Origin of the sequence: Amycolatopsis sp. WQ 127309 (assembly GCF_023023025.1) — a bacterium.
Taxonomy (GTDB): Bacteria; Actinomycetota; Actinomycetes; order Mycobacteriales; family Pseudonocardiaceae; genus Amycolatopsis.
The window spans coordinates 1,695,910-1,751,396 of the sequence record NZ_CP095481.1 but is presented as its reverse complement, the minus strand read 5'-3'; the positions used below and the strand labels follow the sequence as shown (position 1 = coordinate 1,751,396).

Annotated in this window: 58 protein-coding genes (2 of these 58 only partly in view); 27 read left to right on the top strand and 31 right to left on the bottom strand. The window is 71.0% G+C overall.

The features are described 5' to 3' along the window. Together MUY22_RS07770 and MUY22_RS07765 are read right to left on the bottom strand one after the other, a co-directional pair. On the bottom strand, nt 1-267 hold the 5' portion of the coding sequence (locus tag MUY22_RS07770; RefSeq protein ID WP_247058557.1) for an FAD-dependent oxidoreductase. It extends 1,116 nt beyond the left edge of the window; the window shows 267 of its 1,383 coding nt (coding positions 1-267); its start codon is at nt 265-267; the stop codon falls past the left edge of the window. Between the two features lie 58 nt (nt 268-325). After that, nucleotides 326-1,291: an ABC transporter substrate-binding protein gene (locus tag MUY22_RS07765; protein WP_247058555.1), complete on the bottom strand. Its 966-nt coding sequence runs from the start codon at nt 1,289-1,291 to the stop codon at nt 326-328. Between the two features lie 186 nt (nt 1,292-1,477). Here MUY22_RS07765 and MUY22_RS07760 point away from each other — a divergent pair, with 186 nt between their 5' ends. The 5 genes from MUY22_RS07760 to MUY22_RS07740 all read left to right on the top strand — a co-directional run bounded on the left by MUY22_RS07760 (nt 1,478) and on the right by MUY22_RS07740 (nt 8,380). Then, nucleotides 1,478-4,243 (top strand): sensor histidine kinase, encoded by a 2,766-nt coding sequence (locus MUY22_RS07760; protein ID WP_247058552.1) that lies wholly within the window; start codon nt 1,478-1,480, stop codon nt 4,241-4,243. A 12-nt stretch (nt 4,244-4,255) separates the two neighbouring features. After that, a complete protein-coding gene (locus tag MUY22_RS07755; RefSeq protein WP_247058550.1) occupies nt 4,256-4,933 on the top strand; it encodes a copper homeostasis protein CutC in 678 nt (225 codons plus the stop codon). 421 nt (nt 4,934-5,354) lie between these two features. Next, nucleotides 5,355-5,567: a hypothetical protein gene (locus MUY22_RS07750; RefSeq protein WP_247058548.1), complete on the top strand. Its 213-nt coding sequence runs from the start codon at nt 5,355-5,357 to the stop codon at nt 5,565-5,567. A 48-nt stretch (nt 5,568-5,615) separates the two neighbouring features. After that, entirely contained in the window at nt 5,616-6,569 is a 954-nt protein-coding gene (locus MUY22_RS07745; protein ID WP_247058546.1) for a hypothetical protein, read from the top strand. A gap of 158 nt (nt 6,570-6,727) precedes the next feature. Next, nucleotides 6,728-8,380: a protease pro-enzyme activation domain-containing protein gene (locus tag MUY22_RS07740; protein ID WP_247058544.1), complete on the top strand. Its 1,653-nt coding sequence runs from the start codon at nt 6,728-6,730 to the stop codon at nt 8,378-8,380. A 44-nt stretch (nt 8,381-8,424) separates the two neighbouring features. Here MUY22_RS07740 and MUY22_RS07735 read toward each other — a convergent pair whose 3' ends face one another. Then, complete coding sequence (locus MUY22_RS07735) at nt 8,425-9,624, bottom strand: IS30 family transposase (RefSeq protein WP_371827592.1); 1,200 nt, start codon at nt 9,622-9,624, stop codon at nt 8,425-8,427. 140 nt (nt 9,625-9,764) lie between these two features. Here MUY22_RS07735 and mdlC point away from each other — a divergent pair, with 140 nt between their 5' ends. Further along, nucleotides 9,765-11,351, top strand: a complete 1,587-nt coding sequence (gene mdlC / locus MUY22_RS07730) for a benzoylformate decarboxylase (protein ID WP_247058542.1) — start codon at nt 9,765-9,767, stop codon at nt 11,349-11,351. Between the two features lie 67 nt (nt 11,352-11,418). On the opposite strand, the gene MUY22_RS07725 is transcribed toward mdlC, so the two are convergent. Genes MUY22_RS07725 through MUY22_RS07710 form a run of 4 tightly spaced genes read right to left on the bottom strand, consistent with a single transcriptional unit; the run spans nt 11,419 to nt 14,927 of the window. After that, a complete protein-coding gene (locus MUY22_RS07725) occupies nt 11,419-12,279 on the bottom strand; it encodes an ABC transporter ATP-binding protein (RefSeq protein WP_247058540.1) in 861 nt (286 codons plus the stop codon). 17 nt (nt 12,280-12,296) lie between these two features. Then, nucleotides 12,297-13,130 carry an ABC transporter permease gene (locus MUY22_RS07720; RefSeq protein WP_247058538.1) on the bottom strand — a complete coding sequence of 278 codons (834 nt, stop codon included), beginning with the start codon at nt 13,128-13,130 and terminating at the stop codon, nt 12,297-12,299. After that, nucleotides 13,127-13,897 (bottom strand): ABC transporter permease, encoded by a 771-nt coding sequence (locus MUY22_RS07715; RefSeq protein ID WP_247058536.1) that lies wholly within the window; start codon nt 13,895-13,897, stop codon nt 13,127-13,129. The genes MUY22_RS07720 and MUY22_RS07715 overlap by 4 nt, the downstream gene beginning before the upstream one ends. 4 nt (nt 13,898-13,901) lie before the next feature. After that, nucleotides 13,902-14,927, bottom strand: coding sequence for an ABC transporter substrate-binding protein (locus tag MUY22_RS07710; RefSeq protein WP_371827591.1), 1,026 nt, complete (start codon nt 14,925-14,927; stop codon nt 13,902-13,904). 702 nt (nt 14,928-15,629) lie between these two features. On the opposite strand from MUY22_RS07710, the gene MUY22_RS07705 reads away from it, so the two are divergent. The 6 genes from MUY22_RS07705 (at nt 15,630) to MUY22_RS07680 (ending at nt 22,570) form a co-directional block, all read left to right on the top strand. Next, a complete protein-coding gene (locus tag MUY22_RS07705) occupies nt 15,630-18,872 on the top strand; it encodes a nitrate- and nitrite sensing domain-containing protein (protein WP_247063748.1) in 3,243 nt (1,080 codons plus the stop codon). 20 nt (nt 18,873-18,892) lie between these two features. Then, entirely contained in the window at nt 18,893-19,354 is a 462-nt protein-coding gene (locus MUY22_RS07700; RefSeq protein WP_247063745.1) for a roadblock/LC7 domain-containing protein, read from the top strand. 25 nt (nt 19,355-19,379) lie between these two features. Next, nucleotides 19,380-20,177, top strand: a complete 798-nt coding sequence (locus tag MUY22_RS07695) for a DUF742 domain-containing protein (RefSeq protein WP_247058533.1) — start codon at nt 19,380-19,382, stop codon at nt 20,175-20,177. Then, the gene (locus MUY22_RS07690) at nt 20,158-20,766 is read left to right on the top strand and encodes an ATP/GTP-binding protein (RefSeq protein WP_247017872.1); all 609 of its coding nucleotides are present in this window, start codon (nt 20,158-20,160) and stop codon (nt 20,764-20,766) included. The genes MUY22_RS07695 and MUY22_RS07690 overlap by 20 nt, the downstream gene beginning before the upstream one ends. Nucleotides 20,767-21,160: 394 nt before the next feature. Beyond that, on the top strand, nt 21,161-21,577 hold the full coding sequence (locus tag MUY22_RS07685; RefSeq protein WP_247063729.1) for a roadblock/LC7 domain-containing protein: 417 nt from the start codon (nt 21,161-21,163) through the stop codon (nt 21,575-21,577). Between the two features lie 6 nt (nt 21,578-21,583). Next, a complete protein-coding gene (locus tag MUY22_RS07680; protein ID WP_247058531.1) occupies nt 21,584-22,570 on the top strand; it encodes a DUF742 domain-containing protein in 987 nt (328 codons plus the stop codon). Between the two features lies 1 nt (nt 22,571). Here MUY22_RS07680 and MUY22_RS07675 read toward each other — a convergent pair whose 3' ends face one another. Both MUY22_RS07675 and MUY22_RS07670 read right to left on the bottom strand, forming a co-directional pair. Continuing rightward, nucleotides 22,572-23,141, bottom strand: a complete 570-nt coding sequence (locus MUY22_RS07675) for a hypothetical protein (protein WP_247058529.1) — start codon at nt 23,139-23,141, stop codon at nt 22,572-22,574. A gap of 81 nt (nt 23,142-23,222) precedes the next feature. Then, nucleotides 23,223-25,460, bottom strand: coding sequence for a helicase-associated domain-containing protein (locus tag MUY22_RS07670; protein ID WP_247058527.1), 2,238 nt, complete (start codon nt 25,458-25,460; stop codon nt 23,223-23,225). Between the two features lie 91 nt (nt 25,461-25,551). Here MUY22_RS07670 and MUY22_RS07665 point away from each other — a divergent pair, with 91 nt between their 5' ends. The 4 genes from MUY22_RS07665 (at nt 25,552) to MUY22_RS07650 (ending at nt 28,801) form a co-directional block, all read left to right on the top strand. Next, nucleotides 25,552-25,731 (top strand): hypothetical protein, encoded by a 180-nt coding sequence (locus tag MUY22_RS07665; RefSeq protein WP_247058525.1) that lies wholly within the window; start codon nt 25,552-25,554, stop codon nt 25,729-25,731. Nucleotides 25,732-25,834: 103 nt separating this feature from the next. Further along, nucleotides 25,835-27,223: an NAD-dependent malic enzyme gene (locus MUY22_RS07660; RefSeq protein ID WP_247058523.1), complete on the top strand. Its 1,389-nt coding sequence runs from the start codon at nt 25,835-25,837 to the stop codon at nt 27,221-27,223. Nucleotides 27,224-27,413: 190 nt separating this feature from the next. Next, a complete protein-coding gene (gene moaC / locus MUY22_RS07655; RefSeq protein WP_247058521.1) occupies nt 27,414-27,884 on the top strand; it encodes a cyclic pyranopterin monophosphate synthase MoaC in 471 nt (156 codons plus the stop codon). After that, nucleotides 27,881-28,801 carry a molybdenum cofactor biosynthesis protein MoaE gene (locus MUY22_RS07650; protein ID WP_247058519.1) on the top strand — a complete coding sequence of 307 codons (921 nt, stop codon included), beginning with the start codon at nt 27,881-27,883 and terminating at the stop codon, nt 28,799-28,801. Before moaC ends, MUY22_RS07650 begins: the two co-directional genes overlap by 4 nt. A gap of 7 nt (nt 28,802-28,808) precedes the next feature. Here MUY22_RS07650 and MUY22_RS07645 read toward each other — a convergent pair whose 3' ends face one another. Continuing rightward, nucleotides 28,809-29,252: a nitroreductase/quinone reductase family protein gene (locus tag MUY22_RS07645; protein WP_247058516.1), complete on the bottom strand. Its 444-nt coding sequence runs from the start codon at nt 29,250-29,252 to the stop codon at nt 28,809-28,811. Between the two features lie 55 nt (nt 29,253-29,307). On the opposite strand from MUY22_RS07645, the gene MUY22_RS07640 reads away from it, so the two are divergent. Then, nucleotides 29,308-29,778 carry a MarR family winged helix-turn-helix transcriptional regulator gene (locus MUY22_RS07640; protein WP_247058514.1) on the top strand — a complete coding sequence of 157 codons (471 nt, stop codon included), beginning with the start codon at nt 29,308-29,310 and terminating at the stop codon, nt 29,776-29,778. A gap of 88 nt (nt 29,779-29,866) precedes the next feature. Here the strand turns inward: MUY22_RS07640 and MUY22_RS49610 are convergent, their stop codons facing one another. The 3 genes from MUY22_RS49610 to moaA form a co-directional block, all read right to left on the bottom strand. Next, complete coding sequence (locus MUY22_RS49610; RefSeq protein ID WP_305879360.1) at nt 29,867-30,517, bottom strand: transglycosylase family protein; 651 nt, start codon at nt 30,515-30,517, stop codon at nt 29,867-29,869. Nucleotides 30,518-31,396: 879 nt separating this feature from the next. Continuing rightward, complete coding sequence (locus tag MUY22_RS07625) at nt 31,397-31,657, bottom strand: MoaD/ThiS family protein (protein WP_247058511.1); 261 nt, start codon at nt 31,655-31,657, stop codon at nt 31,397-31,399. A 1-nt stretch (nt 31,658) separates the two neighbouring features. Continuing rightward, nucleotides 31,659-32,666, bottom strand: coding sequence for a GTP 3',8-cyclase MoaA (gene moaA, locus MUY22_RS07620; RefSeq protein WP_247058509.1), 1,008 nt, complete (start codon nt 32,664-32,666; stop codon nt 31,659-31,661). Nucleotides 32,667-32,838: 172 nt separating this feature from the next. On the opposite strand from moaA, the gene MUY22_RS07615 reads away from it, so the two are divergent. Genes MUY22_RS07615 through MUY22_RS07595 form a run of 5 tightly spaced genes read left to right on the top strand, consistent with a single transcriptional unit; the run spans nt 32,839 to nt 36,458 of the window. Beyond that, the gene (locus MUY22_RS07615; RefSeq protein ID WP_247058507.1) at nt 32,839-33,327 is read left to right on the top strand and encodes a MarR family winged helix-turn-helix transcriptional regulator; all 489 of its coding nucleotides are present in this window, start codon (nt 32,839-32,841) and stop codon (nt 33,325-33,327) included. A 33-nt stretch (nt 33,328-33,360) separates the two neighbouring features. Then, nucleotides 33,361-33,765: a molybdopterin-binding protein gene (locus MUY22_RS07610; RefSeq protein ID WP_247058505.1), complete on the top strand. Its 405-nt coding sequence runs from the start codon at nt 33,361-33,363 to the stop codon at nt 33,763-33,765. Continuing rightward, nucleotides 33,762-34,568, top strand: a complete 807-nt coding sequence (gene modA, locus MUY22_RS07605) for a molybdate ABC transporter substrate-binding protein (RefSeq protein ID WP_247058503.1) — start codon at nt 33,762-33,764, stop codon at nt 34,566-34,568. Before MUY22_RS07610 ends, modA begins: the two co-directional genes overlap by 4 nt. Nucleotides 34,569-34,626: 58 nt before the next feature. Then, a complete protein-coding gene (locus MUY22_RS07600) occupies nt 34,627-35,394 on the top strand; it encodes an ABC transporter permease (RefSeq protein ID WP_247058501.1) in 768 nt (255 codons plus the stop codon). After that, complete coding sequence (locus tag MUY22_RS07595; protein ID WP_247058499.1) at nt 35,391-36,458, top strand: sulfate/molybdate ABC transporter ATP-binding protein; 1,068 nt, start codon at nt 35,391-35,393, stop codon at nt 36,456-36,458. Before MUY22_RS07600 ends, MUY22_RS07595 begins: the two co-directional genes overlap by 4 nt. Nucleotides 36,459-36,555: 97 nt before the next feature. Here MUY22_RS07595 and MUY22_RS07590 read toward each other — a convergent pair whose 3' ends face one another. After that, on the bottom strand, nt 36,556-38,337 hold the full coding sequence (locus MUY22_RS07590) for a multicopper oxidase family protein (protein ID WP_247058497.1): 1,782 nt from the start codon (nt 38,335-38,337) through the stop codon (nt 36,556-36,558). Nucleotides 38,338-38,530: 193 nt separating this feature from the next. Here MUY22_RS07590 and MUY22_RS07585 point away from each other — a divergent pair, with 193 nt between their 5' ends. Further along, nucleotides 38,531-39,325 carry an HAD-IIA family hydrolase gene (locus MUY22_RS07585; protein WP_247058495.1) on the top strand — a complete coding sequence of 265 codons (795 nt, stop codon included), beginning with the start codon at nt 38,531-38,533 and terminating at the stop codon, nt 39,323-39,325. 37 nt (nt 39,326-39,362) lie between these two features. Next, on the top strand, nt 39,363-40,163 hold the full coding sequence (locus MUY22_RS07580; RefSeq protein WP_247058493.1) for a metallophosphoesterase: 801 nt from the start codon (nt 39,363-39,365) through the stop codon (nt 40,161-40,163). Here MUY22_RS07580 and MUY22_RS07575 read toward each other — a convergent pair whose 3' ends face one another. The 12 genes from MUY22_RS07575 to MUY22_RS07520 all read right to left on the bottom strand — a co-directional run bounded on the left by MUY22_RS07575 (nt 40,164) and on the right by MUY22_RS07520 (nt 49,501). Then, nucleotides 40,164-40,538, bottom strand: coding sequence for a YccF domain-containing protein (locus MUY22_RS07575; RefSeq protein ID WP_247058491.1), 375 nt, complete (start codon nt 40,536-40,538; stop codon nt 40,164-40,166). After that, nucleotides 40,538-41,320: a PhzF family phenazine biosynthesis protein gene (locus tag MUY22_RS07570; protein ID WP_247058490.1), complete on the bottom strand. Its 783-nt coding sequence runs from the start codon at nt 41,318-41,320 to the stop codon at nt 40,538-40,540. Before MUY22_RS07570 ends, MUY22_RS07575 begins: the two co-directional genes overlap by 1 nt. Nucleotides 41,321-41,405: 85 nt before the next feature. Further along, a complete protein-coding gene (locus MUY22_RS07565; protein ID WP_247058488.1) occupies nt 41,406-42,884 on the bottom strand; it encodes a hypothetical protein in 1,479 nt (492 codons plus the stop codon). 2 nt (nt 42,885-42,886) lie between these two features. Then, nucleotides 42,887-43,372 carry a hypothetical protein gene (locus MUY22_RS07560; RefSeq protein ID WP_247058486.1) on the bottom strand — a complete coding sequence of 162 codons (486 nt, stop codon included), beginning with the start codon at nt 43,370-43,372 and terminating at the stop codon, nt 42,887-42,889. Nucleotides 43,373-43,483: 111 nt separating this feature from the next. Further along, entirely contained in the window at nt 43,484-44,044 is a 561-nt protein-coding gene (locus MUY22_RS07555) for a DUF3558 family protein (RefSeq protein WP_247058484.1), read from the bottom strand. 46 nt (nt 44,045-44,090) lie between these two features. After that, nucleotides 44,091-44,813, bottom strand: coding sequence for an ESX secretion-associated protein EspG (locus tag MUY22_RS07550; RefSeq protein ID WP_247058482.1), 723 nt, complete (start codon nt 44,811-44,813; stop codon nt 44,091-44,093). Between the two features lie 33 nt (nt 44,814-44,846). After that, the gene (locus MUY22_RS07545) at nt 44,847-46,115 is read right to left on the bottom strand and encodes a helix-hairpin-helix domain-containing protein (protein ID WP_247058480.1); all 1,269 of its coding nucleotides are present in this window, start codon (nt 46,113-46,115) and stop codon (nt 44,847-44,849) included. Continuing rightward, nucleotides 46,112-46,555 carry a hypothetical protein gene (locus MUY22_RS07540; protein WP_247058479.1) on the bottom strand — a complete coding sequence of 148 codons (444 nt, stop codon included), beginning with the start codon at nt 46,553-46,555 and terminating at the stop codon, nt 46,112-46,114. Before MUY22_RS07540 ends, MUY22_RS07545 begins: the two co-directional genes overlap by 4 nt. Next, nucleotides 46,552-47,127 (bottom strand): 4Fe-4S single cluster domain-containing protein, encoded by a 576-nt coding sequence (locus MUY22_RS07535; protein ID WP_247058478.1) that lies wholly within the window; start codon nt 47,125-47,127, stop codon nt 46,552-46,554. The genes MUY22_RS07540 and MUY22_RS07535 overlap by 4 nt, the downstream gene beginning before the upstream one ends. Beyond that, the gene (locus MUY22_RS07530; RefSeq protein ID WP_247058476.1) at nt 47,115-47,318 is read right to left on the bottom strand and encodes a DUF2997 domain-containing protein; all 204 of its coding nucleotides are present in this window, start codon (nt 47,316-47,318) and stop codon (nt 47,115-47,117) included. Before MUY22_RS07530 ends, MUY22_RS07535 begins: the two co-directional genes overlap by 13 nt. Nucleotides 47,319-47,326: 8 nt before the next feature. Then, nucleotides 47,327-48,955, bottom strand: coding sequence for an AAA family ATPase (locus tag MUY22_RS07525; RefSeq protein WP_247058474.1), 1,629 nt, complete (start codon nt 48,953-48,955; stop codon nt 47,327-47,329). 84 nt (nt 48,956-49,039) lie between these two features. Continuing rightward, on the bottom strand, nt 49,040-49,501 hold the full coding sequence (locus MUY22_RS07520; protein ID WP_247058472.1) for a VOC family protein: 462 nt from the start codon (nt 49,499-49,501) through the stop codon (nt 49,040-49,042). Nucleotides 49,502-49,591: 90 nt separating this feature from the next. On the opposite strand from MUY22_RS07520, the gene MUY22_RS07515 reads away from it, so the two are divergent. Next, nucleotides 49,592-51,250 carry an AMP-binding protein gene (locus MUY22_RS07515; protein ID WP_247058469.1) on the top strand — a complete coding sequence of 553 codons (1,659 nt, stop codon included), beginning with the start codon at nt 49,592-49,594 and terminating at the stop codon, nt 51,248-51,250. A 153-nt stretch (nt 51,251-51,403) separates the two neighbouring features. On the opposite strand, the gene MUY22_RS07510 is transcribed toward MUY22_RS07515, so the two are convergent. Together MUY22_RS07510 and MUY22_RS07505 are read right to left on the bottom strand one after the other, a co-directional pair. Then, nucleotides 51,404-52,372 (bottom strand): R2-like ligand-binding oxidase, encoded by a 969-nt coding sequence (locus MUY22_RS07510; protein WP_247058467.1) that lies wholly within the window; start codon nt 52,370-52,372, stop codon nt 51,404-51,406. Between the two features lie 34 nt (nt 52,373-52,406). Then, nucleotides 52,407-52,991: a TetR/AcrR family transcriptional regulator gene (locus MUY22_RS07505; protein WP_247058465.1), complete on the bottom strand. Its 585-nt coding sequence runs from the start codon at nt 52,989-52,991 to the stop codon at nt 52,407-52,409. A 106-nt stretch (nt 52,992-53,097) separates the two neighbouring features. On the opposite strand from MUY22_RS07505, the gene MUY22_RS07500 reads away from it, so the two are divergent. Further along, a complete protein-coding gene (locus MUY22_RS07500; protein ID WP_247058463.1) occupies nt 53,098-53,721 on the top strand; it encodes an HAD family hydrolase in 624 nt (207 codons plus the stop codon). Nucleotides 53,722-53,777: 56 nt separating this feature from the next. Here MUY22_RS07500 and MUY22_RS07495 read toward each other — a convergent pair whose 3' ends face one another. Then, nucleotides 53,778-54,014 (bottom strand): hypothetical protein, encoded by a 237-nt coding sequence (locus MUY22_RS07495; protein ID WP_247058461.1) that lies wholly within the window; start codon nt 54,012-54,014, stop codon nt 53,778-53,780. Between the two features lie 133 nt (nt 54,015-54,147). Between MUY22_RS07495 and MUY22_RS07490 the strand changes: the two genes are divergently transcribed. Continuing rightward, nucleotides 54,148-54,537 (top strand): cold-shock protein, encoded by a 390-nt coding sequence (locus tag MUY22_RS07490; protein WP_247063725.1) that lies wholly within the window; start codon nt 54,148-54,150, stop codon nt 54,535-54,537. 7 nt (nt 54,538-54,544) lie between these two features. On the opposite strand, the gene MUY22_RS07485 is transcribed toward MUY22_RS07490, so the two are convergent. Then, a complete protein-coding gene (locus MUY22_RS07485; protein WP_247058459.1) occupies nt 54,545-55,030 on the bottom strand; it encodes a DUF2771 family protein in 486 nt (161 codons plus the stop codon). Nucleotides 55,031-55,040: 10 nt separating this feature from the next. Continuing rightward, a protein-coding gene (locus MUY22_RS07480) for an MFS transporter (protein WP_247058456.1) crosses the window boundary here: on the bottom strand, nt 55,041-55,487 show its end. 1,605 nt of this gene lie beyond the right edge of the window; 447 of the gene's 2,052 nt are visible here — the last part of the coding sequence; the start codon falls outside the window, past its right edge; its stop codon occupies nt 55,041-55,043.

Below are 55,487 nucleotides of genomic sequence, written 5' to 3'. Positions count from 1 at the left end.
CACCCGCGGGTGGCGGGTGCGCCAGACGCTGTGGTCGAGCGCGACCGGCAGCCCGGCGAAGTGGCCGCTCGGGCCGTCGAGCGTCCGGTCGGCCGGGTCCAGGCCACGCAGGTCCAGCAGCTCGGCGGTCCGCGGCTGCAGGCCGACCGGCCGCGGCAGGCCCGGCCCGTCGCGGCGGTCCAGGACCGTGACGGAAACCCCGGCCAGCGCGAGTTCGGCGGCGGTCGTCAGGCCGGTGGGTCCGGCGCCGATCACCAGGACGTCCATGTGCACTCCTCAAGTAGACTGAGTGCAAAAGTAGACCAAGTGCAGAGTTCGGCGAAACCTAATAAGCGTTCTGGTCCGGCAGGAGCGCCTGGACGTCGAGGCGGTCGGCCAGCTGGCCCGAGTTGTGCATCAGGTCCGCGACGCGCTGCAGCCGGATGCCGTTGAGCGACGCCGGGTACGAGCCGAGCGAGATGAGCGCGGCCGTCGTCGCGTCGATGTCGGAGAACTTCGGGAGCGAGTCGCGGACGATCGCCGGGTCGGTCGCGCTCTGCTGAGCCGCGCTCAGGGACTTGCGGAACTCCGCGAGCGTGCGCGGGTTGGCCTGCGCGAACGGCTTCGCGGCGGCGTAGCCGGACAGCGGGAAGCCGAGGGTCGCGCCGCGGGCGCCGTCGGCGAGGATGTGCGCGCCGAGGTCCTTCTCGGCGCGGGTGATGTACGGCTCGCTCATCAGCGCCGCGTCCGCGTCGCCCGCTTGGAGCGTCTGCGGCATCCGGTCGAACGGCACCTGCTTGAACTTGATCTTCGCGACGTCGACGCCGGCGGTGCCCAGCACCGAGCGCGCGGCGAGCGCGCCGACGTCGTCGAGTGCGTTCACCGCGATCTCCGGTGCCTTCTTGGCGGTCGGCACCGTGTAGTCGGAACCCGGCAACGTGACCAACGCCATGGTGTTCGGGCCGGACGTGTACGCCTCGCCCTGGAGCTGCAGCGCCGCACCGCCCGCCGCGGCGCGGAACATCGCGATGTCACTGGCGAACGTGACGTCGAGATCACCGGCCGCGACCTTGGCCAGCCCGTCGTCGGCGCCCAGCTCCACGAGCTGCACGTTCAGGCCCGCCGAGCCGAACTTCCCGGCGTTCACGGCGATGCGCAGCGGGGCCGTGTCGATGGCGTTGCCCACACCGACACGCAGAGTGGTCCGTTCCAACGGCGGTGGCGCGGCCGTCGAACCGGAATTGAACAGGCTGCAGCCCGCAGTCGCCAGCAGCGCCGCTACCAGCGGAATCGTCCATCCGCGTCTGATCATGAACCGCCACCTACCGCGAGAATCTGATTCTCGTGCTGGATCGTATGGTCCGCGCCCCATACGATCGCGGGCAGGGCCGGATCGCACCAGCGCGGCTTTCGGATCTTCATCGAGCGGGCTACCGTTCAGTAGGTTCGAGGTGTCGGTAGGTCCGCGGGTTCCTCCCGCGGTGGAAAAGGAAACCAGGTGACCCGTCGCGACAAGCGTCCCCGCAAGGGTGGCGACGCGGCGGATCCGCGTCCGGCCGGCGGCCGCTGGCGATTGCGGAACTGGCGCCTCGGCACGAAGCTCTTCGCTGTCCTGCTCATTCCCGCGCTGGCCGTGATCGCGCTCGTCGGTCTGCGGATCAGCACGGACCTGCGTGACGCGCAGCAGCTCGCGGAGTTCGCGACCCGCGGCCGCGTCGACAGCACCGTCGCCGAAGCCATCCACGAACTCCAGCGCGAGCGTGACCTCACCGTCCGGTTCGTCGCGCAGAACCGCTTGGGGGACACCGCGGACCTCGCCGGCCAGCGCAAACGCGTCGACCAGGCGATCGGGACGTTCGAGCGGACGCTGGCCGACAGCCGGCCCCGCCTCGACGCGAAAGCCGCGGAAAGCCTGCAGCAGACCGACGACCGGCTGCGCGTGCTCGGCGGTCTCCGGTTCTCCGCGGAGCACTCCGCGTTCCCGGCCGACGCCGTGCTGCGCTCCTACAGCGAGCTGATCTCCGGCCTGCTCGACATCAGCGACTCGGCCGCCGCCGACGTCTCGGACCCCGAGCTCGCGCGGTTGCGCTTGGCGGGCAACGCACTGGCCCGGATCAAGGACCAGCTGTCGGTCAAGCGCGCGGTGATGGCGGAGGCGCTCGCCGAGGGCACGCTGAGCCGCGACCGCACGCGCGCGCTGCTCGGCGCCGAAGCCGAACTCGCCGCCGCGCGCAACGACTACCGCACCTTCGCGACCCCTGACCAGCAACGGATGTTCGACGACACGGTGATCGGCCTGGTCGTCGACATCGGCAACGACATGGTCGAATCCGCGCTCACCCGCACCGAAAACGGCCAGAACCTCTCGGGCCTCGACCCCAACCAGTGGGACGTTTCGGCGACCCACACGGTGAACCTCGCCCACCAGGTGCAGCAGGCGCTGCTGGTCCAGTTGCAGGAACGCACCGACACCCTCGCGACGCAGGCCCGCGCGGCGGCGATCTGGGACGGCGGGGCGGTGCTCGCCGTGCTGCTCGTCGCCGGCGTCCTGTCGGTCGTCATCGCGCGGTCCCTGTTGCGCCCCTTGCGGATCCTGCGCCGCACGGCCTTGGAAGTGGCCGAGCACCGGCTGCCCGCGGCGGTCCAGGGCCTGCTCACCGACCCCGAACCCGCGCCGGAGAACCTCCGCAAGCGCCTCGCCGTCGCGCCCGTCCCGGTGTTCACGCGCGAAGAGGTCGGTCAGGTGGCCCGCGCGTTCGACGCGGTGCACGGCGAAGCCGTCCGGCTGGCCGGCGAACAGGCGATGCTGCGCGAGAACGTCAACGCGATGTTCGTCAACCTCTCGCAGCGGAGCCAGGACCTCGTCGAACGGCAGCTTTCGGTGCTGGACCGGATGGAGGCCGACGAGCAGGACCCGGACACCCTCGCCGGGCTGTTCGAGCTCGACCACCTCGCGACGCGGATGCGGCGCAACAGCGAGAATCTGCTGGTCCTGTCGGGTCACGACTCCGCGCGGGAGGACGCCGGCGCGGTGGCGGCCGACGAGATCATCGGCGCCGCGCTCTCGGAGGTCGAGCACTACCAGCGCATCGAGCTCGGCCCGGCGCCGCAGGTCGCGGTCCGCGGCGAGGCCGTCAACGACCTCGTGCACGTCGTTTCGGAGCTGCTGGAGAACGCGACGCGCTACTCCGGCGGCGGCACGGTCACCGTCGCCAGCGCCGAAACCCACGACGGCGACTGGCAGATCGAGATCACCGACCACGGCGCCGGCATGCCGCAGGCCGAGATCGACCGCACCAACACGCGCCTGGCGAACCCGCCGGACGTCGACGTCGAGGTGTCGCGCCGGATGGGCCTGTTCGTGGTCGCGACGCTGGCCAAGCGGCACCGGATCGACGTCCGGCTGAGCGCCGCCAACGGCAGCGGGCTGGTCGCGACGGTGCTGGTGCCGACCGGCCTGATCGTCGAGCTGCCGCCCCTGCCCGCGCCCCCGCCGCCCGCCGAGCCCGAGCACGCCCCGGAACCCGAGCTGCTGGCGCCGCTGGCCCCGCTCACGCAGCCGGAACCCGAGCCCGAGGGGCCGGAAGAGCTGACGCCGCCGTCGATCGAGGCCGGCCCGCCGCGCCGCGCGCCGGTGGTGGCGCGCGAGCACGCCCCGGAGTGGCCCACCGCGGAAGACGACCCGCACCTGGACTTCGACGCCCCGACCGAGCGGATGCCCGCCTACCGCGACGTCCTGTCCCGCTGGTTCGACGCCGCCGCGCCGCCCGAGGTGCCGCGGCGCGCGGCCGAGCCACGGCCGATCGCGGAAGAGCCCCGCCCCGCCGAGCCCGAGCCGCGCCACGCGCTGGCCTCGGGGCTGCCGCTGCGCGAAGCCGCGCCCGTCCCCCCGCCGCCACCGCCCCCGCCACCCCCGCCGCCGCTCGCGCCGCAGCCGGTGGCCGCCGAGCCGAACCCCGACGACGAGGACACCGATCCCCAGTTCCCGCCGGTGCCCCCGCCCGTCGCGCTCCCGCAGCCGTCCGCCGCGATCGAGCCCGAGTACCAGTGGCCGACGCCCGCGGAGCTGGAGCAGGAGGACGGCGCCGAGGACACCTGGCCGTTCCTGCAGCCGGCCGACGCCGCGGCCAGCCCGGGAGCGGTGCCGGAGCAGCGGCCGATACTCTCGCTTTCCCCGGAAGCGGTGCGCGAACGGATGACGAGCCTGCAAGGCGGCTTCCGGCGAGGGCGGCACGCGAGGGGAGAAGACACCCGGAACCAGTGAAACGGATGAGGCATGAGCTCGAAGACGCCCCTGCTGGAAGTGATCGCGCTGGACGCGGCGGACGCCGAAGGCGCGCAAGCGGGCGGGGCCGACCGCCTCGAACTGGTCGCGGACATGGCCCAGGACGGCCTGACGCCTTCGCTGGAGACGCTGCGTGATGTGCGGTCGGCGACCGATCTCCCGATCCGGGTCATGCTGCGGGACAACGGTTCTTTCGCCGCCGGGGACATCGAGGGCCTGCGCGCGGACACCGCCCGGCTGATCGACGCGGGCGCGCGCGAGTTCGTGTTCGGCTTCCTGAACGTCGACAGCGAAATCGACCTCGACGCGTGCGAAGCACTCATCAAGGAGATCGACGGCCTGCCCTGGACGTTCCACCGTGCCATCGACCGTACGCGCGACCCGCTGCGCGCGTACGACCAGCTCGCGGCGCTGGGCTGCGACACGGTGCTCGCCGCGGGCCACCCGAACGGCGTCGGCAGCGGGCTGTCCGTGCTGCAGCGCCTCGCGCAGCGCGACACCGGACCGGAACTGCTCGTCGGCGGCGGCCTGCGCGCCCAGCAGGTCCACCTCCTGCGCGCGGGCGGCGTGCGCGGGTTCCACGTCGGCAGCGCGGTCCGGCCCGGCGGCTGGCAGTTCGCGGTCGACGCTGAATCGGTTCGCACGTGGGTCGAACTCGTCAAGTCCTGATCGAACTGCGAATTCTGCGCGTCACGTGAGTCATGATTACGGGATTCGCAGGGTGCGCCGGCGTGCGCGGTAAACACGTTCTTTCGCGGTGAAATCCCATTTCGCCGTTGCAAAAGCCGAGTGGCACCTGCGCGTGCGGATGCACGTGCAGGTCACGGCTTTGACCTGGTTGGCGGCTGATTTCGCGCAGATCGACTCGCTACGGTTGTCCCGCATTTCGCGATCCGGCCGATGTTCCAGAATCGTTCTGCAGTGCGGGAGGCGGCGCTGTGTGCGCGCGTATTCAGTTCAAGACGAGCTCGTGGCCAGGCCAGCAGGAACCGAAGAACTCGACCATCCGGTGGGTGTTCGTCGCCTGGGGGCGGCTGATTCCCCGCGAATATCGAACCAGTGTGTCCGGAACAACCCGGAAGGTCGAATCGTGACCAGCGCGATCCCGCGGCAACGCGGAACCGGAACGTCCGAAGACGAGTTCGCCCACCTGGGACTCGGCAGCTCGCTCGCCCTCGGCGGCCTCCTGGCCGTCGTCAAGATCGCGGAAACCGCCACGGGTGTGGTGCTGACCGCCACCGGGGTGCTCCCCGGTGGCCACCCCCCGAAGGAGCGACCCGGGGCGTGGTCCGGAGGGGAATGACCGGGAGCTGCCACGGGCGGTGGCTCTCCAGAAAGACGGAGGGCTGCCATGACCGGCAGTGACGGCCGGGAGGACCCGCGCGGCGTCCGCGTGGGCCTCACCGACGTGCGACGGCTGGAGGAAGCCGTCGCGGAGCTCCGGGCCCGGGACTACCGCCACGGCGGCGGGTCCTGCGCCGAGACGATCGCGGCGCGGTTGCCGGCCGCGGCGGACCTGCTGGCCGGCACGATGCGGGACGCCGTCCTCGTGCGGCTCTGCACCGTCGTCGCCGACCTGTACAACCTCGCCGGCTGGACGAGCTTCGACGAGAACCGGCCCGCGGCCGCGTTGGCCGCCTTCGCGCGGGCGTCGGAGCTGGCCGTCGAGGCCGGGAACGACGACCTCCAGGCCAACATCCGGTACCGCACCGGACGGCTGCACCTGCACTACGGCGCGGTCGACGCGGCACTGGCGGAGTTCGCGCGCGGACGCGAAGCGGCGCTGCGGGCGCGGTCCCAGCGGGCACAGGCGATCCTGTCGGCCAACCAGGCGTGGGCGTACGCGAAGAAGGCCGACGTCGCCGCCGCGCTGACGTACCTGCGCCGCGCGCGGGCCGAGTTCGCGGCCGCCCACGAGACCGAGGTGTCGCCGTGGGCGGCCTTCTTCGACGGCAACGACATGGCGGCGATGACCGGCACGGTGCACGGCGAGCTGGCCCAGGTGGTCGACGTCCGGCACGGCCGCGCCGGGATCCGCGCCCTCACCGACGCGATCGCCGGCTACGGCCCGGACATGACGCGCAGCCGGGGCCTGACGGTGATCTGGCTGGCCACCGTGCACGCGCTGGACGGCGATCTCGACGTCGCGGCGAGCGTCGGGCAGGAGGCCATCGAGCTGGCCGGCGCGCTGCGGTCGCCGCGGACCCGGCAGCGGCTGCGGACGCTGTCGGCGGCGGCCCGCCGGTTCGCCGGTGACGGGCACGCGCAGGAGATCGTCGAACGGATCGACGAGCTGCCGCGTTGACCATCGAATTCCCATGAAATGGTAAACGGTGCGGAAAACGAAAATGGGAACCGCGAAATGACCAACAAAAGTAGGTTGGTTGCCGACTTATGCTCCTTGGCAACCTGCTGCGAGCATTCCGCGCAGGCCCGGTCCCCACCGCCGAGAGGAATTCTCCCATGCGCTTGCGCAAGCTCGTCGCGGCCGCCGTGCCGCTGCCGGCGTTGCTCGGCCTCGCCGTGGCCGTCCCGGCCGCCGCGGCGACGGAACCCCTGGTCATACTGGCCGACTCCGCCGCTCCGCTGGTCAACAGCGCCCGCACCGGCGACGTCGGCGCGGCCCAGCAGATCACCGCGGCGCTCTCTCTGAAACTGCACAACCAGCAGGCGCTGGAAAGGTTCCTCGCCGAAGTGCAGAACCCGGATTCGCCGCAATACCACCACTTCCTCACGCCGGTGCAGTTCAATGCCGAGTTCGGTCCGACGCAGGCCGACGTCGACAAGGCCGTCTCATTCCTCGGGAAGGCGGGGGCCACCGGGATCGAGGTTTCCGGCAACCGGCAGGCCGTCACGTTCCACGGTTCGGCGGCGCAGCTCGAAGCGGCGTTCCACACCCGGATCGGGAACTACCACGACACCGTCTCGGGCCGGAACTTCTTCGCGAACGACTCCGCGCCGACCGTCTCCGCGGACGTCTCGGGCGTCGTGGCGAACGTCGTCGGGCTCGACGACCACGCCGTGCGGACGCACTCGTCCCAGGCGTCCAAAGCCCAGCCCAACGTCGTCAAGTCCGTGACCCCGCCGATCCTCAAGACCGCGTACGGCACCAGCGGTCTCTCGGCGACCGGCAGCGGCGTCAAGGTCGGGTTCGTCGAGTTCGACGGCTACAAGAAGGCGAACGTCACCAAGTACGACAGCACGTACGGCCTCTCGGCGGGTTCGGTGACGACGGTCCCGGTCAGCGGCGCGAACTACGACTCCTCGCCCGGTGACGGCGAGATCGAGGTCGAGCTGGACATCGAGGTCGTGCACGCGCTCGCCGCGGCGGCCGGCGACTACGTCTACGAGGCGCCCAACTCGAGCGCCGGCGAACTCGCGATGTACCAGAAGATCGCGTCGGACCACACGGTCAACGTCGTCTCGATCTCTTGGGGCGCCTGTGAATCCGCCGAGGGATCGAGCGCGGCGAAGAGCGTCAGCAACGCGATCGCGACCGGTACCGCGGAGGGCATCTCCTACTTCGCGGCGGCGGGCGACGACGGCACGACCGACTGCTACCGCCAGACCGGCTCCACCGCGAAGGCCGTGGACTTCCCGGCGTCCAGCCCGAACGTCACGGGCGTCGGCGGCACGCAGCTGACGGTGACCTCGTCGAACGCCTACAGCAGCGAGAAGGCGTGGAACGACGGCGCGTCCAACGGCTCGACCGGCGGCGGCATCTCGACGGTCTTCACGGCGCCGTCCTGGCAGTCCACCCAGAGCACGACCAACCGCAAGGTCCCGGACGTCTCGGCGGACGCGGCCAGCGGCTCGGGCTACTACATCTACACCGCGGGTTCCTGGGAGACGGTCTGGGGCACGTCCGGCGCGGCCCCGCTGTGGGCGGCCTTCGCGACGCTGCAGAACCAGGTCCACGGCGGCGGCCTGGGCAACCTGAACCCGAAGTTCTACTCGATCGGCAACGGGTCCTCGTACGGCACGGGCTTCCACGACGTGACGACGGGCAACAACACCCTGCACGGCACGACCGGCTTCACCGCCGGCACGGGCTACGACCAGGTGACCGGCTGGGGCTCCTTCAAGGGCTCAGGCCTGTCGGGCCTGATCGGCTGAGGCCCCCGGGTAGGTCCAGGTAGGTCCGTGAAGGCCTGGCGGATTCACGCGGTGGTTGCAACACCTGTCGTTGGTTGATCCAACAGTAGCTTCGTGAGGACCTCGGCTGGTGTTCGCCAGCCGAGGGTCTCCCGCGGTCGCCCGTTCAGCTCAGCCGCGACCTCCGCCAGGTCCTCAGCTGTGTGCTGAGACAGGTCGGTGCCTTTCGGAAAGTACTGCCGGAGCAGACCGTTGGTGTTCTCGTTGGACCCCCGCTGCCACGGCGAATGCGGATCGCAAAAATAGATATCCAGCCCCGTGGCCAGGGTGATCGTCCGGTGATGCGCCATCTCCTTGCCCTGATCCCAGGTCAGCGACCCCAGCAGCAACGGCGGCAACGTCGCGATCATCTCGGTCATCGCCGCGGCGACGGTGGCTGCGTCTCGCCCGTCGGGCAGGTGCAGCAACATCACAAACCGGGTCGAACGCTCCACCAGCGTCCCGATCGCCGACCGGTTGTCTTTGCCCAGGATCAGGTCACCTTCCCAGTGCCCCGGGACTGCCCGGTCGGCGGCCTCGGCGGGACGTTCGCTGATGTTGACCATGTCCTGGATCCGGCCCGACGGTCGTTCCCGGCGGGCCTGGGTTTGCCGTCTCGGCATCCGCAGTGCTCGTCCGGTCCGCAGCGCCGCGGTCAGTTCCCGGCGCAACGCTCCGCGGCTTTGGACGTACAGTGATTGGTAGATCGTTTCGTGTGACACCCGCATCTCCGGCCGGTCGGGGAAGTCCAGGGCCAGTCTTTCGGAGATCTGCCGTGGTGACCACTTGCGGTTCAGCCCGGCCTGCACCACCGCCCGCAGTACCGGATCAGCGGCCAGCTTCGCGGTCTTGGGTCGTTTCGCGCGGTGTTCGGCGCGGTGCTGGGCGCTGCTGGGCCGGTAGTTCCCGGTCAGGCCGGTGTTGCGGGCCAGCTCCCGCGACACCGTCGAAGCCGACCGGCCGATCATCCTGCCGATCGCGCGGGGCCCGTGACCTGCGGCGGTCAGGCAGGCGATCTCGTCCCGCTCAGTGATGCTCAACCGGAGCGGACCGGGGCGGGTGGGTGCGTTGCTGCTCACCCCGCCAGCGTGGCGGAACAGCCGGACTCCGGTGGCGGGGGCGAAGCCGGCCGCTCGCGCGGTCGGCTTCGCCGCCTTTCCTGCCCGGATGTGGTCCCAGAACTCCAGCTGCACTGACCTGGGCAGCCAGCGATGCGCTCGAACCATCGGCAACTCCACCTTTCATCGAGGTGGTGTTGCAACGACCCCATGACTCCGAGCCTCCTTACCGGCCATAAGAGCCGGTAAGGAGGCCTTCACGGCTTTTCGGTGGTTTCTTTCGCAGCGCTAACGGTTAGCCTGGGGGCATGCTCAAGCGCACGGTGCTGGACGCCACCCGCGAACTCCTCCGAGAACTCGGCCTCACCACGGTGTTCGGCAACCCCGGCACCACCGAGGTCCCGTTCCTGACGGAGTGGCCGGACGACTTCGACTACGTCCTGGGGCTGCAGGAGTCCGCCGTCGTGGCGATGGCCGACGCCTACTCCCAGGCCACGCGGCAGGCCGCGCTGGTCAACCTGCATTCCGCCGGCGGCGTCGGGCACGGCCTCGGCAGCATCTTCACCGCCTACAAGAACCGGACGCCGCTGATCATCGTCGCCGGGCAGCAGGTGCGGTCGCTGCTGCCGCACGATCCGTTCCTCGGCGCGATGGACGCGCCGGAGTTCCCGAAGCCGTACGTGAAGTGGTCGATCGAGCCCGCGACCGCCGAGGACGTCCCGGCCGCGCTGGCTCGGGCCTACCACGTCGCGACGCAGGCGCCGTCCGGTCCGGTCTTCGTGTCCGTCCCGGCCGACGACTGGACCGTCACGACCGAACGCCCGATCGTCTCCCGGCCGCGGATCCGCGGCTTCGCGCCGGATCCCGAGGCCGTCGCCGAGCTCGCCGCCGCGTTCGCCGCCGCGGAACGCCCCGCGATCGTCGTCGGCGGGGCCGTCGACCAGGACGGTGCCGTCGAGGAGGCCGTCGCGCTCGCCGAGCGGGTCAACGCCGGCGTGTGGGTCGCGCCGATGTCGTTCCGGTGCTCGTTCCCCGAAGACCACCCGCTGTTCCAAGGGTTCCTGGACCCCGAGCGCGGGGCGATCTCGGACAAGCTGGCCGCGCACGACCTCGTCGTCGTGCTCGGTGCGCCGGCCTTCACCTACCACGTCGAGCGCGGCCGGGGCGAAGCTCCGCTGCCGCCGCTGTTCATCGTCAGCGACGACGAGCAGATCCTCGCGCGGGCCTTCGAAGGCACCGGCATCCGCGCCACCTTGAAGCTCGGCATCCGCGCGCTCGTCGAGGCCGTGGGCGAGACGAGCCGGCCCGCGCCCGCGCCGCTGGAGCGGCCCGCGAAGCCGGACGGCAGCGCGCTCACCGGGGCGTACTTCTACGCGACGCTCGCGGAGGTCCTGCCGGACAACGCGCTCGTCGTCGAGGAAACCCCCAGCCACCGCGCGGTGATGCACGACCACCTGCCGATCACCGCGACCGACACCGGCTTCCTGACGATGGCCAGCGGCGCACTCGGCTACGGCGTCCCGGGCGTGGTCGGCGCGGCCATCGCCCGGCCGGACCGCAAGGTCGTCGGCGTGATCGGCGACGGCTCCAGCATGTACGGCATCCAGGCGCTCTGGACGGCCGCGCGGCAGGAACTGCCGGTGACGATCGTGATCCTGGACAACACGGAGTACGCGGCGGTCCGCATCCTCGGCGACGCGATCGGCGGCTCCAAGCTGCCGGGCACGCAGCTGGGCGGGATCGAGTTCTCGGCACTGGCGGCGAGCATGGGCTGCCAGGGCATCGCGATCACCGAGCCGGCCGCCTTGGCCCCGGCGTTGACGGCGGCCCTGGCCGACGACCGCCCGACCCTGGTCCACGTCCGGGTCGTGCCGGAGAACTCCACCATCTACTGAAGTCCGTGAATGCCACATCGAGGGACGTAGTGTCCCTCGATGTGGCATTCACGGACTTGGAACCGGGTCAGCGACGGGCCTGGGTCCCGGTCCGCACCTTGGTCTGCTCGGCCAGCGCCCATTCCGCGGCGTCGGAGGCGGCCTTGGCCGCTTCCTCCGGGGTGCCGCCGTGCAGCAGCCGCGCCACTTCACCGCGCAGCGTCACGAACTCCAGCGACTCGCGGGTCGCGATCTGGTCGCGGTCGGCGGGCAGGTCCACCTTCAGGTCCGCCACGATCGACGCCGGCGACTTCGACAGCACCAGCACGCGGTCGGACAGGTAGACGCTCTCGTCGATGTCGTGCGTGACGACGAGGATCGTGGCGCCCTGCTCGCGCTGCACCCGCCGGGTCAGATCCTCGAGCTCGAACCGCGTCTGCGCGTCGACCGAGGCGAACGGCTCGTCCATGAGCAGCAGCGACGGCCGGCTGGCCAGCGCGCGGGCGATCGACACCCGCTGCTGCATGCCGCCGGACAGCTGCCACGGGTACTTCCCGCCGACGCCGGACAGCCCGACCTGATCGAGCGCCTCGGCGGCCCGCTTGCGGCGCTCGGCCCGGGAGATCGAACGCCACCGCAGCGGGAACTCGACGTTCTTCTGCACCGAAAGCCACGGGAACAGCGACCGGCTGTAGTCCTGGAAGACGACGGCGAGGTCGTCCGGCACGCCCGAGACGCGGTCGCCGTGCAGGCTGACCGTGCCGTCGGTCGCCGGGGTCAGCCCGGCGATGCAGCGCAGCAGCGTCGACTTGCCGCAGCCCGACGGGCCGACGATGCTGGCCAGCTGCCCGGCCTCGACGGTGAACGACAGGTTGTCGACGGCGGTGTGCGCCTTGGGGCCGGAGCCGTAGCGGTGACTGACACCGGACACTTCGAGCATGGTTGACATTGAGGGCCTTTCCACCGTCAGTCGCGGCCGAGGCGGGCAGGCTGCCACGCCAGTACCCGTCGCTCCGCGGCCAGGAAGATCGTGTTGAAGACGTAGCCGAGGATGCCGAGCAGCACCAACCAGGACCACATCGACGGGAAGTCGAAGTCCTGCTGGGCGTTCAGCAGTGAGCGCCCGATACCGAAGGAGGCTCCCACGAGCTCGGAGACCACCATGAGCAGCAGCGAGATCGACAGGCTCACCCGCAGCCCGGCGAAGATCTTCGGCGCCGCCGCGGGGAGCACGACCATGCTGATCCAGTACGCCTTGGGCGTGCGGAACGACCGCGCCGTCTCCACCTTGACCTGGTCGACCGAGCGGACGCCGTCGACCGCGTTGAGCAGCACCGGCCAGATCGCGCCGAAGATGATCGACCCGACCTGCATGCCCGAGCTCAGCCCGAACAGCACCGCGAACACCGGGATCAGCGTGGGCGGCGGGATCGAGCGGAAGAAGGCGAACAGCGGCCCGAGGTAGTCCATCGCCTTCGGAGACCGGCCGACCAGCACCCCGAGGACGATACCGACCACGGACGCCAGTGCCCAGCCGCCAAGCATGTGACCGAGGCTGGGGAACACGTTGTCGAACACCGCGTCGGTGAGGAAGAGGTGGTCCGCCGGTCCGGTGAACCACAGGTTCGCGGCGCGGACCGCGATCTCCGACGGCGGCGGGAAGAACTTGCTGCCGCCCGCGCGGGCGGCGAACTCCCAGAGCACCACGAGGACCGCGAAGAGCAGCCAGTTGCGCAGGACCGCGGTGGCGCCGCGGACGGCGCGCCTGCCGACGCGGCCGGACAGGGTCGCGGCGGTCATGCGATCGCCTCCCGGTCCACGGTGCTCCAGCGGAACAGCCGCTTGCCCACTTGCTCGAGCCCTTCGTTGATGAGGTAACCCAGCAGGCCGGCCACGACGGTGCCGGCCAGCACGAGGTCGAACCGGGTCGAGCCGGTGCTGGAGACCAGGATGAAGTTGCCGAGCCCGACTTCGGAGCCGGCCAGGAACTCGGTGCTGACGACGGCGATCAGCGCGATCGTCGCCGACAGCCGGATGCCGGTGAAGACGAACGGCGCGGTGAACGGCAGCGCGACCGACGTCAGGATCCGGAACCGGCTGGTCCCGGACGCCCGCGCGGTCTCCATCAGCACCGGGTCGATCTCGCTGAGCCCGTAGATCGTGTTGAACATGATCGGCCACAGGGCGGCGTACACCGCGAGGGTGATCTTCGCCTCCGGCCCGGAGCCGATCACCAGCAGCACCAGGGGGATGAGCGCGGCGACCGGGATCGGGCGGAGGAACTCGACGATCGCGGCGGTGGCGTTGCGCAGCACCGGGACGCTGCCGAGCAGCAGGCCGGCGGGCACGCCGACGGCCACGGCGATCAGGATCGCGATCAGCCAGGCGAGCATCGTCGCGATGACGTCGCGGATGAAGGAAGCGTCGCCGAGCAGTTCCCCGACGGTGACGAGGACGACGCTGGGCGGCGGGATGAACGTCTTGCTGACCAGGCCGACCTGGACGACGACCTCCCAGAGGAGGAGGAAGCCGACCAGGCCGGTCAGGTTGCGGAGCAGTCTGGTCACGATGTCAGCTGGCAGTCGCCTGGGGGGCGATCATCGCCGCGGCGTCGACCGCCGTGTTGATGGCACCCAGCTGCAGCAGCAGGTCGGGGACGCGCTGCATGCGGCGGGCGTCCAGGACCGAGCCGTAACCGGGGATCGTCAGCAGCTTCGCGGTGTCTTCGTCGATCTTCGCGTACTTGACCAGCAGCGGCTCGACCTTCGAGCGGTCGTTGATCGCGTCGCGGGTCGCCTTCTGCATCGCGCGCTGGAAGGCCGCGAGGGTCTTCGGGTTGTCCTGGACCCACTTCTTGGGGGCGCCGTAGCCGGTCAGGGGGAAGTCCTGGCTGGCACCGGTGTTGATGTCGATCACCGGGGTGGCGCCGACGTTCTTGGCGGCCTGGGTGATGAACGGCTCCGGCAGGTACGCGGCGTCGACCTGGCCCTGCTGCAGCGCGGCCGCGATGTTCGGCAGCGCGAGCGTGACCCACTGGACCTTGTCCGAGGGGACGCCGTGGTCCTTCATCACGGACTTGGTCAGCAGGTCGGAAGCCGTGTTCTTGGCCGTGATGGCGATCCGCCTGCCGGCGAGGTCGGCGACGGTCTTCACCGGCGAGTTCGGCACGGTGACGATGGCGTTGCTCTTCGCGTTCACGGAGGAACCGTCGGCGACGAGCTGCATGTCGGCGGCACCGGTGCTCTTCGCGATGAAGAACGGCGTATAGGTGGAGAGGGCGATGTCGGCTTCGCCGGAGATCGACTTGGTCATCGAGGCCTGGCCGCTGGCCGCGACCACGGACTTGACGTTGAGGCCCTCGGCCTTGAAGTAGCCGCCGTCCTGGGCGAGCCAGAACGGGCCCAGGTCGGTGGTCGGCAGGATGGAGACCGTGATGTTCGGCTTCTCCAGGCCGCCCCCGTTCGACGAGGCGTTCGAGTCGTCCGAACCGAGCGCGCTGCAGCCGCTGGCGGCTGTCACGGCGGCGGCGGTGAGGGCGAGCCCGAGCGCGGCACGGCGAGTGCGAACCCGGCCACTGCTCCTGGCGTTTCCAAGCAAGGCCTGCTCCTTGACGAAGGTGACGGTTGGTGTACCGAATCCAGTGAAAGTGCGTGACTCATTGTCCGGAGACACGCGGGCCACTGTAGACAGCGTGACAGCCTGCTCACAACGGGTAGAAGCAATACCCGGACGAGTGGTACGCATCACTCTTTGGGCCTCTGGTCTAGACCCGCTGCTCCACTCGCCGTAGCAGAACACCCAGCGTAGGACGGGGATCCGCAAAAAGGGATCACCAGTTGCGCGCCGACTGAGCGAACGCTGTGCAACATCCTGCGCGTGTTGTCGGGAGGGTTACATCTTCCCCGGCCGTTCGCTACCCTCTGCACCTGCGGGGAGGTTTCAACCTCCGATGTAGTGAGAGAGAGTCCCTGGATGGCCGATCAAGAAGACCCACATTGGTCTACCAGGACACGCTGTGCTTTTCCTGAGAGATTCGCCCCCGCAGTAGAGACCACAGCCAGGCCGGGCAGAGCCGCCGCGCCGGTGGGATAGGCCGACATAGACCGATGCAAGATCAGCGCAGGGACCCGACCGTGATGCTCCAGCTGAACCGATTCCGCCCGCGAGGGCGGCGTTCGGGCACCCCCGTCGAAGACGATCTTTTCACCCGTACGGGTACCGTCTCGCGCTGGGCTCCGACCGACCGGCCGGTGCGCCGGTATGCCAGGAGCGTGCGTACGAGTGGCTGAGGAGAACGTGATGCGCCCCGGCGGGCGCTGGACCGACCAGGGCTTTACGAGCACGAACGATGATGGTGGTGCGGCGGTGCCGAACGAAGACGCCGCGGGGGTGGGAGGGACCCCTGCGCAGTCGCCTGGAGCGAATCCGGGGAAGAAGTCCGGGTTTTTCTCCGGCATGCGTGACTGGCGGCTGCGGTCCAAGCTGGCCGCGGTCCTGATCATCCCTACTCTGACCGCGTCGGTGCTGGGTGCACTGCGCGTGGTCGACGACGCCCAGCAGGCGGCGGAGTTCCAGCGCACCGCCGACCAGGTCGCGTTCGCGGTCAAGGTCACCACGGTGGTGCACGAGCTGCAGAACGAGCGCTCGCTGGCCGTCGCGCGGATCTCGTCCGCCAACCAGCTGCTGCAGACGGGGCTGGACGCGCAGATCGCCAAGGTCGACCGCGAGGTCACCGACCTCAAGGGCGCCGCGTCGACGTTGAAGAACGACGACCAGGCCACGACCGACCGCTACGCCCGCGGCATCCAGCGCCTCGACGCGCTGCGCCCGCTGCGTGCGGCCTACGGCGCGCAGAACGGCCTGCCGGACATCACCGTCATGACGGCGTACTCCGGCATCGTCGACGCGCTGATCGAGCTGGGCCGCGAGGTGACCACCGCGGTCACCGACCGGGACGTGCTGCGCCTCGGCACCAGCACGCAGGCGATCAGCGAGGCCAAGGAGTTCACCGTCCGCGCGGACGCCGACCTGCAGATCGCGGCGTACCGCACGAACTTCCCCGGTGACCTCCTGGACCAGACGCGTGCGGCGGCGTCCAGTGCGGACGCCTCGGTCATCTCGTTCCTCGCGAACGCCGACGACGACCAGCGGCAGCTCTACAACGACACCTACTCCGGTCCGGAGGTCGACGACCGCCGGCGGATCCAGACCAGCGCGTTCGCCTCCGCCCAGCTGGGTGAGGCGCCGAGCATCGAGCCCTCGACCCTCAGCAAGGACAGCACCGTCTCGGCGGACAAGCTGCACGCCGTCGAGTCGAACCTGCTGGCCCAGCTGAAGACCCGCGCGGACGACCTGGCCACCGCGGCCGTCAACTCCGCCTGGATCGGCGGTGCCGTCGTGCTCGCCGCGCTGGCCGCCGCGATCGCGCTGATGCTCATCGTCGCCCGCCTGATGCTGCGCCCGCTCCGGGTGCTGCGGAAGAGCGCGCTGGACATCGCGTACACCCGGCTGCCCGAAACCGTGCAGAACATCCTCGACGACCCGGACCCGGTCGGCGCCTCGAAACGCGCCGTCCAGCCCGTGCCCGTCGACTCGCGCGACGAGATCGGCGAGGTGGCGCGCTCGTTCGACATCGTCCACGAGCAAGCCGTCAAGATGGCCGCCGAGCAGGCCCTCCTGCGCGAGAACGTCAACGGCATCTTCGTGAACCTCTCGCGCCGGTCGCAGCGGCTGGTGGAACGCCAGCTCGGCGTCATCGACCGGCTCGAGGCCGACGAGCAGGACCCGGACCACTTGGCCAGCCTGTTCGAGCTCGACCACTTGGCCACCCGGCTGCGGCGCAACGGTGAGTCCCTGCTGGTGCTTTCCGGCGCCGGACTGGCCAAGTCCGTGCCGAAGCCGGTGCCCGCCGCCGACGTCATCGGCGCCGCGGTGTCCGAGATCGAGCAGTACGCCCGGATCGAGGTCGGCATCGTGCCCGACGTCGCGGTCCAGGGCCTCGCGATCCACGACCTCGTGCACGTCCTGGCCGAGCTGCTCGACAACGCGACCTACTTCTCCGAGCCGGAGACGAAGGTCATCGTGCGGGCGGTCGTCACCCGGCGGAAGGCGCTCGCCATCCAGGTCACCGACCACGGTGTGGGGATGGGCGACGACCGGCTGGCCGAGGTCAACGCGCGGCTCGCCGAGCCGCCGGACCTGGACGTGTCGGTGACCCGGCGAATGGGCCTCTACGTGGTGTCGCGGCTCGCCAAGCGCCACGGCATCGAGGTCCGGCTGCGCGAGAACGAGGACATCGAAGGCGGCGTCATCGCCCGCGTCGTCGTCCCGGCCGAGCTGCTCACCCAGCTCCGCCCGGGCATGCCGCGCCAGCAGCTGACCCAGACGCCGCCGCCGCAGAACCGGTCCGAGACGTCGATGTCGATGCCGAGCATCCCGGTGCCGTCGATCCCCGACTACGAGCAGACGCAGACGCACCACCACACCCCGCCGCCACCACCGGCCCCGCCGGTGCACGAACCGGTCGCCAACCAGGGTGGGCTGGTCCCGCTGGACCAGCCGATCAGCCTGGACGACCTGGTCAGCGGCGGGCGTGCGGCAGGACCGTTCCTGTCGCCGGAGCTGCCGAAGCCGGAGACGCCCGCGTGGCCGACGGCCGAGGACCTCGCGCCGCTGACGCCGTCGCCGAACGGCGACGGGGCCAGCCACAGCGCGGACACCCGGTTCCAGCCGCTGGTGCTGCCCAAGCGCGAGCCGAAGTACGTCCCGCCGGAGGAGCCGCCCCCGCCGCCACCCGTGGCGGACGTCGGCTCGTCGGCGCTCGAAGACGATGTACCCACCCGGCGGCTGCCCATCTACCAGTCGGTGCTGTCACGCTGGTTCAGTGAGGGCGACGAAGCGGGCGCGGCCGATCCGGTGCCGGCTCAGGCCGACGCCGCGGCCGACCCGATGCTGCCGCCGCTCAACGGGCTGGCCGACGAGCCACGGCACGAGGCTCGGCGCGAGCCCGCACCGCGGTACGAAACCGAGCGCGAGCCCGTTCGCGACCGGGAGCCTGTCCGTGACCGTGAGCCGGTCCGCGATCGCGAACCCGTTCGTGACCGCGAACCCGTTCGCGAGCCGGAGCCCGAGCGCGTCGACGAGCTGCAGCCGACCGCGGCGACGCGGCACCCGCTCCTCCCGCCCGACGACGGCTGGCACAGTGCCTCCGACGAGGGCTGGAACGCGGCTCAGTCGCTGCTGGAGGCGAAGGACGAGGAGATCACCCCGGCCGGGCTGCCCAAGCGCGTCCCGAACGCCTACCTGGTGCCCGGGTCGATCAACAGCCCCTCGTCCGACGCGCCGGCGCAGAACAACTTCGCGGACAACACCGGTGGGAGGCCCGGAACGGGTGTGATCACCCGCTCGGCGTCCACGGCGCGGAGCCGGATGGCAAGCTTCCAACGTGGCTACACGTCCGGACGGCACGCGTTGAAGGAACGCACGGACGAAGACGGTGTGTTTCCGATGAATGGCAACACCACAGACAGCAGTGAGGAGTGAAAGTGACACGGGCGGGTGCAATGCAGCCGGGTGGCTCCGCGCAGCCGGGTGGCTCCGCGCAGGCCAAGGCGGGTAATACCGGCAGCTTCGCTTGGCTGATCACGGATTTCGTGCACCGGGTGCCCGGCGCGGCCCACGCGGTCGTGGTGTCGGCGGACGGTCTGCTCCTGGCGGCCTCGCGCGGCCTCCCGAAGGACCGGGCGGACCAGCTGGCGGCCGTCGCGTCGGGGCTCACCAGCCTCGCGCGGGGTGCGGCCAAGGTGTTCGAGGGCGGCACGGTCGCGCAGACCGTGGTCGAGATGGCCAACGGCTTCCTCTTCCTCATGGCGGTTTCCGACGGTTCCTGTCTCGCGGTGCTCGGGTCACCCGAAAGTGACATCGGCTTGGTCGTCTACGAGATGACCCTGCTGGTGGAGCGGGTCGGCCAGCAGCTGACACCGGAGATGCGGGCGCAACTGCAGGGCGCAGCGGTCCGCCGCTGACGACCGGGGAACCGAGGAGAGAGCCGTGGACGACGGGCGCTTGAGGGGCGATGGCCGGCTCGGTGACGACTTCTCCGGCGGGTGGTCCGAGCAGCCGGGGCCGGACGACGGCCGGGAGGACTGGCAGTCGTTCCGGGAACGCGTCGACCGTGAGTGGCGGCAACGGCGGGTCACGGGTTCCGACAGCGACCCCGTCCGGGAACCGCCGAACTGGCTGACGGACTCGAACGCGGGGCAGGAGCCGATCCGGCCCATCGAGCCCGGCAGCAACGGGTACCGCGACCGCCTGCTCGGCGGGCCGGGCTCGGAGCTGTTCGGCGGCGCGAGCGGGCCGTTGTACGACGCGGCGGACTTCGCCGCGTACAGCAACGACCGCGAGCGCGACTACACGTCGGGACCGGACTCCGGGGAGCTGGCCGCGGCGCTGCCGCGACAGGCCCACCAGGAGTACGTCGACGAGCCACCGCCGCCGACGGAGATGGAGACGTCGGGCCTGGTCCGGCCGTACTTCCGGACCCGCGGGCGGACGAAGGCGACACTCGATCTGGCGATCGAGACGTTGATCTCGACCAGCGAACAGGGCCGGTTGCTCGACCGGGTCCGGGTGCCCGAACACCGGTCGATCTGCGACCTGTGCTTCGACACCCGGTCGGTGGCCGAGGTGGCGGCGCTGCTGCGGCTGCCGCTCGGTGTGGTGCGGGTGTTGATTGGTGACGTGGCGGGGCTCGGGCTGGTGCTGGTGCACTCCAGCAGCCAGACCGTGGGTGACCGGCCGAGTATCGAGTTCATGGAAAGGGTGCTCAGTGGGCTTCGGAGAATTTGACTCCGACGCGAACGCGCCGCAGGTGACGGGTCCGACCTCGTCGGCCAAGATCGTGGTCGCCGGCGGGTTCGGTTCGGGGAAGACAACGATGGTCGGGGCGATCTCGGAGATCGACCCGCTGACCACCGAGGCCATGATGACCGAGGCGAGCGTCGGACACGACGACACCTCGGCGACGCCCAACAAGACCACCACTACCGTGGCGATGGACTTCGGGCGCATCTCGCTGGACTCGGACCTGGTGCTGTACGTGTTCGGTACGCCGGGTCAGCACCGGTTCTGGTTCATGTGGGACGACCTGGCGGTCGGGGCCATCGGCGCGGTCGTGCTCGTGGACACGCGGCGGCTGGCCGACGCGTTCCCGTCGATCGACTTCTTCGAGAACCGGAAGCTGCCCTACGTCGTGGCCATCAACTGCTTCGACCGGTTGCTGCACCACCAGATCGAGGACGTCCGGCACGCGCTGACCATCGCGCCGTCGGTCCCGATCATGGCGTGTGACGCGCGCGAGCGCGACTCCGCCAAGCAGGTGCTGATCTCGGTCGTCCAGCACGCGATCGCGCACGATTCGGCGTTGCGCGCGGGATAGCCCGATGACGCCCCGAACCGGATGCGGCCGTTGGAGTGAACTCCACGTGCTTCACCCACCTCGGGGGCAGCGGCCGCCGTCCGGAGCGGGGCTCGGGGCGGCGCGTTCGGCACCGTCGACGGCCAGGTTGTCCCGCTGGGCCTGCCGGACCTCGGCTGACCTGCGCGGACACCGCGTCGCCACGCATCGTCGCCGGCGGCGCGGAGTGTCGCTCGAACGCGTGGACCCGTCCGGGTCAATGCGGTGCGCGAGCATGCGCACACGTAGAGTGCGCGGCGGCCATCCGGTCGCGGACTCGACACCGCCGTCGGTGCGAATACGCTTGAGGGAGGCGCCGTCGACCGGCCACTCCGGTGTGCGGCGCGCGGCGCGGCACGAGCGAGGAGGGGTAGTGGTGACGGCATCCGGCCAGGGCACGTTCGGCTGGCTCATGACGGAGTTCGTGCGCCGGGTACCCGGCGCCGCCCACGCCGTTCTGGTGTCCGCAGACGGCCTGCTGCTGGCGCCGTCGGAGGGCCTGCCCCAGGAGCGAGCCGAGCAGCTGTCCGCAGTGGCCTCCGGACTGCTCAGCCTGACGCACGGAGCCGCACGCTGTTTCGAGGCGGGCGGTGTCAACCAGACGGTAGTGGAGATGGAGCGCGGCTACTTGTTCCTGATGTCCGTTTCGGACGGCTCGTCGCTGGCGGTGCTGGCCGCGCCGACGTGTGACATCGGCACGGTCGCGTACGAGATGACCCTGCTCGTCGAGCAGGTCGGCCAGCAGATCACCCCCGAGCTGCGCGCGCAGCTGCAGGGCGGCGTGCGTGGGTAGGACACGATGAGGATTTCGGGATTCGACGATCCGGACTCCACCGGCTGGGACGCACTGCACCGCGGCACCGAGCGCGAGGGTTTCGATTCGCCGAGCAAGTTCGATATGTCGACGTTGTCGACGATCATGCCGCGCCGGAAGCGGCAGACGCCGCCTCCTCCGCAGCCGCGGCCGGACCCGCAGGGCTACACCGACGAGGACACCCGCGAATGGGGCTCCTCGGCGGCCGCGACCCCCGACGACGGCTACGAAGACGACAGCTACCAAGACGACGGTTACGACACCGGCTACCACTCCGGTTACGACGACGGCGGGCACGCCGCCGGCCGGCCGGAGTGGCGGGACGAGCCGCGCTACGAGCCGGAGCCGCCGCCGGTGGAGACCTGGACGCCGCCGCGTGGCGCGGGCCGGGCCCCGGCACCGCGGCCGCCCGCGCCCCGGCCGCCGGCCCCGCGCCCGCCCGCGTCCCGGCCCCGGGCCCAGGCGCCCGCGCCGTCGTGGGCCCCGCCGGTCGACCCCCGCGCCGGCTGGACGCCGCCGCCGGACCCGGAGACTCGCTGGATCCCGCAGCCGCCCGAGCCCTACGGCTACGACGAACCGGCCCCCTGGAACGAGCCCGCCGCACGCGTGGCGAGCCCGGTCCCGGTGGCTTCGGCCGGCTCGCGGGTGCGGCCGTACACCCGCACCGGTGGCCGCACCCGGTCCGACCACAACCTGGCGCTCGAGGCCCTGGTCTCGACGTCCGACGACGGCCGCCGCTACCGCGGTGTCCGCTCGGTCGAGCACCGCCGGATCTGCGACCTGTGCCTCGACACGCGGTCGATCGCGGAGATCGCCGCGCACCTGCGGCTGCCGCTGGGTGTGGTGAAGGTGCTGGTCGGCGACATGGCCGACATCGGGCTGGTGCTGGTCCACCACACCGAGCTGATCCTGGGCGACCGCTCGTCCCGCGACTTCATGGAACGCGTCCTGGCGGGCCTGCGGGCCTTGTAGCTCAGGGCGTGAGGGTCAGGGCCAGTGTGTTGCCCGGCCCCGGGACCGCCGCGTTGACCAGGGCCGTCCCCGGACCGCAGTTCGCGAAGGCGCCGATCGTGTAAGTCGACGTCAGGTGGCCGCCGGTCGAGAGCGTGAAGTCGGCCGACGTGATCTCCGTCGTCACCGGCTGGGCGGTGCCGCACGCGGGGCCGACGTCGTACGGGGCGCCGCCGACCGTGACGTCCGAGACGCGCACCGGCCAGGTCGCGGTGCCCGTGAACCCGCCGAACGACGAGCCCTCGATCCGGGCCGGGCCGAGCGTCACCGTGGCGCTGACCGCGCCGCTCGTGACCCGCGCCGGCGGCAGCGTGAACGTCCCGTAGTAGGTGTAGGGCCCGATGTCGGTGTACATCTCGACCGTCCCCGGCCCGAGTTTGACGTCCGCGTCCGGTTTCGCGACGTGCGTGGTGCCCACGACCGCGTACTTCGTGTAGACCGGCGGTCCGACGGCGCTCGCCGGCCCGGCGAACCCCAGCCCGCTCACCACCACCGCCGCGGCCACCGCGGTCACGCGTGTTCCTCGCTTCATGGTCCCTCCCCTGACTTCCGAAGGACCCAGGCTTACCACGTCGGCGCGCGGTCCGGTGCCGATTCACCGGATCGCGGGTGATCAGTCCTCGACCAGCGCCGCCGAGGTGATGCGGTGCAGGGAGTAGCGCTCGTTGTTGTCGCCTTCGAGGATCCCGCCGCCGACGCGGATGGGGCGGACGACGCGCTGGCTGGCGGTGCCGCGCGAGTCGACGAAGCCGATCCAGACCTCACGGCGTTCGAGCGTGGCCCGGGACAGCAGCTCGAGCGTCGCCGACGTGTCCGCGCCGCCACCTCCCGGCGCCTTGACCGTCGAACCCCGGCGCCGCGCCGTGGCCGCGTCACCCGCGCGCAGGTTGGAGACGATCCGCTCCGCCTGGTCCTCGGTCAGCACCGCCTGCTCGCCCGGGTTGCGCCGGGGCGCGCGGGCCTTCGCCGGCAGCCGCCTGCCGCCGGGGCGGATGTCGACGACGCGGCCGTCCGGGCCCTCCGCGGCCGGGGCGAACCCGGCGCCGCGCAGCCCGGTCAGGACCTCGTGCAGGGGATCCGGGCTGATCACGACGGTCGGCGCGATCAGCCGCAGGTCGTGCTCCGCGGCGATCGGGTGGGCGAGCACCTCGGCCAGCAGCGCCTCGTCGTCGCACCGCAGGAACGACGCCGCGACCCCGCCGCGCAGCCGCCCGTGCCGTCGCGCGACGTCGTCGACCAGGTAGCTCAGGCCCTGCGGCACCGGCGTCGCGGACTTCGCCCTGAACAGCGCGTGCAGCTCGTCGGCCGTCCGGCCGGTGTCGAGCGCGCGCCGGACCGAGCCCTCGGTGATCCGGTAGACCGTCGCGTGGCCGGCCGACTCGATGTCGGCGACGGCGTCCATCTCGGTGGCCAGCTCGGGTTCCAGCGGCCCCGGCGCGACCACCGTCAGGTCGGCCTGCAGCAGCACCTTGTCCACCGGCGCGGGCAGCGCGTCCAGGATCGCTTCGACGGCGGCCGGGCGGTCGTCGGCCAGCAGCGCGCGGGTCGCCGTCGTGACGCCGCCGAGCCCGACCAGGCCGAGCGCGCTCGCCTCGGCCACGGTCCAGCGCACCGTCTCGTCCCGCAGCCGTCCGCCACGGCGGGGGGCCCGCCAGGCGAGCACCGCGACCAGCTCGTCGACGCTCTTCACCCCGGCGCCCTCGGGCAGGGCCGCCAGCGTGGCCAGCACGCGGCGGCGCGCGACCGGCGCCAGCGGCCGCCGGAGCTCTTCGGACAGCGGCGCGACCGGCTTGTCCTTGGCGTCGCGGCCGCCGGCGAGCCCGGGCAGCCGCGGCAGCTCGAGCCACGCCTGCGCGAGCGTCATCCAGCGCTGGGCGGTCGGCGACGCGAGCCAGGAGTCGGTCAGCGTCGTCGGCACCCATTCGGGCACGCTCGCCTCGCTGTCCGCGACGAGCCCGGCCCCGACGGCCAGCTCGGCCAGCAGCGTCGCCTGCGTCTCGTCGATCTCGAGGTCCTTGGCCAGCTTCTTCAGCTCGCGCACGCCGAGGCCGCCGGACTTGAGCACCGGGGGCGGCGCCGCCGACCACCCGCGCAGCAGGGATTCGGTGTGGCGCAGGAACTCCATCGCCTCACCGGCCGCGGCTTCGTCCAAAGTGGACGCTCGGTGCGGGTGCACCGGCAGCTCGGGCTCGGTGAGCGTGCCCGGCCCGAACACCCCGCCGCGCACCGCGACCCCGAGCTCCATCGGCAGCTCGACGGTCTGGTCGTCGCGCCGCAGCAGCAGCCCGCGGGCGAGCAGCTTCTGCACCGGCGTTTCGGCCTTCTTCAGCGTGAGGTCGATCCCCGCGTCGCGGGTGCGGCCGATCGGCGGGCCTGCGGCCAACGCGTTCAGCACCCCGCGTTCGTCGTCGGACAGCTCGGCCAGCCGCGCCTCGAGGTCTTCGCCGGCCAGCGCCGGCGACGGCGTGCCCAGCCCGGCCGGGAACGGCCCGAGCGCCTCCCGGACCGCGGGCGGCACGCGCAGCGCGTCGTCGGTGCCCCAGACCAGCGCCCGCGCGCGGAGCCGGGTCAGCGGTGCCGCGAGGTCGGCGCCGACCAGCTTCGTGACGTCTTCGACCGGCACGGGGTCGCGGTCCGCGCCGGTCAGCAGGCACGCTTCGAGCACGGCCAGGGTGACGGTGTCGAGGTCTTCGCAGGCACGCGCGACCGAGCCCGGGGTGCCGGCGCGGGTGGCCAGCACCGTGCTGTCGGAGGGCGGCGGCGTCGACAAGTCGCGACGCGTGCGGAGCAGCTCTGCGAGTGCGGCGTCGGGCTCCGCACGCAGCCAGTCCGCCAAGGAGGTCGCGGGCATAGAAGGACCAGGGTACCGGGCGGTTGGCCGGACCCGCCCGGGCTCGGGCAGACTGTCCCCGAGAACCGAGTACGGCTGTGTGGAGGACGTTGTGGCCAAGGGCGAGAAGAAGCACAAGGGTGTCGACCCGACCTGGCCGGGCGAGGCCGGTGAGCACCCCGTGACCGAACTGGCGTCGGACCGCCAGGGCGCGCTGTCGCCGTTCGGGGACCTCACGTTCCCGCTCGACACGGTGCCCTACGTGCACCCCGAGACCGAGATCAACCGCTGACCCTGTCGTTACTGGTCAGTACAGGTATCGGGGCCTCGTGAGGGCGGTCACGGGAGTAGGTTCGCTCCCGTCCCAAGCCCTCTTTCCCACGTGGGAGTAAGCCATGCCGGTTCCCGGTCCCGGATATTCGATCACCGTCCGGGTCGAGGCCCCGGCCTCGTCCAGCGCGGCCGGTGACCTCACCACTGCCGTCGGGCGCGTCGGTGGCGTGCTGACCGCGTTCGACGTCGTGGAGTCCCACTCCGACTCGATCGTGGTCGACATCAGCGCCAACGCGCTGTCGGAGAACCACGCGAACGACATCACCCAGACGCTCGACTCGCTGCCCGGTGTCAAGGTCCGCAAGGTCTCCGACCGGACGTTCCTGATCCACCTCGGCGGCAAGATCGAGGTCACCCCCAAGGTCGCGCTCCGCAACCGTGACGACCTCTCCCGCGCCTACACCCCGGGCGTCGCGCGCGTCTGCCAGGCGATCGCGGCGAACCCCGAGGACGCGCGGCGGCTGACCATCAAGCGCAACACCGTCGCGGTGGTCACCGACGGGTCCGCCGTGCTCGGCCTGGGCAACATCGGCCCCGCCGCGGCGCTGCCGGTGATGGAGGGCAAGGCGGCGCTGTTCAAGAAGTTCGCCGACGTCGACGCCTGGCCGGTCTGCCTGGACACCCAGGACACCGAAGAGATCATCATGATCGTCAAGGCGCTCGCACCGGTCTACGCGGGCATCAACCTCGAGGACATCGCCGCGCCGCGCTGCTTCGAGATCGAGAAGCGGCTGCGCGAGCAGCTCGACATCCCGGTGTTCCACGACGACCAGCACGGCACCGCGATCGTGGTCGTCGCCGCGCTCCGCAACGCCCTGCGCGTGGTCAAGAAGAACATCGAGGACTGCAAGATCGTGGTCAGCGGCGTCGGCGCGGCCGGTTCGGCGATCATCCGGCTGCTGCTGCGCAAGAACCCGGGCGACATCGTCGCCGCGGACATCGACGGCATCGTCCACTCCGCGCGCGGCAACCTCGACGACAACCTGACCTGGATCGCGTCGCACACCAACGCCGAGCAGGTCAGCGGCACCCTGCACGAGGCCCTGGTCGGCGCGGACGTCTTCATCGGCGTCTCGGCGCCCAACCTGTTCGGCGCCGAGCAGGTCGCGACCATGAAGGACGACGCGGTCGTCTTCGCGCTGGCCAACCCGGACCCGGAGATCGACCCGCTCGAGGCGCAGCAGCACGCTGCCGTCGTCGCGACCGGCCGCAGCGACTTCCCGAACCAGATCAACAACGTGCTGGCCTTCCCGGGCGTCTTCCGCGGCCTGCTCGACGCGCACGCCAACAACATCGACGACGACATGCTGCTGGCCGCGTCCGACGCGATCGCCGACGTCGTCGACAACGGCAAGCTCAACGCGTCGTTCATCGTGCCGAGCGTGTTCGACAGCGCGGTGGCGCCCGCGGTCGCCGAGGCGGTGCGCAAGGCCGTCCGCGCCGAGCGCTGAGTCACCATTTCGGCTGATCTTCGAATCCGTCTCCGGACGGACGACGGCGGTGTTCCGCGCGCCCTAGGCTCTTGGCCGGCCCAAGAGACCAACCGGCGAGCACCGGCGCCCGGGACCCCCAGCTCGCGGCGCCGGTGCGAAACCGGTCACCTGCTCTTCGCCCGGCACCGGCGGAAAGTAGCCTCGGCTGGTGAGTGAACTCAGCCACGTCGACGAGACCGGCGCCGCCCGGATGGTCGACGTCTCCGGCAAGACCGCCTCCGCGCGCACCGCGCTCGCGGCCGGCACCGTGCGGACCACCGCCGAGGTGCTCCGGCTGCTCGCCACCGACGGCCTCCCGAAGGGTGACGCGCTGGCCACCGCGCGGATCGCCGGGATCATGGGCGCCAAGCGGGTGCCCGAGCTGATCCCGCTGTGCCACCAGATCGCGTTGTCCGGGGTCAAGGTCGAGTTCGAGCTGGGCGAGGCCGAGGTCCGGATCCGCGCGACCGCCAAGACCACCGACGTCACCGGCGTCGAGATGGAGGCGCTGACCGCGGTGGCCGTGGCCGGGCTGACCGTGCACGACATGATCAAGGCCGTCGATCCGGCGGCGACGCTGGACGAGGTCCGCCTGCTCCGCAAGGACGGCGGCAAGACCGGGACCTGGGAGCGGCCGTGAAGCGCACTGCGCGGGTGATCGTGGCGTCCAACCGCGCCGCGAAGGGGATCTACGAGGACAAGACCGGCCCGGTGATCGCCGCCTGGCTGGCCGATCGCGGGTACGACGTCCCGGCGCCGGTCGTGGTCGAGGACGGCGACCCGGTCGGGGTGGCGCTGCGGGCCGCGCTGGCCGACGGCGTGGCCGTCGTGCTCACCACCGGCGGCACCGGGATCTCGCCGACCGACCGCACCCCGGACGTCACGAAGGCGGTCCTGGACCACGAGCTGCCGGGCGTCGCGGACGCGATCCGCGCGGCGGGCCTGCCCAAGGTGCCCTCAGCGGTCCTCTCGCGCGGTGTGGCCGGGGTTGCGGGGAGGACCCTCGTCGTGAACCTCCCGGGCTCCAGCGGCGGCGTCAAGGACGGTTTGGGCGTCCTCGACGGCATCCTGGACCACGCCGTCGATCAGCTGGCCGGCGGCGACCACCCGCGCGCGGTCCCCACGGGCCCGGCGGTCCGCGTCGCGCGGGCGCTGGTGACCGCGGAGCCGCTCTCGGTCGAGGAGCACGCCCGCCTGGTCGAGGACGACGCCGCGGGCGCGGTGGTGACGTTCGCCGGCGTGGTCCGCGACCACGACGGCGGCAAGGGCGTGCGCGACCTGACCTACGAGGGCCACCCGAGCGCGAGCCAGGTCATCGCGGACGTCGTGGCCGACCTGTCGGCCCGCTGGACCGGCGTCCGGGCGGTCGCGGTCAGCCACCGCATCGGCCCGCTGACGATCGGCGACGTCGCACTGGCGATCGCGGTGGCGGCCGAGCACCGCGGCCAGGCGTTCACGGCGTGCGCGGAGCTGGTGGACGAGGTCAAGGCCCGCCTCCCGGTCTGGAAGCACCAGCACTTCACCGACGGCACGGACGAGTGGGTCAACTCGCCCTGACGCGCGGTCAGCCCGCCGCGGGGGCGATCCGGAAGACCGCGACCCGGCCGGCCACCGCGGCGAACTCGTCCGGGTCGCCCTTCGTGACGATGCCCAGCTTGACGAACATCGGCACCCCGTGCGGGACCTCGCGCGGGAAAGCCCGCACGACCTCGCGGCGCAGGCCGGGGTCGGTGACCTCGGTGAGCGTCACCGGCTGCCGGCGGCGGCCGCGCGCGAGCTCACCGCGGCCCGCGGCGCGGACGTTGCGCGCCCAGTCGGACTCCGGCAGGCCGGCGATGACGTAGCGGTGCCCACCGACGGTCAGCGGGGAGACCGGCGTGGCCCGCGGCGCACCCGAGCGGCGGCCCGGGACCGTCACGACGTGGATCGTGCCGAGGGGCAGCCCGGCCCGCGTCAGCAGGCGGATGAGCCGGTTGGCGGGCCGCAGCCGGCCGGGGAGGGTCGTCACGGGAGCAAACCTTTCGACGATCGAAGGAGTTCTCCGTCAAGGTAGACTCTTTCGAGTGTCGAAACAACTGCCGTCCCGGGCCGAGCTGATCGCCGAGGCCACCCACGCCGCGGCCGACTTCGGCGCGGCCGGCGACCTGGTCGACGAGGCCGCGGCGGCGGCGTTCGGCGTCAACCGGACGGATCTGCGGATCATCGGCCTGGTCATGACGGCGGGCACGCTGACGGCCGGCGGGCTGGCCACGGCGGCCGGCCTGAGCCCGGCCGCGACGACGACGGCGATCCAGCGGCTGATCCACGCCGGGCACCTGACGCGAAAAACCGACGCCGAAGATCGGCGCCGGGCGGTGGTGGAGCTGACTCCGCACGCGGTGGACCTGCTGGAAGAGGTCTACGCGCCGGTCGAACGAGCCGGGCGTGAGCTGCTCGAGCGGTACTCCGCGGAAGAACTGGTGTTCATCATCGACCTGCTGCGCCGCGGCGAGCGGCTGCAGCTCGCGCAAGCGCGCCGGGTCCGGGGCGAATGACAAGAACCCTCCACCGCCCGGGGGATTGGCGGTGGAGGGTTCCCGATGTCACGGCTCGAGGCCGGACTCACGCATCACTGCGCGATCGTCACTTGGTGGCGATCTTCTGCCCGACGAGGATCATGTCCGCGTTCGGGATGTACTTCGCGTTCAGGTCCTGCAGCTTCTGGTAGCCGCCGGTGACGCTGAACTGCTTGGCGATCTTGGACAGCGTGTCGCCCGCCACGACGGTGTAGTCACCGGCCGGGTTCGAGCTGCTCACGCCGGTCGCCGACGGGGCAGCGGCCTGCTTGGGGGCCGCGGCCTGCTTCGGGGCCACCGGGGTGCTCTTCTTGGGAGTCACCTTCTTGGGCGTGGTGGTCTTCGCGGTCCGCGGGGCCGTCGACGAACCGCCGCCGCCCTTCTTGCCGCAGACCGGCCAGGCGCCGATGCCCTGGCCCTGTAGAACGCGCTCGGCCACGGCGATCTGCTGGTCACGCGACGCGCCCTGGGCGCTGCCGGTGCCGCCGTAGGCCTTCCAGGTGCTCTGCGTGAACTGCAGGCCGCCGTAGTAGCCGTTGCCGGTGTTGATGCTCCAGTTGCCGCCGCTCTCACACTGCGCGATCGCGTCCCAGTTCGTCGCCGACGCGGGGGTCGCGGCGATCGCGAGGGGGGCGCCGACCGCGATGCCCGCGATGGCGACGCGAGCGACGGTGCGGGTGGCAGCGGACATCTTGCGGTGCTTGCCTCGGTAAGACATCTGAATGCTTCTCAGGCTTCCCTGCGCCTACGAGACTTGTGCTGAGGGTCAGGATCGGGGTCCTGGCGCCGGCCCTCTCAGACCGGCAGACGGCTCCGACGCACGACGCGTCGTCCTCGTCCCCTCGTCCCTGTCCGGAAATGCTTTCGCTCGGGGTATGGGTCCGGGTATCCGTCGGACAGGGCTAGGCGCTACGGATTCCCGGTGTTGCGTGACTGGTCGGGGCCAGCCGATTAGCGACGGTACGTAACGATGACCGTGATCGGAAATTATTCGGGGCGTGACCTACGTCACAGTAACAGCACGCAACCCCCGTCGATGTGGGTGTCTACGCAGGTCAGAGGGTCGTTATCTGTCCGTTTCCTTGCCGAGACAAAGCACGGATCGTGAGGCTTGCATCACGTGTTTTGCGCAGTGAATGGCCCTTTCGGGCCGCCCGGTTCACGAATGGGGGGCGCATCTTATGGAGTCCCCCGGCGGTTCGCCAGACTTGACAGTGGCCTCTGGTGCCCCATGAGTAACTCCGGCCCCACCTGTTCGAGGGGTTTGCGAGCACGGTCGGAGGCGTCCGTCCGGGCGGCGGGTGCCGGCGGGGGCGACGGACCGTGTCCGACCAGGCGAGACGGGTCACCGGACGGAGTGGGATCGACCGCAGATTCAGCGTCCCGCGAACGCCCGGCCGCGGTGGGGCGCCACGCCGGGGCGCCGGACCCGCGTCGGCGAGCGGTCGGCCGCCGTACCCGAGCGGTCGGCGGTTATCGGGGGAGGGGAAGTGGCGTGCCGGGCCGGGCGGTTCGCGTACGCGGAGGGCCGGTGCACCTATCTATAGGAGAGACGCGGGGCAGCATGCGAGACGGCGCCCTTGTGTAGAGGAGAAGGTCAGCCGCCGGCGAAGGGCGGAAGGACGTCCAGCTCGGCGCCGTCCTTGAGGCGGCGGGTGAGGTCGCGGACCGCGATGCCGTCGAGCAGGTAGCTGACGGCCTCCAGGACCCGCGGCAGCCGCTCCGGGTGGAGGCGGCGCAGCTCGGCCACGGCGTCGGCGACCGAAGCGTTCGAAGGCAGCTGCACCTTCTCCTCTTCTTCACCGGCCGCGGCGCGTGCCGCGGCGAAGTACCGGACCACGATGGTCAGGGTCGTCATCTCAGCCGCCGATCGCGCTCATCGGCCGGATCGGCTGTGCGAACCCGGCGTCGTTGATCTCGTGCCCCGCGAGCTTCCCCCACATTGTCGCCCGCCAGGCGTCCGCCACTTCTTCATCGCGCACACCCGCGCGCACGAGGGCGCGCAGGTCGGTCTCGTCGTTGCTGAACAGGCAGGAGCGCACCGCGCCGTCCGCGGTCAGCCGGGTCCGCTCGCAGGCGGCGCAGAACGGCCGGGTCACCGACGCGATCACGCCGACGTCGCCCGGGCCGCCGTCGACCAGCCAGCGCTCGGCCGGCGCCCCGCCGCGGGACACCGGGAACGGGCTCAGCGAGAACTCCGTGCCCAGCATCCCGAGGATCTCGGACGCGGTGATCATCTCGCCGCGGTTCCAGCCGTGCTGGGCGTCCAGCGGCATCTGCTCGATGAACCGCAGGTGGTAGCCCTCGGCGAGGCAGAACTTCAGCAGCGCCACGGCTTCGGTGTCGTTGACGCCCCGCATCAGCACGGCGTTGACCTTGACCGGCGTCATCCCGGCGTCGCGCGCGGCGGCCATGCCGGCCAGCACGTGCGAGAGCCGGTCGCGCCGGGTGATCTCGAGGAAGGTCGCGGGGTCGACGGTGTCGAGCGAGACGTTGATCCGGGCCAGCCCGGCGGCCGCGAGGTCCTTCGCGCGCTTGGCCAGGCCGATCCCGTTGGTCGTCATGGACAGCCGGGGCCGCGGCTCGAGCGCCGTGATCCGCGCGACGAGGTCCTCGAGGCCCGGCCGCAGGAGCGGTTCACCGCCGGTGAGCCGGATGTCGGTGACGCCCAGCATCTCGACGGCGATCCGCATCAGCCGGACCAGCTCGTCGTCGGTCAGGACTTCCTCGCCCGGCATCCAGTCGAGGCCTTCGGCGGGCATGCAGTAGGTGCAGCGCAGATTGCACCGATCCGTCAGGGAAACCCGCAGATCGGTGGCCACCCGGCCGAAGGTGTCGATGAGTCGTGGGTTCTCGGGTCGGGGCACACGAGAGGAACCTCGTGTACCGGGGACGCGAGGAAACCCGAGATCCACTGCCGTCATTACGCACAGCCTAACTCTGGAACGCGCGAAGCGAGGTGATCGCTAGGATACTTTGCGGAGTGAGTGGTTCAGCGGCCGAACTACCCCGGTCGGCACGCCGGGAGAAGGACTCGTGATGTCGAGCACGACGGAAAAGCCGTACCCGGTGCCCGAAGCGGAACTCTTCCGCTTCGCGGAATTGGGTCGCGAAAGCAGCACGCTGACCGTACTCCGGCACGCCAGGATCGCCGAGCGGATGGGCCTGTCCGGTACCGACCACAAGACGTTCGACCTGGTCGGACAGGCGGCCGGGCCGCTCACCGCGGGCCGGATCGCCGAGCTCACCGGGCTGTCGACCGGCGCGGTCACGGGCGTCATCGACCGGTTGGAGAAGGTCGGGCTGGTCCGCCGCGTCCGCGACCCGGAGGACCGCCGCAAGGTCCTCGTCGAGGTCGTGCCCGGGGCCGCCGAGCGCTACGCGCCGCTCTTCCAGTCAGCCTTCGACGGGCTTCGCGAGAGCCTCGCGCAGTTCTCACCGGCCGAACGAAAAGTCATCGAGCGTTATCAGAATGTCATGCTGGAACAGCTGCGCGCCGAGATCATGCACAATTCGCGCCCCGCGTAGCTTTTCCTCAACTGCGGCGATAATGTCTGCGCTATGCCGCAATTTCGGTTGTCCGAGGCCGCGCGCCTGCTCGGGGTCAGTGACGACACGGTCCGCCGCTGGGTGCGCGCGGGCCAGCTGACCGCCACCGACGACGCCGCCGGCCGCAAGGTCGTGGACGGTGCCCAGCTGGCCGGGTTCGCCCGTGCCCAGGCGAGTGGCCCCGACGACCCGTCCCCGGTCGGCCGCTCCGCCCGCAACAAGTTCGTCGGGCTGGTCACCGAGGTCGTCGCCGACAAGGTGATGGCCCAGGTGGAACTGCAGTGCGGGGCACACCGTGTGGTGTCCCTGATGAGTACGGAAGCCGTACGCGAGCTGGGCCTGCGCCCTGGGGTGCTCGCGGTCGCGGTGGTCAAGGCGACCACCGTCGTGGTGGAGACACCGGAAGGAAGTCGATGAAGAAGCTTGCTCTTGCCGTTGCGGCCGTCGCCTTGTTCGCGGGCGCGTGCAGCAGCTCGGACGAGCCCAGCACGCAGTCCGGCGGGTCGTCGGCCAGCGCACCCGCGCCCAAGGGCGCCGGCGAGGCCGGCGGCACGCTGACCGTGTTCGCCGCCGCGTCCCTCACCGAGTCGTTCACCGCGCTCGGCAAGGAGTTCGAAGCCGCGCACTCCGGCGTCACCGTGAAGTTCAGCTTCGCCGGCTCGTCCGGTCTGGTCCAGCAGCTGACCAACGGCGCGAAGGCCGACGTCTTCGCCTCCGCCGACCAGGCCAACATGGACAAGGCCGTGCAGGGCGGGGTGATCGACGGCCAGCCGACCGTGTTCGCCACGAACAAGCTCGCCATCGCCGTCGCCCCGGGCAACCCCAAGGGCATCAAGACGTTCGCCGACCTGAACAAGGCCGGGCTGACCGTGGTGACCTGCGCCGCGCAGGTGCCGTGCGGCTCGGCGACCAAGAAGGTCGAGACGAGCACCGGCGTCACGCTCAAGCCGAAGAGCGAGGAGCAGGACGTCAAGCAGGTGCTGGCCAAGGTCCAGTCCGGCGACGCCGACGCGGGCCTGGTCTACGTGACCGACGCCACGTCCGCCGCGGGCAAGGTCGACAAGGTCGACTTCCCCGAGGCGAGCGGCGCGATCAACAACTACCCGATCGCCGTGGTCAAGGGCGGCCAGAGCGCACTGGCCAAGGAGTTCGACGACTTCGTGCTCGGCGCGGAGGGCAAGGCGGAGCTGACGAAGGTCGGGTTCGGCCCTGCGGCGTAAGCACCTCGTGAGCGGCCGGCCTGGGAAGTCCCCGGCCGGCCGTTCGCGGGTTCCGTGGGTGCTCGCCGTGCCCGCCACGCTCGCGCTGGCGCTGGTCGTGCTCCCCGTCGTCGGGCTGCTGGTGCGCTCCGACCTCACGCGGTTCCCCGCGCTGATCGTCACGCCGTCGTCGCTGCACGCGCTGCGGCTGTCGCTGATCACGGCCTCGTTGTCCACTGTGGCCTGCGTGCTGCTCGGCGTGCCGCTGGCCGTCGTGCTCGCCCGCGCCCGGTTCGCCGGTGTCCGCCTGCTGCGCTCGATCGTGCTGCTGCCGCTGGTGCTGCCCCCGGTCGTCGGCGGGCTCGCGCTGCTCTACCTGCTCGGCCGCAAGGGCTTCCTCGGCATGCTGATCACCACGCTGACCGGGGAGTCGGTGCCGTTCACCACGACCGCGGTGGTCATCGCGCAGACGTTCGTCGCGATGCCGTTCCTCGTGGTCAGCCTCGAAGGGGCGCTGCGCGGCTCCGGCGACCGCTACGAGCAGGTCGCCGCGACGCTCGGCGCGCGGCCCTGGACCGTCTTCCGCCGGGTCACCCTGCCGCTGCTGCTGCCCTCGCTCGGCTCCGGCGTCGTCCTCAGCTTCGCCCGCGCGCTCGGCGAGTTCGGCGCGACGATCACCTTCGCCGGCAGCCTCGAAGACGTCACCCGCACGCTGCCGCTGGAGGTCTACCAGCAGGCCGAAGTGGACGTCGACAGCGCGGTGGCGCTGGCGCTGCTGCTGATCGTCGTGGCGGTCGTCGTGATCGCCGTCGCGCGCCCGCGCTCGTGGGAAGGCGGGCTGCGATGAGCCTGGCCGCCCGGATCGAGGTCGTCCGCGGTTCGTTCGAACTGTCGGTGGACCTCGACGTGCCCACCGGGACGGTGCTGGCGCTGCTGGGCCCGAACGGCTCCGGCAAGTCGACGGTGCTCGGCTGCCTCGCCGGGTTGATCGCGCCGCGGTCCGCGGAGATCACCGTGGCCGGGCGGTCGCTGGCCGGCTTGGCGCCGCACCGGCGTGGCATCGGGCTGCTCTCGCAGGACGCGCTGCTCTTCCCGCACCTGTCCGCAGTGGACAACGTCGCGTTCTCGCCGCGCTCGACTGGCACCGGCCGCCGCGCCGCCCGCGACCTCGCCCACCACTGGCTGGCCGAAGTGGACGCCGTCGAGCTGGCCGGCCGGCGCCCCGGTCAGCTGTCCGGCGGGCAGGCCCAGCGCGTCGCGATCGCCAGGGCGCTCGCCGCCCAGCCGGACCTGCTGCTGCTCGACGAGCCGTTCGCCGCCCTCGACGTCGACGCCGCGCCCGCGATCCGCGGTCTGCTGCGGCGGGTGCTGAAGACCGGGCCGACGACCGTCCTGGTCACGCACGACCCGCTCGACGCGCTCGCGCTCGCCGACCACGTCGCGGTGATGAACGACGGCCGCGTCGTCGAACGCGGCCCGACCCGTGACGTGCTGTCTGCCCCGCGAACGGCGTTCACCGCGCGGATCGCCGGCCTCAACCTGATCGCCGGCACGGCGGTCGAAGACGGCCTGCGGACGGCGTCGGGTGCCGTCGTCTCCGGCATCCCCGCGGCCGATGTGGTCCGGGGAGAGCCGGCGGTCGCGGTGTTCCCGCCGAACGCCGTCGCCGTCTACGCCCGCGACGGCGAGCACCGGGGGAGCCCGCGCAACACCGCGGGCGCCGTCGTCGCCGCGCTGGAGCCGCACGGGCCGGTGATCCGCGTCCGGGCCGAGGGCGACGGCTGGGTGCACGGCCTCACCGCCGACCTCACCCCCGCCGCCGTCGCCGAGCTGGCCCTGGAACCCGGCACAGCGGTGACGCTGTCGGTCAAGGCCGCCACGGTCAGCGTGCACCCGGCCGCGGCTTTCTGACGCCCCAATGTGGCGTTGGGTGCATCTGACGCACCCGATGTGGCGTTCGGTGCGTCCAACGCACCCAACGCCACATCGGGGCGCATGGGAGCCGGGGTCAGCCGTCGTGGTGGTGGCCGCCGCCCGGGTGGACGTGGAACTTCGCCACCTCCGGCGGGTGCACGACGAACGGCCGCATCATGCCTTCGTCCTCGTGGTCGAGGATGTGGCAGTGGTACATGAACTCCCCGGTGCCACCACCGAACTGACCGGCCACGCTCACCCACTGGCCGGGGTTCACGAGGATCGTGTCCTTCCAGCCCTCTTCGTACTTCTCCAGCGGGACGTCGGTGAACCCGGCGAGCGGCGCCGTCGTCCGCGCCGACGCCTGGTCGAACGTCGTGGTGAAGGCCCGCCGGAAGAGCGCCTGGAACTCCGTCAGGTGGATGTGGATCGGGTGCGCGGGTCCGCCGTTCGCGACGTGCAGGATGTTCCACACCGCCCATCGGTCGTGGTCGATGAAGATGCCGGTGGTGTCGTCGAAGATCTTCCCGATCATCCGGAACGTCCGCAGCGGCCCCGCCGGGTCGGCGAGCTGGATGATCCCTTCGCCACCCGGGTCGGGGGTGTCCAGCTCTTCGAGGTCCCACATCTCCGGGTGGCCCTCGGCGTTGAGCAGCAGCGCGACCCAGACGTGGTCGTGGTCCGCCGGCAGCGTCGAGCCATGCACCAGCCGCGTGTAGGACGTCGAGATCGTCGCCGGCAGCCGGAACGGGTCGTGCTTCGCGCGGCCGTCGACCCGGAACTCCATCAGGTCCGGCTCGACCGTGCCGAGGCGCGGGTCGGCGTTGCGCAGCTTGAGATTGCGGCCCTTGAAGCGGCTGAAGTCGATCAGCACGTCGAAGCGCTCGGCCGGGGCGACGGTCAGGCCGCCCGCGGGCAGTTCCGCGGGCACCGGCAGCAGGCCGCCGTCGGTGCCGATCAGGCGGACGGCGTCGTTCACCGGCCGGTTGTCCTCGTCGACCAGGTTCAGCGTGTAGAACCGCGAGTTGGCCGCGTTGAGCAGCCGGAAGCGGTACCACCGCGCGTCGACGTCCAGGTGCGGCCAGATGACGCCGTTGACCAGGGTGAACGGGCCGGTGAACGGGATCATCGGGCCGTTCGGGACGACCGGGACCTTGAACAGCAGCTGCCCGGTGAGCGCGCCGGTCGCCGGGTCGGTGTCGAGGTTGCGGTCGGTGATGATCAGCGGGATCTCGTGGTCGCCACGGGGCAGGTCGAGCGCGTCCTCCTCGTCGTCGCGGATGAGGTACATCCCGGCGAGGCCGGTGTGGACGTTGAAACGCGTGATCGCCATCGCGTGGTCGTGGTACCAGAGCGGCATCGCGGGCTGGGCGTTCCGGTACTCCGTCAGCTGCGAAGTGCCCTTCAGGCCGGCATTGTGCGCCCAGCCGTCGTTGCCCGCGTTGGTCCGGGCGCCGTGCAGGTGCACCACGGTCCACGCCGGCAGGTCGGCGACGCCGTCGATGACGGAGTAGCCGGGCTTGTCCAGCTCGCGGCCGGGCCGGCTCGCCGGCGCGTCCGCCACCGGGCCCTGAACGGCGACGAGCGGAAACTCGCCGTCGATTTCGTTCGACCACGAAATCCGCAGTTGTTCGCCGGTGCGCACGTCGATAGTCGGACCCGGGAAATGTCCCGCGTACGTCCACAATGTGCTCGGCGGCAATTGTGAGTGGAGCCGCTGCTGCTTCGTCACCATCGGAATGGTGATCGCGTCGTGGCGCCAGGAATGCGGCCGGAGCGCCGGCGGAACGCGCAGTGGGTCGAGGAACTTGGTGAGTCCCCAGTTCGGCGCGGTGATCGGCCCGGTCGTCGCCGGGCGCTCGATGATTCCGGTCATGCGTTTCTCCCCCTCGCGGTGCGGGGGCAGGACGAATTGCGCCACGACGTTTCCGTCGACGACGTGTGCGGTGAATTCCCCCGAACCCCCTCGGTGGCCGGGTACGCGACTCCCCTCGCGATACCGGCAATTCCCACTGTAACCCTTTTCGTCGGCGAACGCAGGTGTCTCGCGCGCGTGATAGGTTTCGCGCATGGATGAGCGCCGGTGGACGTATCTCTCCGACATGGACGGCGTCCTGGTGAAGGAGGAGCACCTCGTTCCCGGGGCCGACGAGTTCCTCGCCGAGCTGAAGGCGAACGGCATCGGCTTCCTGGTGCTGACGAACAACTCGATCTACACCCCGCGTGACCTGCGGGCACGCCTGGAGCGCACCGGGCTCGACATCCCCGAAGAGGCGATCTGGACCTCGGCGCTGGCGACGGCGAAGTTCCTCTCGTCGCAGCGGCCGAACGGCACGGCGTACGTCATCGGCGAAGCGGGCCTGACGACGGCGCTGCACGAGGTCGGCTACGTCCTGACCGAGCGCGACCCCGACTACGTCGTGCTGGGCGAGACCCGCACCTACAGCTTCAGCGCCATCACGCGGGCGATCCGGCTGATCGAGGGCGGCGCGAAGTTCATCGCGACCAACCCGGACGCGACCGGCCCGAGCGTCGAGGGATCGATGCCCGCCACCGGTTCCGTCGCGGCGCTGATCGAGAAGGCCACCGGGCGTTCGCCGTACTACGTCGGCAAGCCGAACCCGTTGATGATGCGCTCGGCGTTGCGCCGATTGGGTGCCCATTCGGAGTCGACGCTGATGATCGGCGACCGGATGGACACGGACGTGCACTCGGGCATCGAAGCCGGGCTGCAGACGATTCTGGTGCTCACCGGCATCTCCACCAGGGAGTCGGCCGAACGCTATCCGTATCGGCCCACTCTGGTGCTCGACTCCATCGCCGACCTGATCGGGAAGACGACCGACCCTTTCGGGGAAGGCTGATCGAGACCCCGTCGCGAGCAGGGCTTATCGTCACCGGATGAGCAACTCCACATTTGTGGTGGGCGACGTGCATGGCCACCGGGACGAACTGGCCGAAGCACTGCGCGCCGAGGGGTTGGTGGACGACGAAGACAACTGGTCAGGGGGCGAGGACCAGCTGTGGTTCCTCGGTGACTTCGTCGACCGCGGGCCGGACGGCGTGGGCGCCATCGACCTGGTCATCCAGCTCGAAGCGCAGGCGGCGGAAGCCGGCGGCCAGGTCCAGACGCTGCTGGGCAACCACGAGATCCTCGCGCTGGGCATGTACCACTTCGGCGACCAGCCGGTGCCGTCCGACTTCGGGCCGCGCAGCTTCGCCCGCAGCTGGGAGATCAACGGCGGCCTGCTGTCGGACCAGGACCGGCTGACCCCGGAGCACATCGAGTGGCTGACCGCCCGGCCCCTGGCCGCGCTCGCCGCCGACCACCTGCTCCTGCACTCGGACACCCTGGAGTACCTCGACTGGGGCGATTCGGTCGAGGCGATCAACGCCTCCGCCCGCGAGATCCTGCTGGGCTCGGACATCGAGTCGTGGTGGGACGTCTGGCGCCGGATGACGACGCGTTACGCGTTCCGCGGCCCGGAAGGCGAGGACAACGCCCAGAAGCTGATGGACGCACTGGGCGGCTCGCGCATCATCCACGGGCACAGCGTCATCGCCGACCAGCTGGGCATCCACCCCACGCAGATCGAGGGCCCGTTCCTCTACGCGGGCGGCAAGGCCCTCGGCGTCGACGGCGGGCTGTTCGTCGGCGGGCCGTGCCTGGTGGTGAAGCTGCCGTACGAGCCGGAGTCGTGATCAGGGGAGCTCGACGATCTCCTTGCCGAGCGGCATCAGGGACACCGGGATCATCTTGAAGTTCGCCACGCCCAGCGGGATGCCGATGATCGTGACGCACAGCGCGATGCCCGTGAACACGTGCCCGATCGCCAGCCACAGCCCGGCGAAGAGGAACCAGATCACGTTGCCGACGAAGGACGGCGAGCCCGCGTCGCGGCGGTCGACGACCGTGCGGCCGAACGGCCAGAGCGCGTAGCGGGCGATCCGGAACGACGCGAGCCCGAACGGGATCGTGACGATCAGGATGCAGCAGACCACGCCCGCGGCCAGGTAGCCCAGCGCCATCCAGAAGCCGCACAGCACGAGCCAGATGATGTTCAGCAGCGTGCGCATCAGACGTGCAGCTCCCCGCTCACGACGGTCACGGCCTGGCCGGACAGGTGGACCCGGTCGCCGTCCTGGCGGGTCCGGACGATGCCGCCGCGCGCCGACACCTGCGCGCCGGTGAGGTCGGTCTTGTTCAGCCGCCCGGACCAGTACGGCGACAGGATGCAGTGCGCCGAGCCGGTGACGGGATCTTCGTCGACGCCGACGCCGGGCCCGAAGAACCGGCTGACGTAGTCGATGCCGTCGACGTCACCCGCGGCCGTGACGAGCAGCCGGCCCTTCCAGGTGGCCTTCAGCTCTTTCAGGTCGGGCTCGAGGGTGCGGACGGCCTCGGCGTCCGGGAGGACGGCGAAGAGGTTCTCGACGCCGCGTCCGGTCCGCTCGATCTCGACGCCGGGCAGGATCGCGCTGAGGTCGTCGTCGGACGGCGCGGGCGGGTCGGAGGGGAAGTCCAGCTCGACCCAGCCGTCGGCGGCCTTCGCGCGCAGTTCGCCGCTGAGGGTGGCGTAGACCTGCTCGCCGCCGAGGACGTGCGTGGTGGCGACGGTGGCGTGCCCGCACAGGGCGACTTCGGCCGCCGGCGTGAACCACCGCAACGACTTCGCCCCATCGTCTCCGCCCTCGCCGCTGTCTCCGCCGACGACGACGAAGGCGGTCTCGGAGTGCCGCATCTCCGCGGCGACGGCCTGCATCCAGGCGGGCTCGGCGGGCGCGTCGAGGAGCACGACCCCGGCGGAGTTCCCGGCGAAGGCCTTGCCGGTGAAGGCGTCGACGATGAAGAAGCGCATGCTTCCACTGTATCCAGGGCTTTTGGGCCCGTGTGGTGACGCTTTTCTCGCTTTACCAGGGCAACCCCTTAGGGGTCCTGGGGGGTCAGGCTTCGCCGATGGTCGGCCGGACGATCTTCTCGCCGTCCGGTCCGCGTTCCGGCTTGAGGTCGAAGATGTCTTCCTCGAGCTGGATCTTGTTCTTGTGTTCCTTGTCGTCTTCCTTCTTCTTGCCCGCGCCGGCCCCGGCCGCACCGGCGCCCCCGGCCTTCCCCTTGGCCGCGGCGGCCGCGGTCGCGCCGCGTTCGAGCCGTTCACCGGTGCCCTTGGCGCCCGTCTTGCCGCCTTCGCCCGCGGTTTCCTTCGGACTCCCGGTGGCGCCGCCGCCGGACACCCGCGACCCGGCGAACCCGCTCCCGGCGCGCCCGGCCCCGGACTTGCCGCGCGTGATGTCCCCACCGCTCCCGCCGGCGCCGGCCGTCCCGCCGGGCATGGCGAGGCCGTCCGGCCCCATCCGCGGGAACGCACTCGCGGCGGGCGCGCCGCGGAAGCCGGAGTTGCCGCCGCCGAAGCCACCGGCGTTCCCGGTGCCGCTGGTGGCCCCGGGCGGAACGAACGTGCTGGGCGGTGTCGCCCCGGGAGGCGTGGTGCCGCCGGGGGGCGCGAAGCTGCCGCTGGTCCCGCCGGTGCCCCCGGCGCCGCCGCCGACTCCGCTGAAGCCGCCTGTCCCACCGGTGCCGCCTGAGCCGCCGATGGTCGGGGTGCCGGTGAAGCTGGTGCTGCTGGTCCCGTGGAATCCGCTGGCGGTGGTGCTGTCACTCGACCCCAGCTGCGGCGGCGGCGAGTAGGTCGGCTGGGTGCTGGCGGTCTCGTGGTAGGTGCCGTCGAGGCCCTGGAGAACCTGCACGGCCTGCTGGTGCGCGGCGTCTGCCTGCTGCTGCTTCGCGGCGACGCCGTTCATCGTGTTCGCCCCGCCGATGAGATCACCGGCCTGGTACTGCTTGGTCGCTTTGTCGACCTCGGCCTGCTGGTTGAACCCAGTGGGCTCAGGCATGTTCTTCTGCGCATAATCAGCGGCGGCCGCCTGCTGCGAGTAGCGGTTGGAGCTGAGCTGGGCGGCGTTGGCCGTATCGGCGGTGTAGGTGGCGGTGTTCTGGAAGAACCCATGAGCCTGCGCGGCCCCGGAGCCCTGCCACTGCACTTCACTGGAGTTGACGGCGTCGTTCGCGGCGTTGGAGACGTCGGCCAGCCAGTTGCCGAGCTTGTTGGCCACCCGGCCGCGGTCGTCCAGATCCCCGGGATTCATGTTCTCGTGGACCATGTTGTAGAGGTCTTCATGACTGCTGGCGGGGTAGTTCTGCCCCGGCGCGGGCGCATCCCCGCGGGTGGCCCGATCGTGCAGCAGCTGCTTGCCCTGCTCGACGGAGTACTGCGCGGCCTGGTTCTGCGTCTGCGGCGTGACACCGTCCCGGGCATCGCCCTGGTCTTCGGCGCCGAAGTGGTGCACGTTCTGCTGCAGCTTCTGCTGCGTCTGGGCGTAGAAGTCGCTTTCGTACTGCCGATGCCCGGCGTGCTCCTGAGCCATGGTCACTCGCCCCCACGAAGCTTGGCGAAGGTCTGACTGTGGGCGTCCTCGGTCTCGCTGTAGTTCTTCCGGGCGATGGTGAGGGCCTCTTTGACCTGCTGAAAGCCCTTGATGAGCAATTCCAGGTTCGGGACGAGCGAATCATGGTCGCCGGTCGCGACCTTCACGTTGAAGGTCGCCACCTGTTCGGCGTACTGGCTGGAACCCATCTGAGGCTGCCTGGCCAGGATCTGCAGCTCGTATTCGATGCCGCGGTAGCCGTCGATGAACTCGTCGCAGACCTTCGTGTACTTGTCGAGGCCGGCCTGGTTGATCGCGAAACCGCCGCCCATAGCCAGGTTCTTGAGTCCTGCGGCACCCTCGTTGAGGCGCTTCGCCCCTTCCGGGTCGGCAGGGGTGTTGAGGAGCCCCGACAGGAAGCTCGAGCCTGCGTCGCCCGATGCCGGGGCGGCGATCGGCTGGTCACTGAAACTCGCGTCCGAGCTCATTCAGGCTCCCCTCCCGTCGAGCGACACTCTGGGTGCTCGCGCCCTACTGTAGTAGTGACAAGCGACCGGCGGCAGGGGTGACAGCCGGACGTATGTCACTCGGTCGTCCGCTCAGGTGTTGGGCGGGAGCAGCTTCTCGACCTTCACCGCGATCGCGGTCACCCGCTCGCAAGCCTGGTCGGTCGGGCTGTTGCCGGACAGCGACACGAGTACTCGCGAGTTCGGCTTGACCTCGATAGTGATGACGCACTGACCCGCGGCACCGATCGGATCGCGTTCGATGATCGCGTTGCGGGGACCGACGTGGCCTCGCGAAGTCTTCGACGGATCCGGGATGCTCTGGTCGTAACCGGCGTTGTCCTGCAGGGCGACCCCCACGTTGGCGTCTCCCGGCTTGTTCGACGCGCAACTGCGGAGGCGATCGGCCGCTGACGGCTGAGCAGGAGGAAAGTCCTGGCCGGCCAGGACCTGGTCGACGACCGTGCAGGCGTTCATGGCCGCGAAGGGGTTGTCGCTGTTTCCACTGCTCGGCGCGGGCGTGGACGCTTGGCTTGTCGGCGTGTCCGCGGCCTGCGGGGTGCCCCCGACCTTGCTGTCGCAGGCACTCACCACGAGGGCGAGCAGGACCAGGCTGGTGAGGGCGGCTCGACGTCCGAAGCTCGATCGGGTCACGACCTGAACACTACGGGTAGGCCGCTCGGCCGCGCGAGGACGCGGGTCACCGGCCCGTCGTGTCCGCTATCCGCTCGTGCAGCCACGCCCTCAGGTGACCGCCGTCCGAAGGGACGAACCGCAGGCGGGTCTCGTCGCCCGGCAACGGCTCGGTGAACGTCAAGTACCGGCCGCCGTCCGAATCGAGGAACGTGACTGTTCCCGCGGGGCGCAGGGCGGACTGGCCGTGGCGGGTGGACAGTTCGAACGTGCCGTGGCGGTGTGGGGGCCACGTTGCGAACGGGGCCAGTGCGTCCCTGTCCCGCGTGCTCGGTGCCTGGCCCGTGCGCTGGGTGATCGTCACCGGCGGCAGGGGGACCGGGCCATAGCGGGGGAGGATGCCGATCAGGGCGTCGACCAGGTGGTCCGGGCGGATCTGGACGAAGTTGACGCCGCCGGTGACCAGTTCCGAGTAGACGCCCAGGCCGTGGCCGATCGTTGCCCGGTACAGGACCTGCCTGCCGTCCGCTATCTCCGCCGCCCGGACGATGATCAGGATCTCCGGCTGGGTCCACGACCGCAGCGTCTGCTCGACCTCGATGTCCAGTTTGTCCGGGCCCGCCAGCCCACGAGCGCGGAGGGCGTCCCACGAAGCCGCCGCCAGACGGGCGTTTTCCTCGAGGGTGTGGCCGGCGCTGCGGATCTCGAACGGGTGCCAGTTCGCCGGGAGACCGGTTCGCCGGACCGCGACGTCGACCTCGTTCAGCCCCAGGGCGAATTCCTCCGGCACGATGCCGAGCGTAGCGGAACCGCCACCGGGCGCTCAGATGTCCAGCTGCCGCACGCCCGTCTCGCGCTGCGCGACGCCCGCCACCTGACCCGCCGTCGCGCGTCCCCGCAGCCGGACTATCTCGTGCGGCTGCAGCCCCACCGCCACGCCGAACGCCTCCACGTCCGCGAAACCGCCCTGACGCCGGCGCAGCTCCAGCGCCTCGTTCACCCGCTCCGGCGTCATCCCCGGGAGCCGCGCCAGGTCTGACGGAGTCGCCGCGTTGACGTCCACGAGCGGCACCGGCAGCGGGGCAGAAACCGAAGGAAGCGGCACCGGAGCAGAAACCACGGCAGGCGGTGGCGCCAGAACCGGCGCGTCGACCGGCACGTACGTCTCGACGACGTCGTTCTGCCGCACCTCGCGCGTCGCCAGCCCCAGGGTGAACACGCCCGTCCCGGCCGCCGTGCGCATCGCGACGCCGCCCCTCGCCACCGACAGGATCCGCAGGTCGGTCACGATGACCGTGCTGCGCTCGTTGAACGTCGTGCCCACCGGGCGCAGCAGCCGCGCCCGCGTGCCCACCGTCAGCAGGTTGTTCGTCCGCCCCTCCGGCACCTCGACCGCGGCCACGACCGAGCCGGTGCCCAGGTCGCTGACGCCGTGGACGTGCGCGGTGCCTTCACGACGTTCCAGGTAGTCGTGAGACGGCTCTTCGTACGCCGTCAGCGCGTCGCCGGCCATCGGTGGGACGTCGCACTGGAAGCCCAGCAGCACCGTGCCCACCTGGCCTGCCGGCAGCTCCGGCAGCGGCCCGGCCGGGCCGAACAGGCCCAGCGCCCGCATCGGCTGGCCGACGGGACGCCCACCGCGGAACAGCCCGGTCAGCGCGCCGAACCGCAGCACGCCACGGTCCGGGCGCACCTGCACGTGGAAGCCCGTCAGCTGGTCGTACGCCGGCGCGAGCACCGCGGCGACGCCCGCGTGCCGGCTCGTGTCCGGCCCGATCGTGTCGTCCGTGTACAGCTCCAGGGCGTCGCCGGGTCCGAGGTCGGTGCGCCCGACGGCGACGAAGACGTCCTTCAGGAACCCCGCGTCGGTCACCGGCTCGACATCGCTGGAGAAGAACTTCTTCCGCACCATGATCCCGAGGCGCAGGTTGTCCGCGAGGATCCGGTCGGCCCGCTTCAGCCGCGCGCGGGCGCCGCGGACCGCCCGGCCCGCGCTCACCTGGCCGCCCGGCAGCTCGCCGAGGCCGGGCAGGGCGACGCTGGCGTTGAGCGCCTTGCCGAACTCGATCAGCCCGACCCTGACCTCGGTCACGACGTGGCGGCCAGCGTGACGCTGATCGACTGGTCGGCGTTGGTCCGCTCCGACTCGACGCGCATGCCCGACCGCGCCGCGCGCTCCTTCAGCCGCGTGAGGACCGCGCGCTGCACCTCGGCGCCGTACGCCTCGTCGACGGACAGCACGAGCCGCTCGGCCTCGGCGGGCGTCAGGCCGGGGCCGTCGACGTGCGCCACCTGGACGCCGTCCGGGCCGTAGCCGAACGCGATCCGCCGGCCCTCCCACGCACCGGCGACGGTGGCGCCGTCGTCGGTGACCTGGGCGCGCAGCCCGGACAGCGCGCGGGCGAGCAGATCGCGGTGCCGCATCCGGGTCCGCACGACGACGACGCCGGGCTGCGCCTGCGCGTGCGCGGCGACGGTGGCGGCGTTGAGCTGGGCCAGCGCTTCGCTGCGCAGCTTGAGCGTGACGCTCATCGGTGATCCCCTTCGAGCAGCGCTTCGAGTACTTCGGTGGTGGCGAACCCGTTCAGTTCCACGGATCCGTCGGTGGCGATCCGCAGTTCGAGCCGGTTCGGCGTGGTGAAGATCGACTCGTCGTACCGGTCGGTCAGGAAGTGGAACCGCTGGTTGACCGAGCCGACCCACGGCCGTGACGTCTCCTGCCGGTCGGCCAGATAAGGCCCGTCCACCAGCAGATCCGTCGCCTCGAGCAGCTTCGACGGCGGCAGGTCTTCCAGCACGCGCCCGGTGAACGTCATCACCGAAAGCCCTTCCGCGCGCACGGCGGAAGCGAACGCGCCCAAGGGTTCCGGCTGGTCGAACGGCTCGCCGCCGAGCAGCGTGACGCCTTCGATGCCCTCGACCGCCAGGACGCGCGAAGCCAGCTCCTGCCACGGCAGAAGCGTGCCGCCGCGGGTCGTCCACGTCTGCGGGTTGAAGCAGCCGGGGCAGCGCACCGAGCAGCCCTGGGTCCACACCGCGCACCGCAGGCCGGGCCCTTCGGCGGCGGTGACGTCGACGATCCGGTGGAGGTTCAGGAGTTCCATTGCGTCTGCTGCTGCGAAGCCGTGTTCTCCGCCTGCGCGGACGTGCGCCGGTAGTCCTCGGTGAACTCCGACGTCTCCGTCTCCGCGCCGAGCAGGTCCTCCAGCAGCGGGATGTAGTCGAGGCACTTCGAGCCGGTCACGCCGTGGGTTTCGGCGCTGATCGAGCCGTCCTTGGCGATGGTCACGGTCACCCGGTGCGTCATACGTCGATCGCCCTTCCCCTCGATGGCTCCGGTCGTGGCGGCGCCGCGATGGTCTCCGCGGCGGTGTGATCGACGTCGTTGTCCGTGGCGGCCACCGCGCGGGTCTCCGCCCACTGCCGGATGGCCAGGATCTCGTCGGCCTGCGTGACCGACAGCGGCACGGTGGACTTCACCGCTCGCACCAGGTCGTCCCGCCGCAGCGGGCGCTTCTCGGCGAACGCGTCGACGAGCCCGGACAGCACGGCCTGCTCGATCTCCGCGCCGCTGTAGCCCGCGCTGACGTCGGCGAGCTCGGCGTACAGCGCGTCGTCCACCTTCAGCTCGCTGCGCACGAAGTCGTCGGTGACGCGCTTGTTGAGGTGGATCCGCCAGATCGCGGTGCGCTCCGGCGTCGAGGGCAGGTCGACGAAGAAGATCTCGTCGAACCGGCCCTTGCGCAGGAACTCCGGGGGCAGCGAATCGACCTGGTTCGCTGTCGCCATCACGAACACCGGCGCGGTCTTCTCCTGCATCCAGGACAGGAACGTGCCGAACACGCGCCGCGCGGTGCCGCCGTCGCCACCGCCGCCCGCGCCGGCGAGGCCCTTCTCGATCTCGTCGACCCACAGCACGCAGGGCGCGATGCCCTCGGCGGTGCGGATGACCGTGCGCATGTTCTTCTCGCTGGAGCCGACCAGGCCGGCGAAGACCCGGCCCAGGTCCAGGCGCAGCAGCGGCAGCCGCCACATGTTCGCGACGCACACCGCGGACAGGCTCTTGCCGCAGCCGGGGACGCCGGACAGCAGCAGCCCCTTCGGCGCGGCCAGGTTGTAGGCGGCCGCGGCGGGCGTCCAGGTGCCGGTGCGCTTGGTCAGCCAGCGCTTGAGCCGGTCGAGGCCGCCGACGGCGTCGAAGCCCGTCTCCGCCGGGACGATGTCGAGCATCCCGGACCGGCGCACGGCCTGGCGTTTCTCGGCGAGGATCAGCTCGAGGTCGCTGGGGTCGAGGCCGCCGCCCTCGACCAGCGCCCTGGCGAACGCGTTCTCGGCCTCCGGCAGCGTCAGCCCGCGCGCGGCGGCGACGATCATGTCGCGGTCGTCCCGGTCGATGCTGATCCGGACGTGCTGGCGGTGCGCGGCGACCATGCCGTCGAGCAGCTCGCCGATCTGCTGCCGGTCGGGCAGCGGGAACTCGACGACCGTGGCGTCGTGCTCCAGCTCCGGCGGCACGGGCAGCGACGGCGACACGAGGATCAGGCTCAGCGGCACCGGCCGGGTCTTGAACGCGGCCGCCAGCTCGCGCAACCGCCGCACGACCTCGGGGTCGGGCCGGTGCCCGCCCTCGGAAACCAGCGATGGGTGCAGGTCGGCGAAGACGAACACAGCGGGCTCACCCCAGCCGTAGACCCGCTCCAGCGCGGCGGACGCGGTGCGCGTGTCGGCGATCGGCGGGCCGCCCGCCGGGGCCAGCCCGGTGGTCGACGACCAGACGTACACCCGCCGCGGCGTGCGCAGCCGGGCGCTGTCCTCCGCGACCGCGCGGATCTCCCGCACCACCCGCTGCTCTTCGTGCGTTTCGACGACCAGCAGCGGGTAGCGCGCCTGCAGCAACTGGGTCAGCTCGTCGCGAAACCCCTGGCCGGTCATCGATCGCCCCCTCGATTCGGGTCCGGATGCTACCAGCGGCCCGGGCCCGGAGCGGATCATCCGCCGAATCCGTCTACTGTGGACTCACTTGCCGAGCCACGTGCTGCCGAGGTCGGTGTGCGCCGGGTCCATGTCGATCGACGCGGGGTCGTCCGGCAGCCGCGTGTACAGCCGGATCGCCAGGCCGTCCGGGGTGCGCAGGTCGACGAGGTGACCGGCGAAGCCGGCCAGGACGGGCGAGTGCGCCACGCCGGCGGCGTCGAAGTGCCGGACCCAGTCCTCGAGCGCGGCGCGGTCGGCCACGGCGAACGTGACCGGGTCGTACCCCTCGGTCGCCTCGGCCGCCTCCGGCCACTGCCGGAGTTCGACGGGGACGTCGAGACCCGGCAACCGCACGATCACCCCGAACAGGACGCCGTCGTGGTCGCGGTGGTCGAAGTCCGGCAGGCGTTCCGCGCCCAGCGCGGTGCGGAACCAGGCGAGCGTCGCGGCCAGGTCGGTCGCCGGGAACTTCAGGTGGTGTACGCCGGTGAAGGTCGGGCTCATGTCCTCGAGCGTAGGAGGCGACGGCGTTGGCGCACTGAGCTGGGGTTTCCTAGACTGCGGTCGCAGTCACCGCAGACTTCAGGAGGCACCATGCCTGACGCGCCCGCCCGGCCGAGCTACGCCTCGGGGATCTCCGAGGTCCCGCTGCTCGGGGACACCATCGGCGACAACTTCGATCGGACGGTGGCGGCGCACGGCGACCGGGACGCCCTGGTCGACCGGTTCGCCGGCCGCCGGTGGACCTACCGCGAGCTGGCCGCCGAGGTGAACGCGCTGGCGCTGGGCCTGGTGGCGCAGGGCATCGGCAAGGGCGACCGGGTCGGCATCTGGTCGCCGAACCGGGCCGAGTGGACGTTCCTGCAGTACGCGACGGCCAAGATCGGCGCGATCCTGGTCAACATCAACCCGGCCTATCGGTCGCACGAGCTGGAGTACGTGCTCAACCAGGCCGGGATCCGGCTGCTGGTTGCGTCGGACAAGTTCAAGACGTCCGACTACCCCGCGATGGTCGAGGAAGTGCGCGAGAAGTGCGCGCGGCTGGAGCACGTCGTGCTGCTCGGCGGCGAGAGCTGGCAGGCGCTGATGGACGCCGGCCGGCGGGGCGACCCGGCCGCGCTGGCCGAAAAGCAGGCCGCGCTCTCGGCCGACGACCCGATCAACATCCAGTACACGTCGGGCACGACCGGCTTCCCGAAGGGCGCCACCCTCAGCCACCACAACATCCTCAACAACGGCTACTTCGTCGGCGAGCTCTGCAACTACACCGAACACGACAAAGTCTGCATCCCGGTGCCCTTCTACCACTGCTTCGGCATGGTGATGGGCAACCTGGCCTGCACCAGCCACGGCGCGTGCATGGTCATCCCGGCGCCGGCGTTCGACCCGAAGGCGACGCTCGAAGCCGTCGCCGCCGAGCGGTGCACGTCGCTCTACGGCGTGCCGACGATGTTCATCGCCGAGCTGAACCACCCGGACTTCGCGAGCTTCGACCTGTCGTCGCTGCGCACCGGCATCATGGCGGGCTCGCCGTGCCCGGTCGAGGTGATGAAGCAGGTCATCGACCGGATGGGGATGGCCGAGGTGTCCATTTGCTACGGCATGACCGAGACGTCCCCGGTGTCGACGCAGACGCGCTCGGACGACTCGGTCGAGCGCCGCGTCTCGACGGTCGGGCGGGTCGGGCCGCACCTGGAGAGCAAGGTCGTCGACCCGGAGACCGGGCTGACCGTGCCGCGCGGCGTTCCGGGTGAGCTGTGCACGCGCGGGTATTCGGTGATGCTCGGGTACTGGGAGCAGCCGGACAAGACGGCCGAGGCGATCGACGCGGCCCGCTGGATGCACACCGGCGACCTGGCGGTCATGGACGACGACGGCTACGTCAACATCACCGGCCGCATCAAGGACATGGTCATCCGCGGCGGCGAGAACCTGTACCCGCGCGAGATCGAGGAGTTCCTGTACACGCACCCGGACATCCTCGACGCGCAGGTCATCGGCGTCCCGGACGAGAAGTACGGCGAAGAGCTGATGGCGTGGGTCCAGATGCGCGAAGGCGCTTCGCCGTTGACCTCGGAGAAGGTGCGTGAGTTCTGCGAAGGCAAGCTCGCGCGCTACAAGATCCCGCGGTACGTGCACCTCGTCGACGAGTTCCCGATGACGGTGACGGGCAAGGTCCGCAAGGTCGAGATGCGCGAGAAGTCGATCACGTTGCTGGGCTTGGAGTCCGCGGCGGCCGCGAAGCACGCCTAAACCGCGCGGAACGCTCGGGCGTTGCCCCTTCGCAAGTGCCGCGAAGGGAGGCCGAGCGATGATCATCCTCGCCTGGGACTGGTGAGCTGAAACGCCGTGAAGGGCACCTTCAGGGACAAATAAGCCCTGAAGGTGCCCCTCACGGCACGCGCGTCAGGAAACGGCGGCCGCAGCCTCGGCAATCGCCTTCTCGTCTTCCTCGCCGAACGTGTCTTCCAGCTGTTCCGGCGAGTAGTCCAGGTCGATCTGCTCGACCGGCATCCCTCGCGCCGACTCGATCGCGCCCAGCCGTCGCTGCGCGCGGTCCGCCGCGTACTGGATGATCTCCTCCGGGTCGTTGTCGAACGGCACTTCTTCGAACTGGTCCTGCACCCACTGGATCATGTCGAGCGCGTGGGGGAGCAGCTCGCCCATCCGCTGCTGCACCGCGTCCCACAGCGAGTCGTCCGCGGCGACGTGCCGCCGGCAGGTGAACGTGCCCCACGCCATGTGGCGGCGTTCGTCGTCGCCGATGCGGCGGACCAGTTCCTGCATGCCCGGCAGGATGTTCTGCTGGGTGCAGATCAGCTGCCACGAGTAGTACCCCGTCAGCGCGAGGCTGCCCTCGATGACGTGGTTGTACGTCACGCTCGCCCGGATCTGGTTGAGCGGGCTGGGATCGTCCTCCAGCGCCCGCAACGACTGCGGCAGCTCTTCGTAGAACAGCTTGCGGTAGTGCGGGTTTTCGGCGACGTACGGGTGCAGGTCCTCGGTCAGCCCGACGGCGTCCATCCAGCGCCGGAACACTTCCGTGTGCTTGGCTTCCTCGAAGCAGAACTGCGTCAGGTACATCTCGTCGCCGAACCGGCCGGTCGCCGACATCGCCCGCATGAACGGCTGGATGTCCTCGGTGACGGCTTCTTCGCCCGCGATGAACTGCGCGACCAGGTACGTCGTGCTTCGTTGCTGTTCGGGGTTGAGCGTGTCCCAGCCTTCGCGTTCGCGGCTGAAGTCGAGGTCCGCCGGGTTCCAGAACTTCTTGTTGCCCTTGACGAACAGCCGCAGCGGGAACGAGTCCCAGTTCAGGCCGCCCTTGCGCAGTGAGGAGAAGCCGGTCCGCAACTCCGGGAGCGTGTCGGTCATCGTGTCACTCCATTGTGGACGAAACAGGGGACGATCAGGGGACGAAGTGCCGGATGGCGGGTTCCATGACGGCGGTGACGGCGTCGGCCGCCTCCGTCGCCGTGTGCGTGGGGAGCACGAGGTGCGACAGCGAAAGCCGCACGACGGTCTCCGCGAGCAGGGCGGCGGACTCGGCCGACAGCCCCGGCTCCAGTTCGAGGTAGTGCTCGGCCGCCAGTTCGGCGGCCGCGGTCAGGATCGGCTCGCCCTTGGTGGTCAGCAGGGGAAGCAGGTCTTCGCCGGCTTCGGTGCCGAGCGCCGCCGCGACCAGGCGGTTCTCCCGCGCGTGCTCGATCGTGTAGACGACGCCGCGGTGGATGCCGGCCAGCAGGCCGTCCGCCGTCTCGAACCGCTGCCGGATCCCGTCGAGGAACTCCGCCGCGGTGCGCAGCGCCACCGCCTGGGCCAGCGCCGCCTTGTTGCCGAACTCGTTGTAGACGGTCTGCCTGCTCACCCCGGCCCGGGCCGCGACGTCGGCCATCCGCAGCGCCGCGTAACCCCGGTCCGGCAGCAGGTCCCCGGCCGCGTCGAGCAGCGCTTCGCGCAGGGACGCCTTGGTCCGGTCAGTGAAGCTGGTCACACTCTCACCTTGACACAGATCGCTCCGCTGTCAAGACGCTGTACATGATCGGTTCGCGTGTACAAACCGTGGGAAATCTGTCGGTGGTGGCAGCTACGGTGCTGGTGTGGGCATCACGGTGGGCTTCGACCTCGACATGACACTGATCGACGCGCGGCCGGGCATGGAGGCGGCGATGAACAGGCTCGGCGTCGAGGCCGGCCTGCCGCTCGACGGCGCGGCGTTCGCGGCCAACCTCGGCCCGCCGCTCGACGACGCCCTGCGCGGCTTCGAGGCGCCCGAAGAACGCATCCCGGGCCTGATCGACCGGTTCCGCGCGCTGTACCCGGACATGGTCGTGCCGAGCACGGTCGCGCTGCCGGGCGCGGCCGAGTCGCTGCGCGCGGTCCGGGCCGCGGGCGGGCGCACGCTCGTCGTCACCGGCAAGTACGCGCCCAACGCGCAGCTGCACGTGGACGCGCTCGGCCTGGACGTCGACGAGGTCGTCGGCGAGCTGTGGTCGACGCGGAAGGCCGAGGCGCTGCTGGCGCACGATGCGCGCGTGTATGTCGGAGATCACGCCGGCGACGTCCGGGGCGCGCTCGCCGCCGGGGCGATCCCGGTCGGCGTCACGACGGGTCCGTGCGATCGCGCCCTGCTGCTGCGCGAGGGTGCCGAAGTGGTGTTCGACTCGCTGACGGAGTTCCCCGACTGGTTCGAACGGACCTTCGCCGGGAGCGTGGTGCCCTGACGCTACTCCATCCATGCCCCCGCCGCCGCCCTCAACGGAGCAGCGGAGCTGCGCTGTTACTTCTTGGCGCGGGCCTCGCGGACCAGCGCGATCAAGCCCAGCAGCAGGCCCAGCGGCGTGATGATCCCGGCGGCGGCCGACAGCCACACCGGCAGGTTCTCCAGGCCGGCGGCGAACATGATGAACACCGCCAGCACGGCGAGCATGCCGAGGCCGAAGAGGCCGATGCCGATCCGCATGAGGAACGGTTTACCGGGGGCGGCCACGGCGGCCTCCTTTGTCGCGGTCGTCATGGGGCAAAGGGTATCCGCCGTTACCGACTTCTCCCCAGGGCATGTGGCGAGATACCCTTTCAGGAGCGCGCCCTGGGTACGCCCACCGGGCGCGTTCGTCGTGAGCGGGACAGCAGAAGGATTGGTGAGGGAAGTGCCGACCGGCAAGGTCAAGTGGTACGACGTGGAGAAGGGCTTCGGTTTCGTCACGCAGGACGACGGTGGCGCCGACGTCTACATCCGCAAGGCCGCGCTGCCGCAGGGCATCGAGGGGCTCAAGGCCGGACAGCGGCTCGAGTTCGGCGTCGCCGACGGCCGTCGCGGGCCGCAGGCGCTCTCCGTCCGGCTGATCGACCCGCCGCCGTCCGTCGCCGAGGCCCGTCGCCGCCCGGCCGAGGAGCTGCACGGCCTGATCGAGGACATGATCAAGCTGATCGAGCTGAAGGTGCAGCCGGACCTGCGGCGCAACCGCTACCCGGACAAGAAGAACACCAAGCAGATCGGCGAGATCATGCGCGCCGTGGCCCGGGACCTCGATCCCTGAGCCGGCGTCACGCCTGCGGCTGGTCGAGCCGCAGGCCCCAGACGTCGCTGGGCAGCAGGCCCGACTCGCCGGTGTCCGCGCGCAGCACGGCCGTGTACCGCTGGACGTCGACCGCCGAGATGCGGTCGGCGGGCGTCGGCGGCGTGACCGTGTACGCGTAGCGGTCCAGCGAGGTGAACGGGATCGGGTCGCTCTGCTTGAACTCGCCCTGCGGGGTCACGTACTCGTAGACGATCTGCCACGGCGCGTCCGCGACCTCGCCGGGCACCGAGACCTGCACCGGCTTGCCCGGCCGGATGCGGAGCGTCTGCGTCTGGCCGTTGGCGCTGCACGGCTGCGCGAGCTGCTGCGAGTAGTCGCACGTCAGCACCGGCGTGGTGTTGATGGTGTGGCCGTCGGCGTAGAAGGTGACCTCGGCCGGGCCGGGCGCCGAGCAGCCGGCCACCGCGAACCCACCGGCCGCAAGCAGGGCCACCACCCGGGAACGTCGCATGTGCCGGAGCCTACCGGCGGGCCCGCGGGTCCCCGGGCAGGCCCTGGGCCGGGAAGCTGCCGGTCGGCTCGGGGCGCAGCGGGCGGTCACCGCCCAGGCCCGGCACGAGCGAACCGCCGCGGCGCACCAGGTAGGTCTGGGTCAGGCCGACGGCCAGGACGACCGTGATCACCAGGAAGCCGATCCAGTAAGTCGGCGGCAGCAGCAGGCCGGCGCCGCCACCGAGGCACCACGCCAGCTGCAGCACGGTCTCCGAGCGGCCGAACGCCGACGCGCGCGACTCCTCGGGCAGGTCCTCCTGGATCACGGCGTCGAGGCTGATCTTCGCCAGCGCGCTGGCCGTCGCGCCGACCAGGCCGACGATCGCCGCCGTCGCCAAGCCGGGCAGCACGGTCGCCACCAGCGCGGCCAGCACGCAGCTCGCCACGCACGCGACGATCACCTGGTCCGGCGAACC

Bases quoted from the DNA above. Each gene is read 5' to 3' on its own strand.
- MUY22_RS07765 (WP_247058555.1), bottom strand. From the start codon at position 1,291: ATGATCAGACGCGGATGGACGATTCCGCTGGTAGCGGCGCTGCTGGCG.
- MUY22_RS07755 (WP_247058550.1), top strand. From the start codon at position 4,256: ATGAGCTCGAAGACGCCCCTGCTGGAAGTGATCGCGCTGGACGCGGCG.
- MUY22_RS07745 (WP_247058546.1), top strand. From the start codon at position 5,616: ATGACCGGCAGTGACGGCCGGGAGGACCCGCGCGGCGTCCGCGTGGGC.
- MUY22_RS07740 (WP_247058544.1), top strand. From the start codon at position 6,728: ATGCGCTTGCGCAAGCTCGTCGCGGCCGCCGTGCCGCTGCCGGCGTTG.
- MUY22_RS07735 (WP_371827592.1), bottom strand. From the start codon at position 9,624: ATGGTTCGAGCGCATCGCTGGCTGCCCAGGTCAGTGCAGCTGGAGTTC.
- mdlC (WP_247058542.1), top strand. From the start codon at position 9,765: ATGCTCAAGCGCACGGTGCTGGACGCCACCCGCGAACTCCTCCGAGAA.
- MUY22_RS07725 (WP_247058540.1), bottom strand. From the start codon at position 12,279: ATGTCAACCATGCTCGAAGTGTCCGGTGTCAGTCACCGCTACGGCTCC.
- MUY22_RS07720 (WP_247058538.1), bottom strand. From the start codon at position 13,130: ATGACCGCCGCGACCCTGTCCGGCCGCGTCGGCAGGCGCGCCGTCCGC.
- MUY22_RS07705 (WP_247063748.1), top strand. From the start codon at position 15,630: ATGCGCCCCGGCGGGCGCTGGACCGACCAGGGCTTTACGAGCACGAAC.
- MUY22_RS07700 (WP_247063745.1), top strand. From the start codon at position 18,893: ATGCAGCCGGGTGGCTCCGCGCAGCCGGGTGGCTCCGCGCAGGCCAAG.
- MUY22_RS07680 (WP_247058531.1), top strand. From the start codon at position 21,584: ATGAGGATTTCGGGATTCGACGATCCGGACTCCACCGGCTGGGACGCA.
- MUY22_RS07675 (WP_247058529.1), bottom strand. From the start codon at position 23,141: ATGAAGCGAGGAACACGCGTGACCGCGGTGGCCGCGGCGGTGGTGGTG.
- MUY22_RS07670 (WP_247058527.1), bottom strand. From the start codon at position 25,460: ATGCCCGCGACCTCCTTGGCGGACTGGCTGCGTGCGGAGCCCGACGCC.
- MUY22_RS07660 (WP_247058523.1), top strand. From the start codon at position 25,835: ATGCCGGTTCCCGGTCCCGGATATTCGATCACCGTCCGGGTCGAGGCC.
- MUY22_RS49610 (WP_305879360.1), bottom strand. From the start codon at position 30,517: ATGTCTTACCGAGGCAAGCACCGCAAGATGTCCGCTGCCACCCGCACC.
- MUY22_RS07625 (WP_247058511.1), bottom strand. From the start codon at position 31,657: ATGACGACCCTGACCATCGTGGTCCGGTACTTCGCCGCGGCACGCGCC.
- MUY22_RS07615 (WP_247058507.1), top strand. From the start codon at position 32,839: ATGTCGAGCACGACGGAAAAGCCGTACCCGGTGCCCGAAGCGGAACTC.
- MUY22_RS07610 (WP_247058505.1), top strand. From the start codon at position 33,361: ATGCCGCAATTTCGGTTGTCCGAGGCCGCGCGCCTGCTCGGGGTCAGT.
- modA (WP_247058503.1), top strand. From the start codon at position 33,762: ATGAAGAAGCTTGCTCTTGCCGTTGCGGCCGTCGCCTTGTTCGCGGGC.
- MUY22_RS07595 (WP_247058499.1), top strand. From the start codon at position 35,391: ATGAGCCTGGCCGCCCGGATCGAGGTCGTCCGCGGTTCGTTCGAACTG.
- MUY22_RS07590 (WP_247058497.1), bottom strand. From the start codon at position 38,337: ATGACCGGAATCATCGAGCGCCCGGCGACGACCGGGCCGATCACCGCG.
- MUY22_RS07585 (WP_247058495.1), top strand. From the start codon at position 38,531: ATGGATGAGCGCCGGTGGACGTATCTCTCCGACATGGACGGCGTCCTG.
- MUY22_RS07580 (WP_247058493.1), top strand. From the start codon at position 39,363: ATGAGCAACTCCACATTTGTGGTGGGCGACGTGCATGGCCACCGGGAC.
- MUY22_RS07575 (WP_247058491.1), bottom strand. From the start codon at position 40,538: ATGCGCACGCTGCTGAACATCATCTGGCTCGTGCTGTGCGGCTTCTGG.
- MUY22_RS07570 (WP_247058490.1), bottom strand. From the start codon at position 41,320: ATGCGCTTCTTCATCGTCGACGCCTTCACCGGCAAGGCCTTCGCCGGG.
- MUY22_RS07565 (WP_247058488.1), bottom strand. From the start codon at position 42,884: ATGGCTCAGGAGCACGCCGGGCATCGGCAGTACGAAAGCGACTTCTAC.
- MUY22_RS07560 (WP_247058486.1), bottom strand. From the start codon at position 43,372: ATGAGCTCGGACGCGAGTTTCAGTGACCAGCCGATCGCCGCCCCGGCA.
- MUY22_RS07540 (WP_247058479.1), bottom strand. From the start codon at position 46,555: ATGAGCGTCACGCTCAAGCTGCGCAGCGAAGCGCTGGCCCAGCTCAAC.
- MUY22_RS07535 (WP_247058478.1), bottom strand. From the start codon at position 47,127: ATGGAACTCCTGAACCTCCACCGGATCGTCGACGTCACCGCCGCCGAA.
- MUY22_RS07525 (WP_247058474.1), bottom strand. From the start codon at position 48,955: ATGACCGGCCAGGGGTTTCGCGACGAGCTGACCCAGTTGCTGCAGGCG.
- MUY22_RS07520 (WP_247058472.1), bottom strand. From the start codon at position 49,501: ATGAGCCCGACCTTCACCGGCGTACACCACCTGAAGTTCCCGGCGACC.
- MUY22_RS07515 (WP_247058469.1), top strand. From the start codon at position 49,592: ATGCCTGACGCGCCCGCCCGGCCGAGCTACGCCTCGGGGATCTCCGAG.
- MUY22_RS07510 (WP_247058467.1), bottom strand. From the start codon at position 52,372: ATGACCGACACGCTCCCGGAGTTGCGGACCGGCTTCTCCTCACTGCGC.
- MUY22_RS07495 (WP_247058461.1), bottom strand. From the start codon at position 54,014: ATGACGACCGCGACAAAGGAGGCCGCCGTGGCCGCCCCCGGTAAACCG.
- MUY22_RS07485 (WP_247058459.1), bottom strand. From the start codon at position 55,030: ATGCGACGTTCCCGGGTGGTGGCCCTGCTTGCGGCCGGTGGGTTCGCG.